This is a genomic window from Streptomyces resistomycificus, from assembly GCF_001514265.1.
Classification (GTDB): domain Bacteria; phylum Actinomycetota; class Actinomycetes; order Streptomycetales; family Streptomycetaceae; genus Streptomyces; species Streptomyces resistomycificus.
Map to the genome: position 1 here is coordinate 544,045 of NZ_KQ948992.1, position 56,862 is coordinate 600,906.

Below are 56,862 nucleotides of genomic sequence, written 5' to 3' on the forward strand. Positions count from 1 at the left end.
CATCACCAAGGTCGAGGCGTGCCACCAGATCGCGGTCGGCAACGACCGGCTCTACCTGGCGACCGAGGAGCACGACGGCGCCGGCGAGTTCGCGCAGACCAACGAGATCGTCGCGATCGACCTCGCCACCGGCAAGCAGACCGGCCAGCGCGCCGACGCCGGTGACGACTACACGATCATGCCGCTGCGGATGGACGGCACCAACGTCATCGCGTACAAGCGTCCGCCGTACGACAAGGGCGGTCAGATCGTCAGCATCGACGGCGGTTCCTTCAAGGAGACCAAGCTGCTGGAGAACCCTGCCACGGAGTCGGTGCGCGACGTGGAGACCAGCATGTCGCCGGACTACTCCGAGATCCTCTACTCGCAGGGGCACCTGTTCATGTCCGACGTCTTCGCCAGTTCCCTGGGCGGTTCGGACAAGGACTACCTGGTGATCGCGTTCGGCGCGAGCTGAGCCGATCGAGCGGCCTCCCGGAGCGGCCCCGCCCCTGTTCAGGGGCGGGGCCGTGCGCGTACCGCTCATCACCCTCGGAATGCGGGAAAACCCAGAAATTCCGTCGATCCGGGGCACTTCTCTCCCGTTAGGGGAAGCGCAACGTCGAACAAGCGTGTAGCTTCCGGGGGCATGAAGGGCGGGGGGAGCCGGGAGGGGGCTTCTGTCCGTGCGGACCAGTGGGCATCCATAGTGGGGCATCCATGGTGGGGCATCCACACACGGATCCATTGGGGGGACTGGGGGGTTGCTCGATGGGAGTTCGGCTCATGGTGGTCGACGACCACCGACTGCTCGCCGAGGCGTTGGCCTCGGCGCTGAAACTGAGGGGGCACCGGGTACTCGCCGCGGCGGCGCCCGCCGCGGGCGCGGCGGAACTGGTGATCAGCCGGTCACCGGAGGTGTGCCTGCTGGGGACGGCGACACCGGCGGAGCCGGGGATGTTCGACCCGGTGGTGCGGATCAAGCGCGAGCGTCCGCAGGTGGCGGTGCTGGTGCTGGGCCCGGTGCCCAGCCCGCGCGGGATCGCGGCGGCGTTCGCCGCGGGGGCCTCCGGCTACGTACGGCACGACGAGCGGATCGAGGGCGTCGAGCGGGCGATCATGAAGGCCCGGTCGGGAGAGGCGGCGGTGGCGCCGCAGCTGCTGCAGGGCGCGTTCAGTGAACTGCTCAACCCGGTGGCCCAGCCGGACGACGAGGGCCAGCGTCTGCTCCAGATGCTGACCCCCCGGGAGGTCGAGGTCCTGGTCCGGGTCGCCGACGGCGAGGACACCCGCCTGATCGCGGCCGGCATGGGCATCGCCCCGTCCACGGCCCGCACCCATGTCCAGCGGGTCCTGATGAAGCTCGGGGTGGGATCGAGGCTGGAGGCGGCGGCGCTGGCGGCCCGGACGGGACTGCTGGACCGCGCGGGCCCGGTACCGCACTCACCACCGGAGGCGGAGGCGGGGGCGGAGTTCTAGGAGCCGGGTGCGGTCCGGACGACGACGGACGGCAGGCGGGGCACGGCATCCGCCACGCCCCGCCTGCCGACTCACGTCCCGCTGGGCCGGACGGTGTCACGCCCCGCCGCTGTGGAAGAAGCCGTCAGTCCTTCGGCTCGTCCCCCGCCACCACGTCCGGCGGCGGCGGAGCCACCGGTCGCAGCTTCAGCCACGCCAGGAAGAACAGGCCCAGGGCCAGCATCCCCAGCCCGGTCCACAGGTTGATGTTGACGCCCTCGGCCTTGTCGATGTCGGCGTCGGAGGCGGTGATGCCGGCGATCGTGACGATGACGCCGTAGAGGACGAACAGGCCGCCGATGATGCGGCGGATGTCGAAGAGGCGGGCCGCGGTCGCGGACTTGGTCTGGAGTTCGGAGACCTGCCGCTGGACGTCCTTGTCGGAGTATCCGTGGTGTTCGGGGTGAGCGGGGCGCTCGGGGTGCTCGGGCATGGTGTTTCCAATCCTCCCGCGATCAGAACGAGAACGGGATGTAGCAGGCGGCCGCGAGGATCACCGCGCTCCAGCCCAGCAGGGCCGGCTTGCGGTACCAGGCGTCGTCGCCCGCGGCGGGCGGCTCGGACATGCCCGGGGAGCGGGTGCCGTAGACCAGGCCCTCGAGTTCCTCGGCGGGCTTGGGCGCGGTGAACAGCGACACGGCGATCATGACGACCGCGCCGGCCACGAACCCGGCGATCGCGGAGACGAAGTTGGCGCCCTGGTCCGAGGGGATGTCGATGATGCCCTGCTTGTAGATCCAGAAGTAGTTCACCATCGCCGCCGTGGTGCCGGCGAGCAGGCCCCAGAAGCCGGACTTCATGGAGGCGCGCTTCCAGAACATGCCGATGATGAAGACGACGAACATCGGGACGTTGAAGAAGGAGAACAGCGTCTGGAGGTAGCTCATGATGTTCGAGAAGGACGCGGCCAGGAAGGCGGTGCCCACCGACGCGGCCACGCCGATCGCCGTGATCAGGCGGCCGAAGCGGACGTAGTACCCGTCCTCGCGGTCCCTGACCACGTACTTCTGCCAGATGTCCGTGGTGAACACCGTGTTGAAGGACGACACGTTGGCCGCCATGCCCGCCATGAACGCGGCCAGGAGGCCGGTCACCGCGATGCCCAGGACGCCGTTCGGGAGCAGTGACTGCATGAGGTACGGGATCGCGTCGTTGTACTGGAGGTCCGAGCCGGACGTGCCGATCTTCGGGACCAGGACGGCGGCGACCAGGCCCGGGATCATCACCAGGAAGACGATGAAGATCTTCGGGAACGCGGCGATCAGGGGGGTGCGCTGGGCCGCCGAGAGGTTCTTCGCCGACAGGGCTCGCTGGACCTCGGCGAAGTTGGTGGTCCAGTAGCCGAAGGAGAGGACGAAGCCGAGGCCCAGGACGATGGTCAGCCAGTTGGCGCCCAGCGGGTTCTCACTGCCGATGCCGGTTCCGCCCCACGAGGTCATGAAGTCGGCGCCGTGGGTCGCGGTCAGGGAGTCGGACAGGCCGTCCCAGCCGCCGACCTTCTTCAGACCGAGGAAGGTGATCGGGATGAGGGCGGCCAGGATCACGAAGAACTGCAGGACCTCGTTGTAGATGGCCGAGGAGAGGCCGCCGAGGGTGATGTAGGCGAGGACGAAGAAGCCGGCTACGACGATGGCGACCCATTCCGGCCAGCCGAGCAGTGCCTCGACCACGATCGCGAGGGCGTAGAGGTTGACGCCGGCGATGAGGATGGCGGCGAAGGCGAACAGGATCGAACTGAGCAGGTGTGCCGCCTTGTCGAAGCGCAGCAGCAGGAACTCGGGGACCGAGCGGACCTTGCTGCCGTAGTAGAAGGGCATCATCACCAGGCCGAGGAAGACCATGGCCGGGATGGCGCCGATCCAGTACCAGTGGGTGGTGTAGACGCCGTACTGCGCGCTGTTGGCGGCCATGCCGAGGATCTCGGTGGCGCCCAGGTTCGCGGCGATGAAGGCGAGGCCGGTGACCCAGGCGGGCAGGGAGCGGCCGGAGAGGAAGAAGTCGAGGCTGGTCTTCACCGAGCGGCGGGCGGCGAAGCCGATGCCGAGGACGACCACGAAGTAGATGCCGAGGATCGTGTAGTCGAGCCAGTTCGTGGGGAGTCGTAGCTCGGCCGCCAGGTCGGCCGCCTGGTATGTGGGGGTTCGCATGCGTACTCGCTTCGTTGCGTGAACTGATCCAGCACGGAACCTATGCCTCCGTGTTCAGTTATTGAACACTTCTGGTGATGCTCTTTGTTTGATTGTGATATTGACGCTCCTGGTGAGTTGTGTTCCAATGTGTTTGGTTCTGTTTGATGATTGTGTGGCTCGAATGAGGAGTCCGGCGTGAAGAAGACCTCGACCCTGCTGGCCGACGGTCGCGAGCTCATCTACTACGACCTGCGTGACGACACGGTGCGGGACGCGGCCGACCGCCGCCCGCTGGACCGGACCGTCACCACGTCCGAGGTCCGCCGCGACCCCCTGCTCGGCGACCGGGTCGCCATCGCCTCGCACCGGCAGGGCCGCACCTACCACCCGCCGGCCGACGAGTGCCCGCTGTGCCCGTCCCAGGGCGACCGGCTGAGCGAGATCCCGGACTCGGCGTACGACGTCGCGGTCTTCGAGAACCGGTTCCCCTCGCTGGCGGGCGACTCCGGCCGCTGTGAGGTCGTCTGCTTCACCTCCGACCACAACGCGTCCTTCGCGGACCTGACCGAGGAGCAGGCGCGGCTGGTCCTGGAGGCGTGGACGGACCGGACGTCGGAGCTGTCGCATCTGCCCTCCGTGGAGCAGGTCTTCTGTTTCGAGAACCGGGGCGCCGAGATCGGTGTGACGCTGGGTCACCCGCACGGGCAGATCTACGCCTACCCCTTCACCACGCCCCGCACCTCGCTGATGCTGCGCTCGGTGGCGGCCCACAAGGAGGCGACCGGAGGCGAGAACCTCTTCGACGCGGTCGTGGAGCGTGAACTCGCCGGGGAACGGGTCGTTCTGGAGGGCGAGCACTGGGTCGCCTTCGTGCCGTACGCGGCGCACTGGCCGTACGAGGTGCACCTGTACCCGAAGCGCCGGGTGCCCGACCTGCTCGGGCTCGACGAGGAGGCGCGCACAGAGTTCCCCCAGGTGTATCTGGAACTCTTGAGGCGCTTCGACCGGATCTTCGGTGAGGGTGAGGCTCCGACGCCGTACATCGCCGCTTGGCACCAGGCGCCGTTCGGCGCGCTGGAGGAGTTCGAGGGCGTCAGTCGTGACGACTTCGCGCTGCATCTCGAGCTTTTCACCATCCGCCGCACTTCCGGCAAGCTGAAGTTCCTCGCGGGCTCCGAGTCCGGCATGAACGTGTTCATCAACGACATCCGGCCGGAGGCCGCGGCACAGCGACTGCGGGAGGTAGCGAGTTCATGAGCGGTAAGTACCTGGTCACGGGCGGTGCGGGGTACGTCGGGAGCGTGGTCGCCCAGCACCTGCTGGAGGCGGGCCACGAGGTCGTCGTCCTCGACAACCTCTCCACCGGCTTCCGCGAGGGCGTCCCGGCGGGCGCGGCCTTCGTCGAGGGCGACATCCGCGACGCCGCCAAGTGGCTCGACTCCTCCTTCGACGCCGTCCTGCACTTCGCCGCCTCCTCCCAGGTCGGCGAGTCGGTCGCGAAGCCCGAGAAGTACTGGGACAACAACGTCGGCGGCACCATGGCCCTGCTCGGCGCCATGCGCGAGGCCGGCGTGCGCAGGCTCGTCTTCTCCTCCACGGCGGCCACCTACGGCGAGCCGTCCGAGGTCCCGATCGTCGAGTCCGCGCCGACCCGGCCGACCAACCCCTACGGCGCCACCAAGCTCGCCGTCGACCACATGATCACCGGCGAGGCGGCCGCCCACGGCCTGGGCGCGGTCTCCCTGCGCTACTTCAACGTGGCGGGCGCCTACGGGGAGTACGGCGAGCGGCACGACCCCGAGTCGCACCTGATCCCGCTGGTGCTCCAGGTCGCGCAGGGCAGGCGCGAGGCGATCTCCGTCTACGGCGACGACTACCCGACGCCGGACGGCACCTGCGTCCGCGACTACATCCACGTCGCCGACCTGGCCGAGGCCCACCTGCTCGCGGTCGCGGCCGCCACCCCGGGCGAGCACCTCGTCTGCAACCTCGGCAACGGCAACGGGTTCTCCGTCCGCGAGGTCGTCGAGACCGTCCGGCAGGTCACCGGCCACCCGATCCCCGAGGTCGTGGCCCCCCGTCGCGGCGGCGACCCGGCGGTCCTGGTGGCGTCGGCCGCCACCGCCCGCGAGAGGCTGGGCTGGAACCCGTCCCGCGCGGACCTCGCGGGGATCGTCGCGGACGCGTGGGACTTCGCGCAGCGGCACGCACACTAGCGGCGACGCGGCAACCAGCCGCATCGGTACGTACGGAAAGGTCAAGGGTCAGGGCATGAGCGAGGTTGTCGCAGGGGCTGTCGCCGAGCGGTTCGAGGAGCTGTACGGGGGCCGGCCGGAAGGGGTGTGGGCGGCTCCGGGCCGGGTCAACCTCATCGGCGAGCACACCGACTACAACGACGGCTTCGTCATGCCGTTCGCCCTCCCGCACGTCACCGTCGCCGCGGTGTCCCGGCGCACGGACGGCGTGCTGCGCCTGCACTCCGCCGACATCGACGGGGGTGTCGTGGAACTGCGCGTCGACGAGCTGGCCCCCGAGTCCGACCGGAACTGGACGGCGTACCCGGCGGGCGTGCTCTGGGCGCTGCGCGAGGCCGGCCACCCGGTCACCGGCGCGGACGTCCACCTGACCTCGACGGTGCCGTCCGGCGCGGGCCTGTCCTCGTCGGCGGCCCTGGAGGTCGTGGTGGCGCTCGCCCTGAACGACCTGTACGAACTCGGCCTCAAGGGCTGGCAGCTGGCCCGCCTGTGCCAGCGCGCCGAGAACGTGTACGTGGGCGCCCCCACCGGGATCATGGACCAGACCGCGTCCGCGTGCTGCGAGGCCGGCCACGCCCTGTTCCTCGACACCCGCGACCTCTCCCAGAAGCAGATCCCCTTCGACCTGGCCGCCGAGGGCATGCGCCTGCTGGTCGTCGACACCCAGGTCAAGCACGCCCACAGCGACGGCGAGTACGGCAAGCGCCGCGCCGGCTGCGAGAAGGGCGCGGCCCTGCTGGGCGTCGACGCCCTGCGCGACGTCCCGTACGACGGGCTCGACGCGGCGCTCGACCGCCTCGGCGACGAGGAGGAGGTCCGCCGGCTGGTGCGTCACGTCGTCACCGAGGACGAGCGGGTCGAACGGGTCGTCTCCCTGCTGGAGTCGGGCGACACCCGGGCCATCGGCCCGGTCCTGATCGAGGGCCACGCCTCCCTGCGCGACGACTTCCGCATCTCCTGCCCCGAACTGGACCTGGTCGTCGACACCGCGCTGGCCGCGGGCGCGCTGGGCGCCCGCATGACCGGCGGCGGCTTCGGCGGCTCGGCGATCGTGCTGGCGGAGGCCGCCGACGTCGACACCGTCACCAAGGCCGTCCAGGAGGCCTTCGCCTCCGCCGACTTCACCGCCCCGCGGGTGTTCGAGGCGGTTCCCGCGGCGGGCGCGCGCCGGATCAGCTGAGGCGCTTGGTCAACGTGTACTCCGTGATCCCCGGCGGATAGTCGGGGATCACGCACACCACGTCGTACCCCCGCTTCTCGTAGAACCTCGGCGCCTGGAAGTCCCACGTCTCCACCCGGGCCTGACGGCAGTCGCGCACCTCGCGGGCCACGCGTTCCGCCTCGGCCAGCAGGTGGGTGCCCAGGCCCGCGCCGCGGTGGCGGTCGTCGACCCACAGGTACGTCACATGGAGCCAGGTCGCCCAGGTGTGCCCGACGAGACCGGCGGCCAGGCCGTCCGATTCGTCCAGGATCCAGACGTGCAGCGGGGATTCACGCTCGCCGGGGGTGCCACGCAGGGCACGCAGGACCGGCGAGGCCGCCGTGTTCGTCTCCCGCAGCCGGGTCCGGAGAAGATCGCGCCGTTCCTTGTCGACTTCTGTCTCCATGCGAAACATGCGGCTCACCATAAACGCGTCGGACAGCCAGTTCTGCAAATAACCTTCCGCTCCTGCCCCCCGGCCGTACCCTGATGAACAGTGCCGGTGGGGGCCGGTGCTGATCAGGGGGCGAGACAGTCGGGTACGACGCCCGAAGTGGGGGTAGCGGTTCTGCACGGCGGCGGCCGTGCGGTGACGGACGCCCCCGGGCGTCGTACCCGCACACGGGTCGTCGTTCTCCGGACCGTGGGGTATCCCCTGCTCTTCAGGAGCTTGGGGAAGGGGGTTTCGTGGTTCGCATCCGAGTCCTGGTCGTCGACGACCATCGCATCTTCGCCGAGTCACTCGCCGCCGCGCTGGCGGCCGAACCGGACGTGGACGTCTCCGCGGCCGGCAGCGGTCCCGCCGCGCTGCGCAGCCTGGAGCGCGCGGCCGCCGAGGGGCGCCGTTTCGACGTGCTCCTCGTCGACGCCGACCTGGGCGGCACCGTGCCGGGCGTGCGGCCGGCCGTGCCGGTGCAGGAGGTGGGGGAGGACGGCCTCGTCGACGGGATATCGCTGGTCGTCGGGGTGCGTTCGGCGCAGCCGGGCGTACGGATCGTCGTGCTCGCCGAGAAGGACGACCCGCGGCGGGCCGCGCTCGCCCTGCAGGCCGGGGCCTCCGGGTGGGTCGCCAAGGACTGCTCGCTGTCCCGGCTCCTGACGGTCATCAGAGGGGTCCTGCGCGAGGAGACGCATCTGCCGCCCGCGCTGCTCACCGGCGTGCTGCGGGAGTTGACCGCCGCGCGCAAGCACCGCACCGAGAGCGAACGGCTGGTGGAGTCGCTCACACCGAGGGAGCGGGAGGTGCTGCGCTGCATGGTCGCGGGCCTGGGCCGCAAGGCCGTCGCCGAGCGGCTGTTCCTGTCTCCGCACACCGTCCGCACCCATATGCAGAACGTGCTCGGCAAGCTCGGGGTGCACTCCACCCTGGCGGCCGTCGCCCTCGCGCGGCGGGCCGGGGTGGGGCCTGTCGACCTAGCCGGGGATGTTGTCGAACGGGGCGGTCAACTGGCGTAGCAGTCCCGCCAGTTCGCCTCGCTGGGCGCGGGAGAGTTCCGCGAGGATCGCGCGCTCCTGGTCCAGCAGTCCGGCCAGGGCCTGGTCCGCGCGGTCCTGGCCCTCGGTCGTGAGCCGCACCAGCACACCGCGCCGGTCGCTCGGGTCGGGCAGCCGCTCGACCAGGCCCTTCTTGGCCAGCCGGTCGATGCGGTTGGTCATCGTGCCCGAGGTGACCAGGGTCTGGGTCAGCAGCTGTCCGGGCGAGAGCTGGTACGGCGTTCCCGCGCGCCTCAGTGCCGTCAGCACGTCGAACTCCCAGGGCTCCAGGCTGTGCTCGGCGAAGGCCAGCCGGCGCGCCCGGTCCAGGTGCCGGGCCAGCCTGCTGACGCGGCTGAGCACCTCGAGCGGTTCCACGTCGAGGTCCGGGCGCTCCCGGCGCCATGCTGATACCAGCCGATCGACCTCGTCCTCCATGACGATCAGTGTAGTGGTTGTGTCGACGTGAAGTCTCTTGATGTCAAGTCTCTTGACGTCAAGAGATATCGTGGGCAGGCTGGGATCCGTTGAGTACGGTCACGACGAGGAGGCCCCCATGCCCGCCCCCACCTGGGACCCCGCCCAGTACCTGCGCCACGCCGGCCACCGCGCCCGCCCCTTCGCCGATCTCCTCGCCCGCGTCCCGGGCCTGCCCACCGACCCGCCCCGCATCGCCGACCTCGGCTGCGGACCCGGCAACGTCACCACCCTGCTCGCCGACCGCTGGCCCGCCGCCAACATCACCGGCTACGACAACTCGCCCGAGATGCTCGCCGACGCCGCGGCGCACGCGGGTCCCACCCCGGGCGGCGGCCGCCTCGACTTCGCCCCCGCGGACGCCACGACCTGGGCGCCGCCGGCTCGCACGTACGACCTGATCCTCTCCAACGCCACCCTGCAGTGGGTCGAGGGCCACCTGGACGCCTTCCCCGCCTGGCTGGACGCCCTCACCCCCGGCGGGACGTTCGCCTTCCAGGTGCCCCACAACATCCACGCGCCCCTGCACGCCCTGATGCGCGAACTCGGCACCGGCATCCGCTGGAAGGACCGGCTGGGGGACGTGCTGCGGCACGTGGACTCGGTGCACGCGCCCGAGGTGTACCTCGACCGCCTCGCCCGCCTCGGCTGCGACACCGACGTGTGGGAGACGACGTACCTGCACGTCCTGCACGGTGAGGATCCCGTGCTCGACTGGGTCAAGGGCACCGGCCTGCGCCCCGTCCTCACCGCCCTGGCCGACGACCCCGAGGCCCGTGACGCGTTTGTCGCCGAGTACCGCGACCTGCTCCGCCAGGCCTACCCCACCGCCGGGTACGGCACGGTCCTGCCGTTCCGCCGGCTGTTCGCCGTGGCCCGCAAGGAGGCGTGATGCTCACCGCCGTGGACCACGTGCAGCTCGCCGCACCCCCCGGCTGTGAGGAACTGCTGCGGGGGTACTACGTCCACGTCCTGGGCATGACGGAGGTCCCCAAGCCGCCGGCGCTCGCGGCACGCGGAGGCTGTTGGTTCCGGGCGGGCTCGGTGCGACTGCACCTCGGGATCGAGCCGGACTTCCGCCCCGCGAAGAAGGCCCACCCGGGGCTTCGGGTGACGGACATCGAGGCGTACGCGGCCCGGCTGGAACACCGGGGGACCCCGGTCACCTGGGACACCGGCCTGCCGGGCCACCGGCGCTTCTACTGTCAGGACCCGGTGGGCAACCGGCTGGAGTTCCTGGAGCCGGTCACAGCCCTCTGAGGAGACGCCGAGCCCGGGGCGAGCCGGGGAGGGCGCCGGTCAGCTCTTGCGGCGTCCTATCAGATGCGGCTTGGCCTCCAGCCCGTCCAGCCCGTGCCATGCCAGATTCACCAGGTGGGCGGCGACCTCGGCCTTCTTCGGCCGGCGGACGTCCAGCCACCATTGGCCGGTCAGGGCGACCATGCCGACCAGGGCCTGCGCGTACAGCGGGGCCAGCTTGGAGTCGAAGCCGCGGCTCTTGAACTCGCGGCCCAGGATGTCCTCCACCTGGGTGGCGATGTCCGAGATGAGCGAGGCGAAGGAGCCCGTCGACTGGGGGATGGGGGAGTCCCGGACCAGGATGCGGAAACCGTCCGTGTACTCCTCGATGTAGTCGAGGAGGGCGAAGGCCGCCTGCTCGCACAGCTCGCGCGGGTGGCCGGCGGTCAGGGAGCTGGTCACCATGTCCAGCAGGCGCCGCATCTCGCGGTCGACGACGACCGCGTACAGGCCCTCCTTGCCGCCGAAGTGCTCGTACACCACCGGCTTGGAGACCCCGGCCTTCGCCGCGATCTCCTCCACCGACGTGCCCTCGAAGCCCTTGGCGGCGAAGAGGGTGCGACCGATTTCCAGCAGTTGCTGGCGGCGCTCCGCACCGGTCATCCGGGTGCGACGCGCACGCCGCGGCTTGTCATTGCTCGGGGTGCTGCTGGAGTCGGTCGCCACGCCGTCAATCATGCCGCCTCGGCGGTCTCCCTCTCGTGCCGGGAACCGTCCTCACCGGTCTTACGGCGCGAATCGATACGCGAGCGTGACGGCCAGCGCACGTCGTAGGCCCAGCCGAGCATCTCGAACCAGCGGATGAACCGCGCCGAGGAGTCCAGCTGCCACCGCTCCACGCCGTGCCGCGCCGACGTCGGGTCGGCATGGTGCAGGTTGTGCCAGGACTCGCCGCACGACAGGACCGCCAGCCACCACACGTTGCCCGACCGGTCACGCGACTTGAACGGCCGCTTGCCGACCGCGTGGCAGATCGAGTTGATCGACCAGGTGACGTGGTGCAGCAGTGCCACCCGGACCAGCGAGCCCCAGAAGAAGCCGGTGAAGGCGCCCCACCAGGACATGGTCACCAGGCCGCCGATCACCGCCGGCAGCGACAGCGACAGGATGGTGAAGGAGACGAAGTGGCGGGAGATCGCCCGGATCGCGGGGTCCTTGATCAGGTCGGGCGCGTACTTCTCCTGCGAGGTCTGCTCCTCGTCGAACATCCATGCGATGTGGGCCCACCACAGGCCCTTCATCAGTGCGGGCAGCGTCTCGCCGAAGCGCCACGGGGAGTGCGGATCACCCTCCGCGTCGGAGAACTTGTGGTGCTTGCGATGGTCGGCCACCCACCGCACCAGCGGCCCCTCGACCGCCAGCGAACCCATGACCGCCAGCGCGATCCGCAGAGGTCGCTTCGCCTTGAAGGAGCCGTGGGTGAAGTAGCGGTGGAAGCCGATCGTGATGCCGTGGCAGCCCAGGTAGTAGAAGAAGACCAGAAGGCCCAGGTCCAGCCAGCTCACGCCCCAGCCCCACGCCAGCGGCACGGCCGCCAGCAGCGCGAGGAAGGGAACGGTGATGAAGAGCAGCAGCGAGATCTGCTCGATCGAACGCTTCTGCTCGCCGCCGAGGGTGGCGGGGGACGTGGGGGAGTCGGTACTCGCCTTCGAAGGGTCTTCGATCACGTCGGAGCTTGAGGTCATGCGTGTCCCCTGTGGGGTCTGGGATTGAGGCAGGTGCCGGGCAGCGGACGCCGCACCGTGTTTCCTACGGCTCCGTAACCTACGGCGTCGTAAGTATGGCAGCGCCTAGCCCGGCGGCAAGAGCCCGAGAGTCTGCGCGTCCGCATGGACACCTATCCTTGGATCGGTCGGACAGCGCGGTCCGTTCTGATTTCTTCCCGGATGTCCGGCCCCTAAGCGGCAGCAGCCGCCTGACCGCCATCCGGGTTCCCCTCTCGGATGAGCTTCAACACTGCAAGGAGCCGCACCTGTGAGCAGTGCCGACGACCTGACTACGAGCACCATGTCGACCAGCAGCGAGCTGCGCGCCGACATCAGGCGACTGGGTGACCTCCTCGGCGAGACCCTCGTGCGACAGGAGGGTCCTGAGCTGCTCGAACTGGTCGAGAAGGTCCGCCGCCTCACTCGCGAGGACGGTGAAGCCGCCGCCGAGCTCTTGCGCGGCATTGAACTGCAGACCGCCGCCAAGCTGGTCCGCGCCTTCTCCACCTACTTCCATTTGGCCAACGTCACCGAGCAGGTCCACCGAGGCCGCGAGCTGCGCGCCAAGCGCGCCGCCGAGGGCGGCCTCCTGGCCCGTACCGCCGACCGCCTCAAGGACGCCGACCCCGAGCACCTGCGTCAGACGGTCGCCAACCTCAACGTCCGCCCGGTGTTCACGGCCCACCCCACCGAGGCCGCCCGCCGCTCGGTCCTCAACAAGCTGCGCCGCATCGCCGCGCTCCTGGAGACCCCGGTCATCGAGGCCGACCGACGCCGCTACGACACCCGGCTGGCCGAGAACATCGACCTGGTGTGGCAGACCGACGAGCTGCGCGTCGTACGCCCCGAACCGGCCGACGAGGCCCGCAACGCCATCTACTACCTGGACGAGCTGCACGCGGGCGCCGTGGGCGACGTGCTCGAGGACCTCACCGCGGAACTGGCCCGCGTGGGCGTCAGGCTCCCCGACGAGACCCGCCCCCTCACCTTCGGCACCTGGATCGGCGGCGACCGCGACGGCAACCCGAACGTCACACCCCAGGTGACCTGGGACGTCCTGATCCTCCAGCACGAGCACGGCATCAACGACGCCCTGGAGATGATCGACGAGCTGCGCGGCTTCCTGTCGAACTCCATCCGCTACACCGGCGCCACCGACGAGCTCCTGGACTCCCTCGGCACCGACCTGGAGCGCCTCCCCGAGATCAGCCCCCGCTACAAGCGGCTGAACGCCGAGGAGCCCTACCGCCTCAAGGCCACCTGCATCCGGCAGAAGCTGGAGAACACCAAGACGCGGCTGGCCAAGGGCATCCCGCACGAGGCGGGCCGCGACTACCTCGGCACCGCCGAGCTCCTGCACGACCTCACGCTGATCCAGACGTCCCTGCGCGAGCACCGCGGCGGCCTGTTCGCCGACGGCCGCATGGACCGCACGATCCGCACGCTGGCCGCCTTCGGCCTCCAGCTCGCCACCATGGACGTGCGCGAACACGCCGACGCCCACCACCACGCCCTCGGCCAGCTCTTCGACCGGCTCGGCGAGGAGTCCTGGCGCTACGCCGACATGCCCCGCGATTACCGGTGCAAGCTGCTCGCCAAGGAGCTGCGCTCCCGCAGGCCGCTCGGCCCGACGCCCGCGCCCGTGGACGCGGCCGGCGAGAAGACCCTCGGCGTCTTCCAGACCGTCAAGCGGGCCCTGGAGGTCTTCGGACCCGAGGTCATCGAGTCGTACATCATCTCGATGTGCCAGGGCGCCGACGACGTGTTCGCCGCCGCCGTCCTCGCCCGCGAGGCCGGCCTGCTCGACCTGCACGCCGGCTGGGCGAAGATCGGCATCGTGCCCCTCCTGGAGACCACCGACGAGCTCAAGGCCGCCGACACCATCCTGGAGGACATGCTCTCCGACCCGTCCTACCGTCGTCTGGTGGCGCTGCGCGGGGACGTCCAGGAGGTCATGCTCGGCTACTCCGACTCCTCGAAGTTCGGCGGCATCACCACCAGCCAGTGGGAGATCCACCGCGCCCAGCGCCGGCTGCGCGACGTCGCCCACCGCTACGGCGTCCGTCTGCGCCTGTTCCACGGCCGCGGCGGCACCGTCGGCCGCGGCGGCGGTCCCTCGCACGACGCGATCCTCGCCCAGCCCTGGGGCACCCTGGAGGGCGAGATCAAGGTGACCGAGCAGGGCGAGGTCATCTCCGACAAGTACCTCGTGCCGTCCCTGGCCCGGGAGAACCTGGAGCTCACGGTCGCCGCCACACTCCAGGCATCCGCCCTGCACACCGCGCCCCGCCAGTCCGACGAGGCGCTGGCCCGCTGGGACGCGGCGATGGACGTCGTGTCGGACGCCGCGCACGCCGCGTACCGCAGGCTCGTCGAGGACCCGGACCTGCCGACGTACTTCCTCGCGTCGACGCCGGTGGACCAGCTCGCCGACCTGCACCTCGGCTCCCGGCCCTCCCGCCGCCCCGGCTCGGGCGTCTCCCTCGACGGACTGCGCGCCATCCCGTGGGTGTTCGGCTGGACCCAGTCCCGGCAGATCGTGCCCGGCTGGTTCGGCGTCGGCTCGGGCCTGAAGGCGCTGCGCGAGGCCGGCCTGGACACCGTGCTCGACGAGATGCACGAGCAGTGGCACTTCTTCCGCAACTTCGTCTCCAACGTCGAGATGACCCTCGCCAAGACGGACCTGCGGATCGCCTCCCACTACGTCGACACCCTCGTCCCGGACGACCTCAAGCACGTCTTCGAGACCATCAAGGCCGAGCACGAACTCACCGTCCGTGAGGTGCTGAAGGTGACCGGCGAGAGCGAACTCCTCGACGCCACCCCGGTGCTGAAGCAGACCTTCGGCATCCGCGACGCCTACCTCGACCCGATCTCCTACCTCCAGGTCACGCTCCTCAAGCGCCAGCGCGACGCGGCCGCCGCGGGCGAGGCCCCCGACCCGCTGCTGTCGAGGGCGCTGCTCCTGACGGTCAACGGCGTGGCGGCGGGACTGCGCAACACCGGCTGACCCTTTCCCCGCACCCGACACGACAGTGCCCCCGGCCTCGTCCTTGAGGCCGGGGGCACTGTCGTGTGTGTGATCAGGCCTTACGGCGACGCAGCATGAGGAATCCGCCTCCCGCGACCAGCGCGGCCGCGAGACCGGCCAGCAGGCCTACGGGAGCACCGTTGCCGGTCTCGGCGAGGTCGCCGCCCGGGCCCTGGGCGGACGGGGAGGAGGAGACCGACGGGTCCGCCGACTCGCCGGTCGACGAGCCCGGGCTGGGCGACGCGGACGGGCTCGCCGACTCGCTCGCGGAGGAGCTCGGCGACGAGCTCGGCGAAGAGCTCGGGGAGGCCGACCCGGACGGCGTCGAACCGCCGCCCTCTCCGTCGTCCTCACAGTCCGTCCAGAACACCTTGTGCTTGGCGGAACCCTTCTCGCCCTCGAAGTTCCAGAACAGCTTGTAGTGGCCGTCGGGCAGCGAGAGGTCCTCGGTACGGCCGTGGCCGTCGGCATCCAGGGTGATCTCGCCGGACTTGACGGTCTCGCCCTTGACGTCGGCCGTCGGGGCCCACGCCTCGATGTGCCAGTCGACCTCCTGGACGGCGTCGAAGCCGAAGGCGTCGAGGTAGAACGTGCAGACGTGCGGCTCGTTCTTGCGGAGCTCCTCGCCGGTGGTGGCGTCGTGGATCTTCACTGTGCCGTTGTCGCCGGGAGCGGTGGCGTGTGCCAGGGGGGCGGCCACGAAGGCTGCCGCTGCGACGGCGGACAGAACGCCGGCACGAGAGAGGTTGCGCATGCAGTAGTCCATCTTCGAGATGTTTGCGGAAGATGTGGAGGGGGCGGCTCAGCATCCAGCCCGGACTGACCGCAGGTCAATCACGAACAGGCAACACTAAGTCCCTCCACAGGACTTCAGAACGGCCAAACCCCTCAGATGGTCACGAACGCCGCGGTGAGCAGCGCGATCCCCGACCCCGCCAGCGCCCACGCGACCCGCGTCCGCCGCAGCCCGCCCGCCACCACGACCGACGCGAGCAGCAGCGCACCGCCCATCGGAACCCAGGAGTAGAGGATCCCGGCCGGCCCCGAGCGGACCACCTCGTCGCTGCCGGGCTTCACCACCACGGCGTACGTCTGTCCCCCGCGCACGGCGACCGTGTCCTCGATGACCACGCTCTTCCTGGCCGTCGAACCGGTCGACGCGGGCGTGTAGGGACCCGTACAGGTCCCGCCGTCGCACCGGTCCACCAGGACCGTGCCCCGCTCCCGCCCCTTGGTGAGCATCACGTGCTGAGCGGTGCCCCAGGACCCCCACACCCCCGCGATCAGGATCAGCGCCGCGACCGTACCCATCGCCGCGAGGCGACCGAACCGCAGCGCGACGAGCGAGGCCTGACGGGAGGAGGTGGCTGTGGCAGGCATGGCGGGGATCATTGGCCATGCCTGGACGGACCGTCAACTTCGCGGGTCCCGGCGACCCGACAAGTCAGGAGTTGTACGTGCTTTGCGCCCGCTCCAGCCCCTCGATCACCAGACACTCCACCGCGTCCGCCGCCCGGTCCACGAAGTAGCCCAGTTCCTTGCGCTCCGCCGACGAGAAGTCCTTCAGCACGAAGTCCGCGACCTGCATACGGCCCGGAGGCCGCCCGATCCCGAACCGCACCCGGTGGTAGTCGGCGCCCATCGCCTTCGTCATCGACTTCAGCCCGTTGTGCCCGTTGTCCCCGCCGCCGAGCTTCAGCCTGAGCACGCCGTAGTCGATGTCCAGCTCGTCGTGGATGGCCACGATGTTCGCGACGGGCACCTTGTAGAAGTCCTTGAGGGCGTTCACCGGACCACCCGACAGGTTCATGTACGACATCGGCTTCGCCAGCACCACCCGCCGGTTCGCCGGCCCGGGCGGCCCGATCCGCCCCTCCACGACCTGCGCCTGCGCCTTCCCGGCCCGCTTGAACCTGCCCCCCATCCGCTCCGCGAGCAGATCGGCGACCATGAAGCCGACGTTGTGCCGGTTGGCGGCGTAGTCCGGCCCCGGATTGCCGAGGCCGACGATCAGCCAGGGGGCGCCTGCATCGGTCGTCACCTACGTGTCTCCTTGATACGCGCCAGCCGCCGCTCCCGACGGGAACAGCGGCTGACGAAACGACGAAGCCGAGGATCAGGCCTCGGCGGACTCGGCGCCCTCGGCGTCCTCGCCCTCCGCGGACTCCTCGGCCTGCGCGGCCAGGACCTGCAGGACGACCGTGTCACCCTCGACGGCCAGCGTGGTGCCCTTCGGCAGGGTGATGTCCTTGGCGAGGATGGAGTCGCCGGCCGTCAGGCCCTCGACGGACACGGTGACCGACTCGGGGATGTGAGTGGCCTCGGCCTCGACCGGAAGCGCGTTCAGGACGTGCTCCAGCAGGTTGCCGCCCGGGGCCAGCTCGCCCTCGGTGTGCACGTAGATCTCGACGTTGACCTGCTCGCCGCGCTTCACCAGCTGGAGGTCGACGTGCTCCAGGAAGCCCTTGATCGGGTCACGCTGCACGGACTTCGGGATCGCCAGCTCGTTGCTCTTGCCGTCGATGTCCAGGGCGATCAGGACGTTCGGCGTGCGCAGCGCGAGCAGCAGCTCGTGGCCCGGAAGGGTCAGGTGGATCGGGTCGGAACCGTGACCGTACAGAACGCCGGGAACCTTGTTGTCACGGCGGATGCGGCGGGCGGCACCCTTGCCGAACTCGCTACGGGTCGACGCGGTCAGCTTGACCTCGGACATGGGGATCACTCCTCGTAGAACTCGGAACGGACGTGGTCACCCGGCCACGAACGGCCTGCTACGAAGAGCGCGTCGATAACGGACAGCCGGCCCACCGTCGTACAGGTACGGACGGAGAACGGCCTCCCTCGCCGAGCAACTGCAGCAGTCTACTCGGAGTGGGAGGCCGCACCCAAAAGGATCTTCCGGCGAACCCTTACTGCTCGTCGAAGAGGCTCGTCACCGAACCGTCCTCGAACACCTCACGCACCGCGCTCGCGATCGTCGGTGCGATCGACAGCACCGTGATCTTGTCGAGCTCCAGCTCGTTCGGGGTGGGCAGGGTGTTGGTGAAGACGAACTCGCTCACCTTGGAGTTCTTCAGGCGGTCGGCCGCCGGACCCGACAGCACACCGTGCGTCGCCGTCACGATGACGTCCTCGGCGCCGTGCGCGAACAGCGCGTCCGCGGCGGCGCAGATCGTGCCACCCGTGTCGATCATGTCGTCGACGAGGATGCACACGCGGCCCTTGACCTCACCCACGACCTCGTGGACGGTCACCTGGTTCGCCACGTCCTTGTCGCGGCGCTTGTGCACGATCGCCAGCGGCGCACCGAGCCGGTCGCACCAGCGGTCCGCGACCCGCACCCGGCCGGCGTCCGGGGACACCACCGTGAGCTTGTTCCGGTCCACCTTCGCGCCCACGTAGTCCGCGAGCAGCGGCAGCGCGAACAGGTGGTCGACGGGGCCGTCGAAGAAGCCCTGGATCTGGTCCGTGTGCAGGTCCACGGTCAGGATGCGATCGGCGCCGGCCGTCTTCATCATGTCCGCGATCAGACGCGCCGAGATGGGTTCACGCCCACGGTGCTTCTTGTCCTGCCGCGCGTAACCGTAGAACGGCACGATCACGGTGATGGAGCGGGCCGACGCGCGCTTCAGCGCGTCGATCATGATCAACTGCTCCATGATCCACTTGTTGATCGGAGCCGTGTGGCTCTGGATCAGAAAGCAGTCCGCACCACGAGCCGACTCCTGGTAACGCACATAGATCTCGCCGTTAGCGAAGTCGAAGGCCTTCGTCGGGACAACCCCGACACCCAGCTGCTGGGCGACCTCCTCGGCAAGCTCGGGGTGGGCGCGGCCGGAGAAGAACATCATCTTCTTCTCGCCGGTCGTCTTGATCCCGGTCACAGCACTGTCTCCTCAGAGGTGTCTCAACTGGGTACCGATCGACCGTCTCAGCTGGCTGCGAGAGGCCGTCTCGGCTGGTGGGGTGCGGGTGTGCACTTATCACGGTACGCCGAGTTCGAGGCGCCCGTTTCCGGTCAGCCTTCGCTCTCGCCCTGCCGGGACGCCGCCTCGGCCGCCTTCGCGGCCGCGCTCCCCGGACGCTTGCGAGCCACCCAACCCTCGATATTCCGCTGCTGGCCACGGGCCACGGCCAGCGAACCGGGCGGCACGTCCTTCGTGATCACGGACCCCGCGGCCGTGTACGCGCCGTCCCCGACCGTGACAGGCGCCACAAACATGTTGTCCGAACCGGTGCGGCAGTGCGAGCCGACCGTCGTGTGGTACTTGTCCTGCCCGTCGTAGTTCACGAACACGCTCGCGGCACCGATGTTGGTGTGGTCACCGATTGTCGCGTCACCGACGTACGAGAGATGCGGGACCTTCGTCCCCTCCCCGATCGACGCGTTCTTCGTCTCCACGTACGTACCCACCTTGGACCGTAGCCCCAGACGCGTACCGGGCCGGAGATAGGCGAACGGACCCACGGTCGCCTGCGGGCCGACCTCCGCGCCGTCCGCCACCGTGTTGTCGACACGGGCTCCCGCCCCGACCCGGGTGTCGGTGAGCCGCGAGTTGGGGCCGACCTCGGCGCCCTCACCGAGATGCGTGGAGCCGTGCAACTGCGTGCCCGGGTGCACGATCGCGTCCTGCTCGAAGGTGACGGTCACGTCGACCCACGTGGTGGCCGGGTCGACGACCGTCACGCCGGCGAGCATCGCACCGTGCAGCAGACGCTCGTTGAGGATCCGACGGGCCTCGGAGAGCTGCACCCGGTTGTTGATCCCCGCGATCTCACGATGGTCGCCGGCCACCGAAGCGCCCACCCGGTGCCCGGCCTCACGCAGAATCCCCAGGACGTCCGTCAGGTACTCCTCGCCCTGCGAGTTGTCCGTACGGACCTTCTTCAGGGCGTCGGCGAGGAGCTGCCCGTCGAAGGCGAACACCCCCGAGTTGATCTCCCGGATCGCCCGCTGCGCCACGTCGGCGTCCTTGTGCTCCACGATCGCCGTCACCGCCCCGGAGGCGGCGTCGCGCACGATACGGCCGTATCCGGTGGCGTCCGGCACCTCGGCCGTCAGCACGGTGACCGCGTTGCCGTCGGCGGCGTGCGTCTCGGCGAGCTGCCGCAGGGTCTCACCCGACAGGAGCGGGGTGTCCCCGCACACCACGACGACGGTCCCGTCCACGGAACCGCCCAGCTCCTCCAGGCCCATCCGTACGGCATGCCCCGTACCGTTCTGCTGCGCCTGCACGGCCGTGCGGACCTCGGCGTCGGTCTCCGCCAGGTGCGCGGTGACCTTCTCGCGGGCGTGGCCCACGACCACGACGAGGTTCTCGGGCCGCAACTCACGCGCGGCGGCCAGCACATGCCCCACGAGGGACCGGCCGCAGATCTCGTGCAGAACCTTGGGTGTGGCCGACTTCATACGGGTGCCCTCACCCGCTGCGAGAACGACGACGGCGGCCGGGCGAATGGCGCTCACGGGATGCCCTTCGGCTGTGGAGGGGGAGGGGTGACATCCGCAGGATACCGGGGCGTTTCGTGGGGGACATGAGAGTGGGTCCTGACAGTGCTGTCACTGGTCAGGACCCGAACTGAGCGAATGCTCCCCCGCCAGGACTCGAACCCGGACAGATGGCACCAAAAGCCACAGTGCTGCCAATTACACCACGGGGGAATAACTCGACTGAACCGGACATTCGGTTGGAGCGCCGAGGTGGCACCCAACACTATGCCGTACCAAGCGCCTTCCATGCGACGGTACAACTCGGCGCTCTTGCCGACGTGGATGACCAGGCAACCTCGACAGGTCTCCGACGTGTTCTTCCGGTTCGTCCTGGGGGGTGCTGTTTGAGGGCGGAGTGCTGGAACGTGGAGACGTCCGCGCCCACGCCCGCTCCCGCAGCGCCTCGAAGTTCGCGTACGTGCCGTTTGGATGTGCCACGGGCATACCGTCCGGGCGGAATCCGGTCCTCCGGTGTCGAACGGTGAGCGATTCAGCAGTTCGAGGGATATCGGGCGATTTCGTCGTCGTTCGATCACGGGGTGTGGTGTAGGCCAGTCACGGAAACTCACCGGAAAAGGGGCACCCGCCGCCCGTAGGCTGGAGACATGACCACGACGGGGGAAGACCGCGCGACGGCCTTGGGAGGGCCGTGGTGGTGGGCGAGGTGGCGCAGTGCGGTGCTGGACGTGAGTCTGGCCGTGGCGTCCGCGGTGGAGTGCGCGGTGGAGGGGGTCCCCTTCGCGCGCGACGCGGGGATCCCGGTCGCCGCGGGAGTGGTGTTCGGGCTGGCGGCCGGCTCGGTGCTGGTGCTGCGCCGCCGGTGGCCGATCGCCGTCGTGCTGGTGTCGATCGCCATCACGCCCGCCCAGATGGGTTTCCTGATGGGCATCGTCGGCCTGTACACGCTGGCCGCGTCGGAGCTGCCGCGCCGGATCATCGGCTCGCTGGCGGGGATGTCGCTGGTGGGCACGTTGATCGTGACGTTCGTGCGGGTGCGGCAGGACATGGCGCGCGGTGATCTGACGCTGGGGGACTGGTTCGTCCCGTTCGCGGCGATCACCACGTCCCTGGGGCTGACCGCGCCGCCGTTGCTGCTCGGGCTGTACGTGGGGGCCCGGCGCCGGTTGATGGAGAGTCTGCGGGAGCGGGCGGACAGTCTGGAGCGGGAGCTTCAGCTGCTGGCCGAGCGGGCCGAGGAGCGGGCGGAGTGGGCACGGAACGAGGAACGGACCCGGATCGCGCGTGAGATGCACGACGTGGTGGCGCACCGGGTGAGTCTGATGGTGGTGCACGCGGCCGCGTTGCAGGCGGTCGCGCGCAAGGATCCGGAGAAGGCCGTGAGGAACGCCGCGCTGGTGGGTGACATGGGGCGGCAGGCGTTGACCGAGCTGCGGGAGATGCTCGGGGTGTTGCGTTCGGGGGACGGCCGGGCTGCCCCGCGGCGGGACGGTGTGCCGTTGGCGGCGGTGGGGGTGGCCGCGGCGGTGGCGGCTTCGCGGGTGGTGGACGAGGAGGGTGTGGCGGACGGGCCGTGTCTGTCGGATCTGGACGTGCTGGTGGGGCAGTCCGCGGCCGCGGGGATGGTGGTGGACCTGTCGGTGGAGGGGGACACGCGGTCGTATGCCGCGGACATCGAGCAGACGGCGTTCCGGGTGGTGCAGGAGGCGTTGACGAACGTCCACAAGCACGCGGCGGGGGCGAAGACGTACGTACGGCTCGCGCACCGGGTGTCGGAGATCGCGATGCAGGTGGAGAACGAGCCGCCGCCGGAGGCGTCGTCGGCGTCGTCGGCGCGGTTGCCGTCGGGGGGCAACGGGCTGGTGGGGATGCGGGAGCGGGTCGTGGCGCTGGGCGGGGTGTTCGTGTCGGGGCCGACGGACGCGGGCGGTTTCCGGGTGTCGGCGGTGATTCCGGCTTCGTAGGCGGTGATTCGGGCTGAGGCGGGGGTGAGTCCGGCTTTGGCGGGGGTGGGTCCGGCTTCGGAGGCGGTGAGTCCGGCTTCGTAGGGGGCGCCGGGCGGGGCGGCGTAGCGGATCTGTGGGGCGGATCGTCGTGGTGGCGATGCGCCCCGTGTCGTGTGTGCGGGGTGTGCCGGGTGTCAGCCCGCGGTCAGGCGGGTCGGTTCGACGCCGGAGACGAGGACGGCCAGGGCCTGGTCGACGTCGGGGCCCAGGTACCAGTCGCCGGTGTGGTCGAGGGCGTAGACGCGGCCTTCGGCGTCGATGGCGAGGATGGCCTGGGTGTCGGTCTCGGCGCCGAGGGGGCAGACCTCGGTGTCGAGGGCGCGGCCGAGGTCGCCGAGAGTGCGGGCCAGGTGGAGGCCGTACAGCGGGTCGAAGTGCAGGGCGGCGGGGGCGATCTGGCGGCCGGGGCCGGTGGGTTCGAGGTGGAGGCCGCCGAACTCGGCCCAGGCCTCGACGGCGGCGGGGAAGACGGCGTGCCGGTGTCCGGCGGGTGAGGTGTGTTCGCGCAGGGCGTCGGCCCAGATCTCGGCCTGCTTTATGTCCCAGCGCCCCGGCTGCCAGCCGGCGGCGCGCAGGGCCGCGTCGACGGGGACGGGGAAGCGGGTGGTGGAGGTGCGGTCGGGGTGCATCTGCCCTTGGTTCGTCGGGAGCGTCGGATCCGTCGGGAGCGCCGAGGCCGCGGCGGTCGCGGTTCGGTCCCGTGTGGGTGTACGTGCGGGGCGTGGGAAGGATTCAGTCGTCCGTGGTCGTGGGGTCGACGACGCGGACGCCGAAGTGGGCGCTGAGGGCCGTGCAGGCGCGGCAGGGCGGGGCGAAGCTGCCGTGGAGGGGGTCGCCGTCCTCGCGGATGCGGCGGGCGGTGAGCTTGGCCTGCTTGAGGGCCTTGCGGGCCTCGCCGTTGGTCATCGGTCTGCGGGCGGCGCGTTTGCTGCGGGCGGCGTCGAGGGTGGCGATGTGCCGGGAGATCAGCATGGTCTCGGCGCAGCGGCCGGTGAAGCGGTCGCGTCTGTCGCTGGGGAGGGTGTCGAGGAAGTCCTGGACCAGGGGGTGCAGGGCGGGGGGCTGGTCGCCGCGGGCGGCGGTGCCGGTGAGGGTGGCGCCGCGTACGGAGAGGGCGGCGGCGACGGTGGGGAGTATGCCGTCGCGGCGGTGGCGCAGGGTCGGGGCGTGCGGGGCTTCGGTGCTGCTCCAGCCGATGCGGGGATCGCCGGAGGGGCCGGTGCGCGGACCCGCGTGGTGAGGGCCGGTGTGCGGGCCCGTGTGGGTGTGCGGAGCGGTCCGTTGGCCGCCGGGCGGGACCGGTCGCGGTCCCGGATGTGGTCCCGTCTGCGTCGCGTTCATGATCGTCATCCCCTCCCGAGCATCCCCCGGATCACACAGAGTGCCAAACCGCGTGGCTGGTGCGGAAGCTGGGGCGGTGCGACACGCCCGGGTTTGGGCTGGCTGTCACGGCGGGGTGACGGCTGGTCACGGAAGCGGAGGGGGGCTGACCGGTGCCCGGTGACCGGTCTCGTCGTACCGCATAGGCTGTCGGCACCGCGATCCACGCGGGCTACGCGTGGGTACGGACGAGACAGTCGATACGGGGCGTAGTGACCGAATGGGGGTCGCTGCGGGTCGTACCAGAGTGCCGCAGGGGGCAACCGCCATGACGACAGGTCGGCTCGGGCAGCAAGCCGCGCCGCCGAACGCGGCCTACGCCGGGCAGGTCGTGCATTTCCCGGATCCGGTCCGGGCGGCCCGTCACCCGAGAGGGGTGCGGGTGGACGAGCACGGCTACCCCGACTTCTCGCCCTACGCGCGTGCGGCCGCGGAGATCGCCGATCCGCCGGAGGGTTTCGGAGTCGACGAGCTGCGGCTGACGGACTACGTGTCGGCGAACGCCGCGTTGGCGGCCACCGGCCACGAGTTGTGGGACACGGTGCCCGCGGTGGCGACGCCGCACGGCTGGACGTGGCATCACGCGGCGGGTTCGCGGCGGCTGGAACTGGTGCCGGTGGACGTGAAGGCGTTGCTGCGGCACCACGGTGGCGTCGCGACGGCGGTGGTGGACCAGAACAAGAGGGGGACGCGGCCGCTTCAGGAGACGCGTCCCGTGCACTTCGGGCTGCCGAAGTCGGGTGTGGCGGTGACCGAGTCGCAGGTGTTGGGCGTCGAGGAGGACCTCGGGTACCGGCTGCCGGGCGCCTACCGGTCGTTCCTGAAGGCGGCGGGCGGGTGTGCGCCGGTGGGCGCGGCCCTGGACGCCGAGTTGGGGCTGCTGATCGACCAGCCGTTCTTCACGGTGCGGGACGAGGCGGCGGTCAACGACCTCGTGTACGTCAACAAGTGTCTGCGTGACCATCTGACCAAGGACTACCTGAGCGTGGGTTTCGTGCAGGGCGGTCTGCTGGCGTTGAAGGTGAAGGGCGAGCGGATCGGGTCGGTGTGGTTCTGCGCGTACGACGACGCGCGGGACGTCGATCCGGCGTGGCCGCCGGCCGAGCGGGTGGAGCGCTTGCTGCTGCCGTGCGGTGACGACTTCGACGCGTTCCTGGCGCGGCTGGCGGGCAATCCGCCGGAGCTGGAGACGGTGGCGAATCTGATGGTGGACGGCGGTTTCGCGCGTCCGGTGCCCGTCTCTGCCCTGGGGGAGTGAGTTCGGCGATGGTGACGTTTGCGCAGGCGCAGGAGCGCGCCGAGGAGTGGATCAACGGGGACGTGCCGTCGTACCAGCACCGTGAGGTGCGGGTGCGGGAGTTCGACCTCGGGTTCGTGGTGTGGGCGGAGGACCGTGCGGACGGTCCGCGTTCGGACGGCGGCGGTCAGCGGCTGGTCATCGCCCGGGACAGCGGGGAGGCCTCGTTGTGGCCCTCGCTGCCGGTGGGTGAGGTGATCCGCCGGTACGAGGAGGAGTACGGCCGCGTGGACGCGGTCGCCGACGCGGTACCGGCGCCGGCCGCCCGGGTCGACCTGAACCAGACGTCCTTCCTGTTGAGTCCGCCGGAGTGGTTGCAGGAGGCGGCGGACAAGCTGGGGATTCCGGACCGGCGGGGAGCCGCCGGTTCCGGCGGTGCGGCGGCCGGCACCGGTGGTGGTGCGGCTGCCGGGTCCGGGGGCGGGCAGTCGCTTCCCGAGACGCAGGCCGGGATGCCCGGAGGGTACGGCGGGGCGGGTGCGCCTGTGCCGGGTGCGCCTGTGCCGGATGCGTCTGTGCCGGGTGTGCCGGTCGCGGCGGGGGTGCCCGAGGGGGCGACGCCCTGGGCCGGGACCGATACCAACGCGGACGCCGGTGAGGACCGTTCCGTGCCGTTGCCCGCGACCGTGTTCGCGCCGCCGCTGAGCGGTGCCGACGACGAGGACGCACCGCCCGCGGGGCCGCCGGACGCCAAGACCGCGCTGATCGCGGGCGGCAGCCAGCTGCCGCCGACGGCGGTCGCTCTGGCGCTCGACGACCCGAACAGGCCGGGGGCGGCCGCGCCGGGTGGTCCGGCCGGTGCCACTCCGCCGCCTGGTGCTCCGCCGGCCGGTGCGATGCCTCCGCCGCCGCACGCGCCTTCGTCGTACGGCTATCCGCAGGTCGGGGGTGCGGGTGCGCCCGGTATGCCGGGGGCGGGTGCCACGCCTCCGCCGGGGGCTCCCGCCGTGGGTGCCACGCCTCCGCCGCACGCGCCTTCGTCGTACGGCTATCCGCAGGTCGGGGGTGCGGGTGCGCCCGGTATGCCGGGGGCGGGTGCCACGCCTCCGCCTGGTGCCGTGCCTCCGGGGGCTCCCCCGGTGGGTGCCACATCTCCGCCGCCGTCGGCTCCTTCGTCGTACGGCTCGGCGTCGCAGCCTCCCGCTGCCGGGGCCGGTGCGCCGGGCGGGCCGTCGCTCGCGCCGAACGCCGGGGACATCGCCGACGCCGCGACGAGCAAGGCGGCGCCGCCGCCGCGCCGGGCCGGGGCGAATCCGCCTCCTCCGCCGGGTGCCCCCGGGGTGCCGGGTGCGCGTCCGGGCGGTGCGCCCGTGCCGGGTGCGCCCGCGGGTGGGTACGTGCCGACGCAGATGGTGTCGGCACTCGGCCCCAACGGCCCTGAAGGGCCCGGCGGACCCGGGGGACCCGAGGGACCCGTCGGCGGTCCGGGTGCTCCGCAGCAGCCCGGTCAGCCGAACCCGCCGGGTCAGCCGAACCCGCCCGGTCAGCCGAACCCGCCGGGTGTGCCCGGTGGTACGCCTCCGGGTGGGGTGCACCATGCGGCGACGATGCTCGCCGATCCGGGGCGGATGGGTGGCGGGCCGGTTCCGCCGCCTCCGCCCGGCGCTCCGGGGACGCCCGGCGCCCCCGGAGCGCCCAAGCCGCCCGGTGCTCCGGGATCCCCGGGCGCACCGCAGCCTCCGGGCCCGCCGGGCATGCCGGGTGCGCCCGGCGCGCCGCAGCCGCCTGGTGCCCCTGGCGCGCCCGGCGTTCCGAACGCTTCCGGCGGTGGGCGGGGTGCGGTGCACCACGCGGAGACCGTGCTGGCCGCGCCTCCGGTGGGCGGGCCCGGCGGGTTTCCGCCGCCCCAGGCTCCCGGGGCGCCCGGTGCCCCGGGCGCCCCGGGCATGCCTCCTGGCGCGATGCCGCCGCCCGGTGCCGTGCCTCCTGGCGCGATGCCGCCCGGTGCCATGCCGCCCCCCGGGCAGCCCGGTCCGGGGCAGCCGCCGGCGTACGGCTATCCGCAGCAGCAGGGGCAGCCGACGGTCGGACCCGGCTATCAGGCCGTCCTGCGCTACCGCGCGCAGGACGGTTCCGAGCAGCAGCTGATCCGGCGTTCGGCGCCGGGGACGCCGCATCCGGAGTGGCAGATCTTCCACGAGCTGCGTGGCATGAACGTGCCGCCGGACCAGGTGCTGGAGCTGCACACGGAGCTGGAGTCGTGCGAGCTGCCGGGCGCCTACTGTGCGCGGATGATCCGGGAGCAGTGGCCCCAGGCACGGATCACGAGCATCGCGCCGTACGGCACGGACCACGCGAGCCGGCAGCAAGGCATGCAGCAACTGATCGAGCACCAGGGTGAGTTGCACCAGGTCGCCGACGGTCCTGCCCGCCCGGCGCCCGTCCGGGCGCCGTTGCCGCAGGTGCCGCCCGCGCCGCCGATTCCGCCGGAGGGCGTGGCGCAGGAGCTGGCGGGGGCGTTCGGACCGGGGCTCTTCCGGTTCGAGCAGGCCGCCGTGTCCCGGCAGGGCGTGCCGCCGGTCGTGGCGCACTCGCTGGTGGTGGCGGGGCTGCCGATGGACATGGGGCCGTTCTTCTGGGCGCAGGCCCAGCCGGGGCGGCCGGTGCCGACGCTGGCTGAGCTGGCGGCCGAGCGCGGGGTGCAGCCGGCCTCGGACGCGGGCTCGTACCTCGTGATGGGCAGCGACTTCGGCCGGGCGATCTGCGTGCAGTACGGCACGGCGAACATCGTGGCGGTGCCGGTGGAGGCGGGGCCCGGCGGGGCGCCCGTACCGCCACAGTTCGTGAACACGGGGCTGCCCGAGTTCCAGCGGTGCCTCGCGCTGCTGGGGCGGATGTGGCGGCTCAGGTTCGGGCTGAACCAGGAGCAGGCGGGACGGTGGACCGTCGACTTCCAGGCCCAGTTGGCCGCGCTCGATCCGGCGGCGCTCGGTTCGCCGGAGAGCTGGTGGTCGGTGCTCCTCGAGCAGATGTGGGACGGGCTGCTGTGAGGCGCTCCGGCTGACGAATCCCGCGGGGAGAAGGGCCGGGCCCGGTCGTGTGACCGGGCCCGGCCCTTTCGTGTGGGCCGCGTGACCGTAACCGGTGTGCGGAGTGTCGCGTTATGAACACTTCCGTCCGATACACCAAGATGTGCGCGAAATCATCATTTCGCATCCATACATATGGATCGCACAGGTAAACATCGGTTCATGACGGTTGGGCGGAGAGGGGTTCCAGGATGAGCGGCGTATCGGTCCCGGCACATGGATTCGTGGCCGTACGGGGGCGCGGCTACCGCCCCGACCAGGTCGACGCGTACGCCGGTGCCCTCTCCCGGGACCGTGACGCGGCCTGGGAGCGTGCCGCCCGGCTCACCGTGCTCGCCAGGGACATGGAGGCGGAGGCCGTCCGGCTGCGGGAGGCCGTGACGTCGCTCGCCCCGCAGACGTACGAGACGCTCGGCGAGCGGGCTCGGCGGCTCTTCGAGCTCGGGCAGGAGGAGGCCGACGCCGTGCGGGAGGGGGCGCGGCAGGAGGCGCAGCTCCTGGTGGAGGAGGCACGGGTGCGCGCGGACGGCGTGCGCGAGGCCGCGCAGGCGCACGCTGACGCCGTACGCGCCGAAGCCGAGGAGCAGGCCCGGCAGCGACTGCTCGCGGCGGGCGCCGAGGCCGACGAGATCCGCATCGACGCCCGGCGTGAGGTGAAGGAGGCGCGCGGTGAGGCCCTCGGGGTGTTGCGCGAGTTGCGGCAGCGCTCCACCGGGATGCTCCAGGATCAGGCCGATGGGCACGCCGAGCGGTTGGCCGAGGTCGAGCGGGCGGCGGAGGAACGCGCGGCCGCGCTGGACGCGCACCACGCCGAGCGGGTCGCGCGGGCCGAGGCCGTGCTGTCGGAGGCGGAGCAGGCGTTCGCCGAGGCTGAGGTGTCGGCGCGGCAGCGGGAGGAGGAGGCGGCGGCACGTGCGGCGGAGGTGCTCGCGCAGGCGCGCGCCCGGGAGGAGCAGATCGTTCGGGACACGGAGCGGGTGCTGCGGGAGCACGAGGAGACGTGGGACGACGTGCAGGCGCAGATGGACCACGTGCGGAACAGTCTGACGGCGCTCACGGGGAAGGCGGCGACGGAGTGACCGCCGCCCGTGTTGCCGAGTGAGCCGGGTGAGCCGGGAGAGCGGGGTGAGCCTGGTGAGCCAGGAGGGCCGGGTGAGCCGGGAGCGCCGGTCGTGTTCGGGAGGCGTGGGTAGGGGCGCCCGGCGCCGCGCGGGCGCCCCTCGGCGGTGTCAGTTCTTCCGCACCGCCCCCGCCAGGATCCAGGCCTCCACGGCCTCGTACTGCTTGCGCTGTTCCTCCGACTTCTGTCGCCCCGAGGCAACCGTCCCCAGCCACCCGAAGAGGAAGCCGGCCGGGATCGACACCAGGCCCGTCGTGGTGAACGGGAACCAGTTGAAGTCGGCGTCGGGGAAGGCCGAGACGGGCGAACCCGAGACCAGGTTCGTGCCCGGCATCAGCAGCAGCACGGTCACCGAGCCGCCGATGAGGGTGCTGAGCAGGCCCGTGCGGGTGTAGCGGCGCCAGAAGAGGCTGTAGACCAGGGCGGGCGCGATGGCGGAGGCGCCCAGGCAGAAGGACAGGGTCACCAGCGGTTGCAGGCTGCGGTGCTGGACGAGGGTGGCCAGCACGATCGCGACGACGCCGACCGCCAGGGCCGACAGCCGCGCCAGCATCATCTCGCGGCGCTCGGACATCTCCTGCACCCGGGCCGCGAACACGTCGTGGGCGAGCGAGTTGGCGCAGGCGAGGATCATGCCGGCGACCGAGGCGAGCAGGGTGAGGAAGATCGCCGTGGTGACGGTCGTGAAGAGCAGGGTCTCCGCCGTGGAGACCTCCGCGCCGAAGGCGGCCCTCGACCCCAGCAGATACGCCGTGTTGCCCTGCGGGTCGTCCCGCGCGATCAAGGCCCGGCCGATCAACGCCGTGGCACCGAACCCGACGATCGTGACGACCAGTACGAACAGCACCACCGACGACACCGCCCACGACATCGAGCGGCGCACCTGACGCGCGCTGGAGGCGGTGTACATGCGCATGGTGACGTGCGGCAGACAGGCACCGCCGACGACCACCGTCAGCTGCGCGGTGATCATGTCCAGCCGGGGGTTGGGCCCGCCCGCGAACTGCAGTCCCGACTCCAGGAAGGCGGAGCCCACGCCGCTCTGCTCGGCGGCCGTGTCGAACAGCGCGCCCGGATCCCAGTCGAACCTGTGCATCACCAGCACGGCGACCACGGCACCCGAGCCGAGCAGCATCACGATCTTCAGGATCTGGATGAGGGCGGTGCCCTTCATGCCGCCGATCGCCGCGTAGCTGATCATCAGCGCGCCCAGTCCGACGATGCAGCCGGTCTTCAGCGAGTCGCCGGAGAAGCCGAGGACGAACGCCACCAACTGCCCGGTGCCGGCCAACTGCACCAGCATCAGCGGCAGCAGTGCGGCGATGGTCACCGCGCACGCGGCGATCCGCACGCCCCGCCCGGGCATCCGCCGCGCCAGCGCGTCGCCCATCGTGAACCGGCCCGCGTTGCGCAGGGGTTCGGCCAGCAGGAACATCAGCAGCATCAGCGAGAGCGCCGTACTGAGGGCGAGGACGACCCCGTCGTAGCCGCACAGGGCGATGACCCCGCCGGTGCCGAGGACGGACGCGGCGGAGATGTAGTCCCCCGCGATGGCGAGGCCGTTGCGCATGGGGGACAGGGAGCTGTAGCCGGTGTAGAACTCGTCGAGGTCGTCCCGGTCCGGGCCGGTCATCACGCACAGCAGGAGCGTGATGGTGGCGACCGCCGAGAACGCCACCAGGGACATCGCCTGCGCGGAGTCACTGAAGCCTGTCATCGCCGCGCCGCCTCCTCCCGCTTGGCGTTCAGCGCGGACTCCCGTCGGATGCGGTCCGCGATCGGATCGACGTGACGGCGGGCCGTGTGCTCGTACAGGCCGATCGCCAGCCAGGTGACGGGAAGCTGGATCAGCGCCAGCAGCAGGCCGGTGGGAAGCCCGTCGGAGACCTCGCTCGTCATGAGGCCCGGCGCGAACGCGGACAGGATCAGGAAGAGCGTGAAGTATCCCAGTGCGGTGAGCGTGGCCGTACGGCGCTGCCACCGGTAGGCGCTGCGCAGGATCCGCAGATCACTGTGATGCCCGAGCGCGGGCCGGTGCGCGGTCCGCCGTCCGGGCGCCGGTTCGGGCGGGGCGACGGGTTGCCACGGGTAGGTGGCGTAGGGCGGGGAGGCGTCGTAGAGGGGTGGGGAGCCGTGGCGCCGTGGCACATCATGCGGTTCGTACGGTTCGTGCTGGTATGGCGGGGACGGATCGTAGGACATCCCGGAGCTCCTTGCGTGGCTCGAGCAGTGCGGTGCGGACCGCAGGGAGTTGGGGGGTGGGACGAGCGGAGCCACGCACGCTACTCGCTGGTAGTCGAACACGCGAGGGTTTCGGCAAACTGGCTGGTCGGTATGCGCTTACTTCGCTGACCTCGGGTGTTACCCGCGTTAACTCAGATTTTTGGGGCCCGATCGAGGAGCGGGAGGAGCGGGAGCCGGTAGGCGATGCCGGGGCGGCCGGTAAGGGTGATCTCGCCTTCGGTGATGAAGCCGCTGCGTTCGAGGACCGTGCGGGAGGCCGCGTTGTCGAGTGTCGTGACCGCTGTGAGCGAGGTCAGGGCGTACTCCGTCGCCGCCAGCCGGCACACCACCGCCACCGCCGCCGTGGCGACGCCCCGGCCCGAGGCGGACTCGCCCACCCGGTAGCCGAGTTCGGCCGAGCCGTCCTCCGTCACGTCCACGAGGTTGATCCGTCCGATCACTTCGCCCCGTTCGTCCAGTATCACGTGGAAATGGCAGATGCCTTCCTTCTGTTCGGTCAGCAACGCCTGGAGGCGGGCGGCGAATTCGGTGAAGTACGCGTCGCCGCGATCCGGTATGGAGCGTGCGAAAAATGCGCGGTTCGCTCGCTCGAAGGACAGCAGCGCGTCCGCGTGGCCGGCGTTCAGACGTTCCAACTTCAGCATGCGGGCGAGGATATGGGCGGCCGTGTTCTCGGGCACCTCCATAAAATGCGCGGCATGGGGATGGAGCAGGTTCTCAGCGGAGTCGCCGGTCTCGTGATGGGGGTTCTCTGCCTGGTGCAGGCCGTCACGGCGTGGCGTACGTTCCGGCTTCTCTCGCGGGGGCGGTGGGCCGAGGCGGACGTGGTCGACGTGCGGGTGGAAAGGGACGACAACGGGGCGCGCGTCTATCCCGTGGTGGCCTTCACCACGTCCCACGGCGACCGCGTCACGGCCGAGTCCCCCGTTCCGAAGTCCGGCCCGCCCGGGCCCGGTTCCCTTCCCGACGGCAGGGTCCGCGTTCTCTACGACCCGGTCAGGCCCCGGCGGATCGTGCTTTCCGGATATCGCGGGGACAGGCTCGCCAGGTCGGCGGTGAACGCGCTCGCGCTGGCCGCGGCCAGCGCGTACGTGTTCGTCGAGTTCGTCTTCTGACCGGTAGATTCACCCGCCATGCGATCACGTGAGTACGACCTCGACTTCCGCGACCGTGCCGGCCGGACGCGTAGCTGGGGCATCGGATTGCTGGCGGTGGCGGGGTTGTTGTGGACGTGGTGCGCCGTGCTGGTGCTCACTCCGTACTCGGTGGACGAGGAGCCGGGTGACAAATACCCGGCGGAGTGCGAGTCGCGGCTGTTCACGGAGCGAGGCACGGCCAACGAGGGCCTGCAGCGTGGTGACTGGTGTCAGGACGAGCGCGACTGGCCCGAGGCCCTCGCCGTGCTGGGGCTGTCCGTCCCGGTGTCGGTCGTCGGCGTCGCGCTCTTCACCACGGGTACGCTGAGCCGCCGGATGAGCGCCCACGCCGAGGCGATGCGTGAACTGGACCGGATCGCCGACGCGCGGAAGGCCTAGGAGCACCGGGCCGGTTCACCGGTCCGGTATATCGGCCCGGTCCACCGGTCAGGCCCAGCGGTCCACCGGTCAGGCCCAGCGGGGCCCGGCCCGGTCAGGCTAAGCGCGGTCAGGCCTAGCCCGGCCCGGCAGAGAGCCGGTCAGGCCTAGCCCGGCAGAGGCTCGGCCAGGCCAGCCCAGCCAGCTCAGCCCAGTCCGGCCAGCCCAGCCCCGCCAGCCCCGCCTGCCGGACCCGCCGTGACCCGGCGCGTCCGCTCACGATTCCTCGAGGACCGGGAACCGTCGCGGCGCCAGCACCAGCAGCACCAGGAAGGCCACCGCCGCCGCGACCGCCGCCCCCAGGTACACCGCGTGCACCGCGTCCGCGATCGCGTGCCGGGTCGCCTCCGGCGCGGGGCCCGCGTCCAGGGCCCTCGTCACCGAGTCCAGGTCCTGCGCCCCGCCGAGCCGTGCGGCCAGCACACCGTTGGCGATCGCGCCGAAGACGGCCGCGCCGACGGTCTGCCCGGTCTGGCGGCAGAAGAGGACGGACGCCGTGGCGGTGCCGCGTTCCGCCCAGCCGACCGTGGACTGCACGCCCACGATCAGCGGGAGTTGGAACAGGCCGAGTGCGGCGCCCAGCAGGAGCATCAGCAGCGTCGGCTGCCAGGCCTGCCCGGGGTAGGGCAGGAAGGGGAACGCGAACAGGATGAGCGCGGCCGTGCCGATGCCGAGCATCGCGGTGTCGCGGAAGCCGATGCGCCGGTAGACGTGCTGGCTCAGCGCCGCCGACACCGGCCAGCTCAACGTCCATACGGAGAGCACGAACCCGGCCGCCACCGGGGCGAGGCCGAGCACCGACTGGGCGTACGTCGGCAGGAAGACGGTCGGGGCCACCATCAGCAGCCCCAGCGCGCCCAGGGCCAGGTTCACCGCGGCGATCGTGGGCCGCCGCCACACCCACCCGGGGATGATCGGCTCGGCCGCCCGGCGCTCCACCAGCACCACGACCCCGACCAGCGCCAGTCCGGTACCGAACAGGGCCGCCGAGGGGGCCGACAACCAGGGCCAGGCCACCCCGCCCTGCACCAGAGCGGTCAGCAGGACGCCGCCGCACGCGAACACCGCGAGCGCGCCCGCCCAGTCGACACGCGTGCGCGTGGCGGCCTTCGGCTCCTCCTCAGGTCGTACCCGCCGCTGCGGCTCGTGCAGATGGCGGACGATCAGCCACAGCGCGAGGGCGCCGATCGGCAGGTTGACCAGGAAGATCCAGCGCCAGTCCGCGTACGCCGCCAGGACGCCGCCGACACCGGGTCCCGCGACCGCCGACACCGCCCACACCGTGGACAGCCTCGCCTGGATCTTCGGGCGCTCCTCCAGGGGGTAGAGGTCGGCGGCGAGCGTCTGCACCGTGCCCTGCAACGCCCCGCCGCCCAGGCCCTGCACGACGCGGAAGGCGATCAGCGCGCCCATGTTCCAGGCCACGGCACACAGCAGGGAGCCGAGCAGGAAGAGGGCCGCGCCCGCGACCAGCACCGGCTTGCGGCCGAAGGTGTCGGAGAGCTTGCCGTAGACGGGCAGGGTGACGGTGACCGCGAGCAGATAGCCGGAGAACAGCCAGGAGAAGACCGAGAAGCCGCCCAGGTCACCGACGATCTGCGGTACGGCCGTGGAGACAATGGTGGAGTCCAGTGCCGCCAGCGCCATCGCGAGCATCAGGGCGGCGACGACGGCACCCCGCCGGCCGGGTCGGGTGCCCCGCGCCGCCTGCCGGATCGCGGGTTGCGTGTCGCCCACGCGGATTCCTTTCCCCCTGCATCCATCTGCCGTCGGACAGCTTCCCATCCGCGCGCTGATCGCGGGAGGACTTGACCCTGACGCCGCGTGAGGGTGGAGCCTGAGTGGGCCTGAGGGTGGAGCGGACCCCGAGAACGACTCCCCCCGGCGGTGGAGTGCCCCTAGGGGTACCTCCGTACTACGGCTCGGGGAGGGTTGGTACCGCCGGAGGACGAGACGGGCGGGGCACGGTCCTTAACCTGGCTTTACGCCGCTGGGGAGCGGTGGGGGGAGGTTCTCCGAACCTCCGGGGGTGGGGTTTTCCCCAGCAGAAGACGGGGTCCGGCACCAGCGCGCCGCACCCCCGCCGGACGCCAGACTCATCGACGTACCGCTTCGAACGGCTCACCCGCTGAGCAACAGACTCACTTGTTGACCGACATAGGAGACATACCGTGACATCGGCTGTGACCATCACCAGGCACGGGGGCACTGGAGGGCGTACGGCCGTTGCCGCGCGGGCGCGGCAGGTCGTGAAGGCGTACGGGTCCGGAGAGACCCGCGTCGTCGCCCTCGACCACGTCGACGTGGACATCGCACGCGGCCAGTTCACCGCGATCATGGGCCCCTCGGGGTCCGGCAAGTCCACCTTGATGCACTGCCTCGCCGGGCTCGACACCGTGACAAGCGGGCAGATCCACCTCGACGAGACCGAGATCACCGGGCTCAAGGACAAGAAGCTCACACAACTGCGCCGGGACCGGATCGGGTTCATCTTCCAGGCCTTCAACCTGCTGCCCACGCTGAACGCCCTGGAGAACATCACGCTTCCCATGGACATCGCGGGCCGCAAGCCCGACAAGGCGTGGCTGGGGCGGGTCGTCGACACCGTCGGGCTCTCCGAGCGGCTCAAGCACCGCCCCACCCAGCTCTCCGGCGGACAGCAGCAGCGCGTCGCCGTGGCCCGCGCGCTGGCCGCCCGGCCCGAGATCATCTTCGGTGACGAGCCGACCGGAAACCTCGACTCCCGCGCCGGGGCGGAGGTGTTGAGCTTCCTCCGCCGGTCCGTGGACGAGCTGGGCCAGACCATCGTGATGGTCACCCACGACCCGGTCGCGGCCTCCTACGCGGACCGGGTGCTGTACCTCGCCGACGGCCGGATCGTCGACGAGATGTACAAGCCCACCGCGGAAGCCGTCCTGGACCGCATGAAGGACTTCGACGCCCGGGGGCGTACGTCATGACCGTCCTGAAGACCTCGATGCGCAACTTCTTCGCGCACAAGGGACGCATGGCCCTCTCGGCCGTCGCGGTGCTGCTGTCGGTCGCCTTCGTGTGCGGGACGCTCGTCTTCACCGACACGATGAACACGACGTTCGACAAGCTGTTCGCGACCACCGCGTCCGACGTCACGGTCGCCCCCAGGACGGCCAAGAGCGACGACACCCCGCAGAACGGCAAGCCCGAGTCGCTGCCGGCCTCCACCGTCCAGCAGGTGACCAAGGCGGACGGGGTCAAGTCCGCCGAGGGAGCGGTCAGTTCGATGAACGTGACCGTCGTCGACCGCGACAACAAGAACATGGGCGCCAGTGGCGGCGCGCCGACGATCGCCGGCAACTGGACCAGGAACGACCTGCGGTCCATGGAGATCACCTCCGGGCACGCGCCGCGCGGTCCGACCGAGCTGATGGTCGACGCCGACACCGCCGAAAAGCACCACCTCGAACTGGGTGACGAACTGCGCACGATCTCCGTCACCGGTGACTTCACGGCGAAGATCGTCGGCATCGCCACCTTCAAGGTGACCAACCCCGGTGCCGCCGTCGTCTACTTCGACACGCCCACCGCCCAGCGCGAACTCCTCGGCGCCACCGACCGGTTCACCCAGGTCTACGTCAACGCCGCGACCGGTGTCAGCGACACGCAGCTCAAGCGGAACGTCGCGCAGACCCTGGACGGCACCTACAAGATCCAGACGGCCAAGGAGAACGCCGACGAGAACCGCGAGGGCGTCGACTCGTTCATGGGCGTGATCAAGTACGCCATGCTCGGCTTCGCCGGGATCGCCTTCCTGGTCGGCATCTTCCTGATCATCAACACGTTCTCGATGCTGGTCGCCCAGCGCACCCGCGAGATCGGCCTGATGCGGGCGGTCGGCTCGTCCCGCGGGCAGGTCAACCGGTCCGTGCTGGTCGAGGCGACACTCCTCGGCGTGGTGGGATCCATCCTGGGCGTCGGGGCCGGCGTCGGCATCGCCATCGGCCTGATGAAGCTCATGTCGGCGGCCGGCATGAACCTCTCCACCGACGACCTGACCATCAAGGCGACCACCCCGATCGCGGGCGTCCTGCTGGGTGTCGTGGTCACCGTCCTCGCCGCCTACCTGCCGGCCCGCCGCGCCGGGAAGGTCTCCCCGATGGCCGCACTGCGCGACGCCGGCACGCCGGCCGACGGCAAGGCGGGCCTGGTGCGCGGCCTGATCGGGCTCGTGCTGACGGGCGCGGGCGGGTTCGCCCTCTACACGGCCGGCACCGCCGACAAGGCGAGCGAGGGCTCGCTGATGCTGGCCGCGGGCGTGGTGCTCACCCTCATAGGCTTCGTCGTCATCGGCCCGCTGCTGGCCGGCGGGGTCGTCCGGGTGCTCAGCGCGGTGCTGCTGAGGGGCTTCGGCCCGGTGGGACGCATGGCCGAACGCAACGCCCTGCGCAACCCGCGCCGCACCGGTGCAACCGGCGCCGCCCTCATGATCGGCCTGGCCCTGGTGGCCTGCCTGTCGGTGGTCGGCTCCTCGATGGTCGCCTCGGCCACCAGCGAGCTCGACAAGTCGGTCGGCGCGGACTTCATCGTCCAGGGCAACCAGCGCATCGTCCCGCAGGCGGAGAAGGCCATGCAGGACAGCCCGGGCCTCGCCCACGTCACCCGCTACAAGGAACTCCTGGCCACGCTGACCTCGCCCGACGGCAAGAAGGACGACTCCGGCGTCACCGCCGCGGACCCGACGTACGCCCAGGACCTGCGCCGTGTGACCACGGCGGGCACCCTGACGGCCGCCTACGGCAAGGACGCCATGTCGGTCGGCTCCGACTACGCCAAGGCGCACGGCGTGCACGTCGGCGACACCATCGACGTCGCCTTCAAGGGCGGCGAGACCGCGAAGCTGAAGGTCGCGGCCATCACGGACGACGACAGCGCCCTCGACCAGGGTGCGCGCTACATCAGCATCGAGACGATGCGGAAGTACGTCCCGGCCGACCAGATCCCGCCGAACACGATCATGTTCGCGAAGGCCGAGGCCGGTCAGTCGGAGCAGGCGTACGCGGCGTTGAAGAAGTCGCTGCACGACTACCCGCAGTACCAGGTCCGGGACCAGACCGACTACAAGCAGGAGCTCAAGGACCAGATCGGCCAGCTCCTGAACATGGTCTACGGCCTGCTCGCCCTGGCGATCATCGTGGCGGTCCTCGGTGTGGTGAACACCCTGGCCCTGTCCGTGGTCGAGCGGACCCGGGAGATCGGCCTCATGCGGGCCATCGGCCTTTCCCGCCGCCAGCTGCGCCGCATGATCCGCATGGAGTCGGTGGTCATCGCCCTGTTCGGCGCGCTGCTGGGCCTGGGCCTGGGGATGGGCTGGGGCGCCACCGCCCAGAAGCTCCTCGCCCTGGAGGGCCTCAAGGTGCTCGAGATCCCCTGGCCGACGATCATCGCGGTCTTCGTCGGATCCGCCTTCGTGGGCCTGCTGGCCGCACTGATCCCGGCGTTCCGGGCGGGCCGCATGAACGTCCTGAACGCCATCGCGACCGACTGACCACCACGGACGGGGGGACCGACCCCGGCACCGAGAAGCCACGGGGGGCCTCTCGGCGCCGGGGTCGCTCCCGTCCGCACCAGACGTTATCCACAGCCCCCGGCGCCCGCCCGCGCAGCGACGTACGCTGGAGACCCCCCGGCCGGTCACCGCGTCGGGCCCTTCGTGTTGCCCACCCCGGACGAAAGCCGCCCCCCAATGAGCCTGCACGGTCTGCTCGACGCCGTCGTCAAGGACCCCGCCCTCGCGGAAGCGATCACCGCGGCCGCAGACGGCAACCGCATGCACGTCGACCTGGTCGGCCCGCCCGCCGCCCGCCCCCTGGCGGTGGCCGCGCTCGCCCGCGAGGCAGGCCGCCCGGTGCTGGCGGTGACGGCGACCGGACGCGAGGCGGAGGACCTGGCCGCGGCCCTGCGCTCCCTGCTTCCGCCCGAGGGCGTCGTGGAGTACCCGTCGTGGGAGACCCTCCCGCACGAGCGGCTGAGCCCCCGCAGCGACACCGTCGGCCGCCGCCTCGCCGTCCTGCGCCGCCTCGCCCACCCGCGTCCCGACGACCCCGAGACCGGCCCGGTCTCCGTCGTCGTGGCGCCCGTACGATCCGTGCTCCAGCCGCAGGTCAAGGGCCTCGGCGACCTGGAACCGGTGGCGCTGCGGACCGGGCAGACCGCCGACCTGAACGAGATCGTGGAGTCCCTCGCGGCCGCCGCGTACGCGCGCGTGGAGCTCGTCGAGAAGCGCGGCGAGTTCGCCGTACGAGGCGGCATCCTCGACGTGTTCCCTCCCACCGAGGAACACCCCCTGCGCATCGAGTTCTGGGGCGACGACGTCGAGGAGATCCGCTACTTCAAGGTCGCCGACCAGCGCTCCCTCGAAGTCGCCGACCACGGCCTGTGGGCGCCGCCCTGCCGTGAACTCCTGCTGACGGAAGACGTCCGCACGCGTGCGCGTGCCCTCGCCGAGCGGCACCCCGAACTGGGCGAGCTGCTCGGGAAGATCGCCGAGGGGATCGCCGTGGAGGGCATGGAGTCCCTCGCGCCGGTCCTCGTCGACGACATGGAACTGCTCATCGACGTACTGCCGAAGGGCGCCATGGCCGTCGTGTGCGACCCGGAGCGGGTCCGCACGCGTGCGTCCGACCTCGTCGCCACCAGCCAGGAGTTCCTGCAGGCCTCCTGGGCGGCCACGGCCGGCGGCGGCGAGGCCCCGATCGACGTCGGCGCGGCCTCCCTGTGGGCCATCGCGGACGTCCGGGACCGGGCGCGCGAGCTGGACATGATGTGGTGGTCGGTGTCGCCCTTCGCGGCGGACGAGGAACTTGACGCTGACACGCTCAAGCTCGGAATGCGCGCGCCCGAGACCTACCGTGGCGACACGGCGAAGGCCCTCGCCGACACCAAGGGCTGGCTGGCCGACGGCTGGCGCGCGGTGTTCGTGACCGAGGCCCACGGCCCGGCGGCCCGCACGGTCGAGGTGCTCGGCGGCGAGGGTATCGCGGCCCGCCTCGACGCGGAGCTCGCGGACATCACCCCCTCCGTCGTGCACGTGGCGTGCGGCTCGATCGACTACGGCTTCGTGGACCCGGCGCTGAAGCTCGCCGTCCTGACGGAGACCGACCTCACCGGCCAGAAGGCGGCCGGCAAGGACGGCGCCCGGATGCCCGCCCGGCGCCGCAAGACCATCGACCCGCTCACCCTGGAGACGGGCGACTACATCGTCCACGAGCAGCACGGCGTGGGCCGCTACATCGAGATGGTCCAGCGGACCGTGCAGGGCGCCACGCGCGAGTACCTGGTCGTGGAGTACGCCCCCGCCAAGCGCGGCCAGCCCGGCGACCGCCTCTACATCCCCACCGACCAGCTGGAGCAGATCACCAAGTACGTCGGCGGCGAGGCACCCACCCTGCACCGTCTGGGCGGCGCCGACTGGACGAAGACCAAGGCGCGCGCCAAGAAGGCCGTCAAGGAGATCGCCGCCGACCTCATCAAGCTGTACAGCGCGCGGATGGCCGCCCCCGGGCACGCCTTCGCGCCGGACACCCCCTGGCAGCGCGAACTGGAGGACGCCTTCCCGTACGCGGAGACGCCCGACCAGCTGACGACGATCTCCGAGGTCAAGGAGGACATGGAGAAGACGGTCCCGATGGACCGCCTGATCTGCGGCGACGTCGGCTACGGCAAGACGGAGATCGCGGTCCGCGCCGCCTTCAAGGCGGTCCAGGACGGCAAGCAGGTCGCCGTGCTCGTGCCCACCACCCTGCTGGTGCAGCAGCACTTCGGGACGTTCAGCGAGCGCTACTCCCAGTTCCCGGTGAACGTACGCGCCCTGTCCCGCTTCCAGAGCGACAGCGAGGCGAAGGCGGTCCTGGAGGGTCTGCGCGACGCGTCGGTGGACGTCGTCATCGGCACCCACCGCCTGTTCTCCTCCGAGACCAAGTTCAAGGACCTCGGCCTGGTCATCGTCGACGAGGAGCAGCGCTTCGGTGTCGAGCACAAGGAGCAGCTGAAGAAGCTGCGCGCCAACGTCGACGTCCTGACGATGTCCGCCACGCCCATCCCGCGCACCCTGGAGATGGCGGTCACCGGCATCCGCGAGATGTCGACGATCACCACGCCCCCCGAGGAGCGCCACCCGGTGCTCACCTTCGTCGGCCCGTACGAGGAGAGGCAGATCGGTGCCGCGGTGCGCCGCGAACTGCTGCGCGAGGGCCAGGTCTTCTACATCCACAACCGGGTGGAGTCGATCGACAGGGCCGCGGCCCGGCTTCGGGAGATCGTCCCCGAGGCCCGGATCGCGACGGCCCACGGCCAGATGTCGGAATCGGCCCTCGAACAGGTGGTGGTCGACTTCTGGGAGAAGAAGTTCGACGTGCTCGTCTCCACCACGATCGTCGAGTCGGGCATCGACATCTCCAACGCCAACACGCTGATCGTGGAGCGCGGCGACAACTTCGGCCTCTCCCAGCTGCACCAGCTGCGCGGTCGCGTGGGCCGGGGCCGGGAGCGCGGTTACGCGTACTTCCTCTACCCCCCGGAGAAGCCCCTCACGGAGACCGCCCACGAACGTCTGGCCACCATCGCCCAGCACACCGAGATGGGCGCGGGCATGTACGTGGCGATGAAGGACCTGGAGATCCGCGGCGCGGGCAACCTGCTGGGCGGCGAACAGTCCGGCCACATCGCCGGTGTCGGCTTCGACCTGTACGTCCGCATGGTCGGCGAGGCCGTCGCCGACTACCGCGCCTCCCTGGAGGGCGGCGTGGAGGAGGAGCCCCCGCTCGAGGTCAAGATCGAGCTCCCGGTGGACGCGCACGTCCCGCACGACTACGCCCCCGGCGAGCGCCTCCGCCTCCAGGCCTACCGGGCGATCGCCTCGGTCAACACCGAGGACGACGTGAAGGCCGTGCGCGAGGAACTCGTCGACCGCTACGGCAAGCTGCCGGAGCCGGTGGAGAACCTGCTGCTGGTCGCCGGCCTGCGCATGCTCGCCCGCGCGTGCGGCGTCGGCGAGATCGTCCTGCAGGGCAACAACATCCGCTTCGCGCCGGTGGAGTTGCGTGAGTCCCAGGAGCTGCGGCTCAAGCGGCTGTACCCGGGGACCGTCATCAAGCCGGCGGTCCACCAGATCCTGGTACCGCGCCCGAAGACGGCGAAGGTGGGCGGCAAGCCGCTCGTCGGGCGGGAACTGCTGGGGTGGGTCGGTGAGTTCCTGGCGTCGATTCTGGGGTCGTAGCTGCCTCTGGGTATGAGGCAGGTGTGAATCGGGTGAGAGACCGGGATCCCGCGGCGGCAGCGGGAAAGCCGTCCGCGGAGGTCTCTCCGCGGACGGCCTGTGTGCCTGGTGGGTGCGACTGGTGCTTCGGCGGAAGCCGGGTCGGGTCGCTGCGCCCGGCGGGTCTCAGGACCTCCGCCGGCGGCCGGCGGGCCTTATGGCTGCTCGGGCCTGTCGCGATCCACGCCGAGTTGGCCTTCGATGCGCTGCTGCGCGTCGTCGACCTGCCTCTCGTGCTTGTCGCCCGTCCTCTCGTTGGCCTTCCGTTCCGCGGCGTCGGACATGTCCTTGCCCCTGTTGCCCTTCGCCTGGTGCTTGAACCTGTCGAGGATGCCCATCCAGAGCTCCTTCCGGAGGTGACTCGGAATCGACGATACGCCCGACTTGCAACCAATGCCCATTTAGGCCCCATATGGTCTGGACCTCTCGGCCGCTACCGTGTGACCGGCACAACCGCCCATGCGGGGGCGGGGACCGGGGAGCAAGGGGAGGGGCGCACCATGACGCGTCTGAAGCGCGGGCCGAGGGGCGCCGTCAGGACCGGACTCGCGGTGTTCGCCGCTCTGGCGCTCGTCACCGGCTGCGAGAGCCTCGAAGAGGGCGGTCTGTCGACGGGCAGCGGCGCTCCGGCACCGGTGCCGGACGGTCGCGCCGTCAGCCCGCTGAAGAACCCGGACGGAACCAAGCCGGGCCTCGGCCCGGTGACGAGCGGGACCGACGAGAGCGCGGCCCGCAAACTCATCGAGTCCCTGCGGACCAAGGGACGCGGGCCCAAGACGGGTTATGACAGGGACGAGTTCGGCTACGCCTGGATGGACACCGCCGACGGAGTTCCCCTGGCCCGCAACGGCTGCGACACCCGTAACGACCTGTTGCAGCGCGACGGCCAGGGCCTGCGCTTCCGCTCCGGTTCCGACTGCGTCGTCGTCGCCATGACGCTGCACGACCCCTATACCGGTACGACCATCGAGTGGCGCAAGCAGAAGGCCACCGAGGTCCAGATCGACCACGTCGTCCCGCTGTCCTACAGCTGGCAGATGGGCTCCTCACGCTGGTCGGAGGGCAAGCGGGAGCAACTGGCCAACGACCCCCTCAACCTCATTCCGGCCGAGGGCCGCGCCAACTCCTCCAAGGGTGACTCCGGACCCGCGTCCTGGCTGCCCCCCAACAAGCGGATCCGCTGCGCCTACGCCGTCCGCTTCACCCAGGTCGCCCTCAAGTACGACCTGGCGGTGACCGCGCCCGACCGGCAGATGATGCTGGAGCAGTGCGGCGACTGAGGCCACGGCGGTCGCCTTCCCCGGCGAAACGGAGACGAGACCACTAGTCCGCTTGGCTGCTGGGCCACGAGATCACGAGATCACGAGATCACGAGATCGCGAGATCACGAGAACCGTCGTGGCCCTCGTCCGCGGCACGGGAAAAACGACTGTCCCGCCGTACGGAACCGCACCTACCGTGACCGCATGGAACTGAAGGTGTCGAGTCTCGCCGAGCGCCCTGACAAGCACGGCCAGGTCGTCGGAATGACCAGCAGCTGGCCGGAGTTCGTCACCCAGGACCTGGTGGGCGACTCCCACTACGGCCGGATAGCGACCGAACTTCCGCAGTACGTGCTGTTCGCCGAGGACGAGCGGGGCGAAGTCGTCGCGCACGCCTACAGCGTGCCGTTCGCCCTCGCCGCCGAAGGCCGTGGCCAACTGCCTGCCCGGGGCTGGGACGCGGTACTCCTGTGGGCCTTCGCCGACCTGCGCCGGGGCGTCCGCCCGGACACCGTCAGCGCGATCGCCATCACCGTGGCCCCGCACGTCCAGGGCCGCGGACTGTCCACCCGCATGCTGTCGGCGATGCGTGACAGCGCACGCGCCCAGGGCTTCAGCGAGGTCGTCGCCCCCGTCCGCCCCAGCGCCAAGCACCTCGAACCGCGCACCCCGATGGCGGAGTACGCCCACCGCACCCGCCCCGACGGACTGCCCCAGGACCCGTGGCTACGCGTCCACGCCCGGGCCGGTGCCACCGTCGACTCCGTGGCACCGGCCTCCATGACGGTGTCCGGCTCGCTGGACCAGTGGCGACGCTGGACGGAACTGCCCTTCGACACCGAGGGCGACGTCGAGGTGCCGGGAGCGCTCGTGCCGGTGCACTGCGAACCGGACCGCGGATACGCGGTGTACGTCGAGCCCAACGTGTGGATGCGGCATCCCCTGTAAGCCGGTCAGGCCTCGGGGATGCCGCGGTTCACCCGGTGGCTCAGCCGAGTTCGTCGAGGTCCAGGACCTCACCGGCGGGCATGCGCACCGGGACCGGCTTGCCGTAGTCGCCGAAGGTGACGGTGCCCGGGTCCTCGGCGGAGGAGCTGTCGATCCGCAGCACGTACGGCTCGCCCTCCGTGGCCACGTACAGCGTGTAGCGGTCCTTGCCGTCCTTCTCGTGCAGGACGATCGCGGGGGTGCCGTCGACGGTGGTGGTCTTGCCCCGGGTCGCGTTCGAGTGGCCGTCCTCCGCGTCGCCGAGGACGGTGTCCAGGTCGCAGAAGCTCGCGATGTCCTTCGCGTCCGAGCCCTTCGCGGACATCTTGGTCCACTTGCCGGCCAGCAGCTCCACCGCCGCGTCGGTGTCCGCCTTGGGCTCGCCCTCGCTCTGGGCGCGCAGGAAGGCCTCGTCGTACTTCATGTAGAGGGTGTCGCCGGTGTGGACCAGCCGGGCCTCGCCCTGGCCGCCGACGCTCATCGTGCCGGCGCACTCGCCCTGCTTGTTCAGGGCCATGTCGATCCCGAGCGTGCCGCCGCTCTCGGCGTCGGGTATGTCGCCCGCCATCCGCAGCGACGAGGCGCTGGCGGTCGCGTCGATCGCCCGCACGGCGATCTCTCCGCCGGTCAGTCCCGGGAACGGGCCCTTCGGTGAGTTCGGCGTGCTCGGCTTGCTCGACCGAGCCGATGTGTCCTGCTTGCTGTCCGCCTTGTTGTCGCCGGGCAGACAGCCGGTGAGCGCGGTGGTGGCCGCGGCGGCGAGACAGAGGGCGGCAAGTGCGGTGCGACGCATGGGGATTCCTTGGTGAGTACGCGGTTGGATGTGGTGCGGTGCAGTGCGATGTGGTGCTGCGTGGTGCGGTGCGGCGGCGCGATGTGGTGCGGCGGCGCGGCGTGGTGCGAGGTGGCGCGGCGTGGCGCGCGTGACGGGCTGTGGCCGCGCGCCGGGCAGCGGTGGTGTCAGCCGGTCTTCTTCCAGTCCTTACAGCCCGACGTCTTGAAGAAGGCGTCGGAGGAGCTGATGGTCACGACGGCCGTGCCGGTGACGTTGTCGTTCGCGATGATGGAGTCCAACGACTGTTCGGCGTCCTTGCCGCGCTCCCAGTAGCAGGAGTCGTCGGCGTTGCCGGTGGACTTGTACGTGCCGGGCGCGACGTCGGCGCCGACTCTGAACATGCCGCCGTCGCCGTCCATCCTGGCGGCGGGGGAGCCCTTCGCCTTCAGGTCGACGGCCTCCCAGTCGTTGCAGTCGCTCGACTTGAAGAGCTTGTCGGTGGCCTCGATGGTGACGTAACTGGTGCCCATGACGTTGTCGTTGGCCAGCAGCGAGTCCATCTCGCCCGAGGCGTCCTTGGCCCGCTCCCAGTAGCACAGGCCGTCGCTGTTGCCGGTGGTGCGGTAGGTGCCGGGCTTGACGTCCGTGCCGACCTCGAAGTCGCCGCTCCCCGAGAACGCGACCTTCTTCTCCGCGCCCTTGGCCGTCCCAGACTCCTTGCCCTTCTTGGCACCGGGCTTGCCCTGCGCGGACGTCGAAGAGCCCTTGCCGCTCTTGACGGAACCGCTGTCCCCGCTGTCTCCGGCGTTCGCCGAGACCACACCGATCACAACGACTCCGACAACGGCGCCCAGCGCGACCTTGCCCTTCATGCCCATGGCTGTGTCCCCTCCCCACGTGGCGACCACCGCTGCTCGGCTGCCGCTCGTTCGCTGGGTCAATAAGAGCAGAGCCTGTGAACCGAGTCAACACGGTTCACATCGTGCTGTGTGTACACGGCCGTGAAGGGGTAGATCTTGAGTACGTCGGTATGCTCGACGCCACACAGGGACGCGCAGGACGACGCGGTACGACGAGGGGAGCCGGCGGTGCAGGACAACGCAACAGAGGTGACCGCCGCCGGGATCGCACGGCTGGCCGGCGTCGGCCGTGCCGCCGTCAGCAACTGGCGCCGTCGGCACGCCGACTTCCCCAAGCCGGTCGGCGGCACCGAGACCAGCCCCTCCTTCGCACTCGCCGAGGTCGAGGCATGGCTGCGCCACCAGGGCAAACTCGCCGAAGTCCCGCTGCGCGAGCGCGTCTGGCAGCAACTCGCCGGCCACCCCCAGGGGCCCGTCACGGCCCTCACCCACGCCGGCTGTGGCCTGCTCCTGATCCACGACCGCCCCACGGTCTGGCTGGAGGTGAGCGCCGGCTCCGACGAACGGCTGGCCGCGATGCTGCCGGGGGCACTGGAGCAGGTGCTCGTGCCGCGCTTCGGCGCGCTGCGGAGTGGCCGGGGCGGAGGCGTCAGGGGTGTTCACACGCCGTCGGGTGTGAACTCGCCGGATTCCATGAACGGATCGGGAGTCGTGAACACCGGCGAAACCGCTCACGCCTCCGCGGGCTCAGCCCGCCGCCACTCCGCGAAACCTGTTCACGGCCCGACGCCGGTTCACGGCCCGGCCCCAGTTCACAGCCCGACCCCGGTTCACAGCCCGCCCGCTGTGAACACCTCGCCCGTCGCAAACAGCGGCGCAGACGTCAACACCCCCGGCCACCCGGCCGGCGAGCTCGACACAGGTACCGCCGCCCCCGCCCCCCACACCACCCCCGCAGTCGTCGCACCCACCGGCCCCGAGCTCCTCCCCTCCGCCCCCCTCCTGCGCGGCGCCGCCGAACTCGCCGCCGAGCTGGGCGCCCGCCAGGCGTTCGAGTTCCTGCTGGGGCGGCACCTCGACGCCAACCCGCGCCAGTACACGCTCACCCCCGCCGACCTCGCCGGACTCATGGCCGACCTCGTCGGCCCCGCGGGCACCGTCCTCGACCCGGCCTGCGGTACCGGCGCCCTGCTGCGTGCCGTCACCCCCCGGCCCGACCAGGAGCTGTACGCCCAGGACAGCGCCCCGGACCTGGCCGCGCTGACCGCGCTCCGGCTCGCGCTGCACGCCCGGGGGACCGTGCGTGCGGCCGCCGGCGACACCCTGCGCGCGGACGCCCATCCGGGGCTGCACGCCGACGCGGTCCTGTGCCACCCGCCCTTCAACGAGCGCAACTGGGGGCACGACGAACTCGCCTACGACCCCCGGTGGGAGTACGGCTTCCCGGCCCGCAACGAGTCCGAACTGGCCTGGGTGCAGCACGCGCTCGCCCGTCTCAAGGACGGCGGCACCGCCGTGCTGCTCATGCCGCCCGCCACCGCCTCCCGCCGCTCCGGCCGCCGTATCCGCGCCGACCTGCTGCGGCGCGGCGCGCTGCGTGCGGTGGTCGCGCTGCCGGTCGGTGCGGCACCGCCGTACAACATCCCGCTGCACCTGTGGGTGCTGCGGCGGCCCGAGCGGGCGCCCGCGCAGCCCGAGGTGCTGCTCGCCGACGTGGGGCAGTTCGCGACCGAGGGGCGCGGCGGGCCGGACTGGCGGACGGTGCGGGAGACCGTGCTCGACTCCTGGCGTGCCTTCGACCGGGCCGGAAGTCTCGACGAACGGCCCGGCCTGGCGCGCTCCGTGCCCGTCATCGAGCTCCTCGACGACGACGTGGACTTCGCGCCGGCCCGCCACCTCCCGCCCCCGACGGCGGCGGACGGCGCCGAGGCGCTGAGCGCGGTGCGCGAGCGCCTCGGTGAGACCCTGCGGCTGACCACCGACCTCACCCCGCCCCCGGCGGCCACCGCGCCGCCCGCCCGCTGGCCGCTCACCACGGTCGGTGAACTCGCGCGTGGGGGCGCCCTGGTGATGCGTACGGGCGGAAACGGCGGCCACGCGCGCGTGCCCGCCCTCACCGACCACGACGTCCTCGCCGGAACGGCCCCCTCGGGGACGCTGGCCGAGAGCGACGAGGAAGCCGTGCTCACGCAGGCCGGCGACGTCGTCGTGCCGGTGCTGGGCGGCGGCTCGGTCACGCGCGTGATCGACGACGCCACCGCCGGAGCAGCCCTGGGCCGCAACCTCGTGCTGCTGCGCCCCGATCCGTCGGCGCTCGACCCCTGGTTCCTCGCCGGCTTCCTGCGCGGCACCGCCAACAACCGCCAGGCCAGCAGCTATGCGTCCACCGCCACCCGGCTCGACGTGCGCCGGCTCCAGCTGCCGCGGCTCCCGCTCGACGAACAACGGCGCTACGGGGCGCGCTTCCGCGCCCTCGACGACTTCGAACAGGCGCTCCGGCACGCGGGCCGACTGGGCGAGCAGCTGGTGCGCGGGATGTACGACGGGCTGACGGACGGCACGGTAGCGCCCGGCCGGTGACCGGCCAGTGATCAGTACGACAACGGTTCGGCACAACCCGGGACCGCTTGTCCGTGTCGGCCTATACGCTCGGACTCCCACACCGCACCACCCCCGTCCGTCCGCTTGCCACGTCGGCAACACCGGTCCAGGAGCAGTCATGTACGGCAACAGCGCGGTGCCGCCGCCGTCCCGCAGCGCGGCCACCGTCATCACTCTGCGCGTGCTGTTCGCCGCCGCCGCTCTCCTTTCCTGCGGCATGTTCTCCTGCGTTCCGTTGTTCCGGGTCGCCGTCCTGCGCGGTCGCTGGTTCGACTGGGTGGTGGCCTGGGTGAGCCTGCCGGCGTCCATCGCCTGCCTCGCCGTGGTCGGGTCGCTGCCGGAGGCCGACCGCCGTACGGACGTCGCCCTGGCCCTCGTCCTGTTGATCGGCGCGGGGGCCACCGCGTACTACCTGGTGACGGACATTCGCGTGCACGCCCGGACCCGGTGGCCCGCCGGCTACGCACCGCTCCACGCGCCGACCGTCGGCGGGGGCTACGGGCAGACCAACCCGGCGGGACCGTACGGCCCTCTGCCGGTCCCGCCCGCCCAGTCCCAGCAGTCCCTGCCGCAACAGCCCTCGCTCCAGCACCCCATGCACCAGCCGCCCCCGGGAGCCGGGATGCCGGGCTCCCAGACCCCGTCGCCTGCCGGCCCCGCGGTCCCCGCCCCGCCGCCGCAGCGCCCCGCGCCCGCCCGCATCGACCAGGTGCGCGCCGAGCTCGACGAGCTCAGTGACTACCTGCGCCGCCAGGACGGTCACCACGACGGCGACCACGAGGGCGGAAGGTGACCGTGGCAGGGCGTGTCGTCGCCGGCCGGTACGAACTGTCCACGCTCATCGGGCAGGGCGGCATGGGCCAGGTCTGGACGGCCTACGACAAGCGACTCGACCGGCGGGTGGCGGTGAAGCTGCTGCGCCCCGACAAGGTGGCCGGCCAGGAGGCCGACGAGCTGCGGCGACGCTTCGTGCGCGAGTGCCGGGTGACCGCACAGGTCGACCACCCCGGCCTCGTCACGGTGCACGACGCAGGCAGTGAGGGCGAGGAGCTGTTCCTCGTCATGCAGTACGTCGACGGCGCCGACCTCTCCGACCACCTCGCCGAGCACGACCCCTACCCCTGGCAGTGGGCGGTGGCGGTCGCCGCGCAGCTGTGCGCCGTGCTGAGCGCCGTGCACGCCGTGCCGATCGTGCACCGCGACCTGAAGCCGCGCAACGTGATGGTGAAGCAGGACGGCACGATGACCGTGCTCGACCTGGGCGTGGCGTCCGTCATGGACACCGACACCACCCGCCTCACGCACACCGGCTCGCCCATCGGCTCGCCCGCCTACATGGCCCCCGAGCAGGCGATGGGCGGCGCGGTCGGCCCGTACACCGACCTCTACGCACTCGGCGTACTGCTGCACGAACTCCTCAGCGGAGACGTGCCGTTCGCGGGCTCGACGGCACTCGGTGTGCTGCACCGGCACCTGTACGAACCCCCGCTGCCCGTGCGCCGTATCCGCCCCGAGGTCCCGGAGCCCCTCGAAGCGCTCGTGCTGCGCCTGCTGGCCAAGGACCCGCAGCACCGCCCGGCCTCCGCGCAGGACGTGTACGAGGAGCTGGCGCTGCTGCTGCCCGCGCGCGGGATGCCGACCGGGGCGCCCCTCGACCCCACGCGCCCCTTCCTTCGCCCGCACGCCCCCTGGCCGGACCGCGCGCGCACGCCCGCGCCCCAGCCCGCCCCGGTCGCGCCCGTGCCGACGGTGGCCGAGAAGCCCGATGTCGTCGGTGCCGTCGACGAGGTCAAGCGGCTGCTCGGCGAGGGGCGTATCACCCAGGCCGTGGACATCCTCGGCGCGATCCTGCCCGCCGCGGCCGAGCAGCACGGCGAGCACTCCCCGGTCGTCCGCACCCTGCGCAAGCAGTACGCGGCCACCCTCATGGACGACGGCCAGTACCGGCGCGCGCTGCCCGAACTGCGCCGCCTCGCCGACGAACGCGCCGCCGAGGCCGGTCAGGCCGACACCCAGTCGCTCCGCTACCGCTACGAGGCGGCCCAGTGCCTGGAGCAGCTCGGCGAACCGGCGGCGGCGCTCGCCGAGTACCGCGCGCTGCTGCCGTACTACGAGAACCAGTACGTGGCCGGCGATCCGGAGCTCGCCCACGACGTCCGCCGCCGCATCGGCCATCTCCTCCTCGCCCTCGGCGACCGGGCGGCCGCCCACGACACGCTGGTGCGGCTGCTGCACGACGCCGAGCGCCTGCACGGCCCCGGGCACCCCCTGGCGGCCGAGGTCCGCCGGACGCTGGAGTGGCTGGGACAGGTGCGCGGCTAGTTTCCGACCGCGGACCGGCACCTCGGCGCGGCCCGGTGGCGAGCACCGGCTGACGGCCCGTGTGCCGGGAGAGCGCGGCGGTGCCGGAAGTCCTGGTGAATCGTTGGTCGAATGGGTTGGCCAGAGCTTGCCCACTGCCTACCATCGATCACCGCAAGACCTTGTGCACCGCCGCACAAACTCCTCGGGAGGCTTCCTTGCACCGCCGTCGTCGCACCGCGCTCCTCCTCTCCGCCGCGATCGCCGCGGCCCCCCTCCTCACCGCGTGCGGAAACGACGCGCATCCCGGTGCGGCGGCCGTCGTCGGCGGCCAGCGGATCACCGTCGCCCAGCTGGAGACCAGGGTGGACGAGGTGCGCGCGGCGCAGCGGGCGGCGGTGCCGAACGAGGCACAGTACGCGCAGGCCATCGCCAAGACCGGCACGCTCACCCGCGACACCCTGCACAACATGATCCTGGACCGGGTGCTGCAGCACGCCGCCAAGGAAGCCGGCGTGACCGTCAGCCGCAAGGAGATCCAGCAGATGCGCAGCGGCCTGGAGCAGCAGACCGGCGGCCCGGAGGCGCTGGAGGCGACCTGGTTGCAGCAGTACGGCATCGCCCCCGAGCGCCTCGACGAGAACCTCCGCCTCCAGCTGGAGGCCCAGAAGCTCGCCACCCGCCTCGGCACCGACACCGGCGACCGCGTTTTCTGGAGCACGCTGTCCGAGGCCTCCAAGGAACTGAACGTCGACCTCAACCCGCGCTACGGCACCTGGGACGTGCAGAAGAGCAGCCGCGTCGACGCGAAGACACCGTGGGTGCGGGAGGTCACGGCGACGGGGGCCCAGGAGCCCGCGTAGACGGTGCCGGAGCAGGACGGGTGCCCGCGGAAGAGGCGGAACGGTACGGCGCGGTTGTTCATACGATCACACCGTCATCCCCAGCCTGTGGACAACCGATCGGCTCGGATCGCGGCGTGCGTTAGCTTCGAATCGTGAACGCAACCAGCCCCGAAACCGCCACCGGCCGCATCGTCCTCCTCACCACCAGCCACCGCGTGGCACCCGGCCTGCTCTCCTGGCCCGCCTGGCAGGCACTGCACGCCGCCGACCGGGTGCTGTGCGCGGACGGCGCGCACCCGCAGCTGCCGTATCTGCGGGAGGCCGGGATAGCGGTGGACGAGGCGTCCCCGACCGCCGAGGATCTGGTCGACGCGTGCGCCGGAGGGCACACGGTCGTCGTGGTCGCCGCGGGCGAGGGCGAGCCCACCCTCACGGACGGCCTCGCCCGCCTCGCCGGCTCCGGTCGCTTCTCCATGCCCGAGCTGGAGCTCCTCCCCGCCTCCTACGACCTGCCGGGCGCCCGCCTCCTCGACCTCGTCCAGGTCATGGACCGCATCCGCGCCGAATGCCCGTGGTCCTCGCAGCAGACCCACAAGGGCCTCGCGAAGTACGGCATCGAGGAGGCGTACGAACTCGTCGAGGCCATCGAGGAGGGTGACCGCGACGAGCTCAGGGAGGAACTCGGCGACGTCCTCCTCCAGGTCGTCTTCCACGCCCGCATCGCCCAGGAGGACCCCGACACCCCCTTCTCCATCGACGACGTGGCCGGCGGCATCGTCACCAAGCTCATCCACCGCCACCCCCACGTCTTCGGCGACGAGACGGCCACCACCCCCGAGGAGGTCAAGGAGCACTGGATGCGCACGAAGGCGATAGAGAAGCGCCGCGCGTCGGTGACGGACGGCGTCCCCCTCGGCCAGCCGGGCCTCGCGCTGACAGCCAAGCTGGCCTCCCGCGTACGCACCGCGGCGCTCGACGTCCCCCTCCCCGCGGGCGAGGGCATCGGATACGAACTGCTGGCCCTGGCCGTCCGGGCAGAGGCGTCCGGGGTGGATCCGGAGGCGGCACTGCGGGTCGCCGCCCGGGCCTACCGGGACGCGGTACGGGCTGCCGAGGGGCTCGGAGCTTAGGGGGTGTCCGCACCCCGCGCCGCCGAACCCGCTCTCCCCGGCCGAAACCCCTTCCGCGACCCCGTCGCGCACCGCCCCCTCCGCCCTCCGGATACCGTCAGGGAGTGACCGACCAGCCCACCCCCACCAGCCCGGCCCCGGAACTCTTCACCTGGGAGTTCGCCACCGACCCCTACCCGGCGTACGCCTGGCTCCGCGAGCACGCCCCCGTGCACAGGACCCGGCTTCCCAGCGGTGTGGAGGCCTGGCTGGTCACCCGGTACGCGGACGCCAAGCAGGCCCTCGCCGACCCGCGGCTGTCCAAGAACCCGGCGCACCACGACGAGCCCGCGCACGCGAAGGGGAAGACCGGCATCCCCGGTGAGCGCAAGGCCGAGCTGATGACGCATCTGCTCAACATCGACCCGCCCGACCACACCCGGCTGCGGAGGCTCGTCAGCAAGGCGTTCACGCCCAGGCGGGTCGCCGAGTTCGCCCCGCGGGTGCAGGAGCTCACCGACCACCTCATCGACCAGTTCGTGGAGAGGGGGAGCGCCGACCTCATCCACGACTTCGCCTTCCCGCTCCCCATCTACGCGATCTGTGACCTGCTCGGCGTCCCCCGCGAGGACCAGGACGACTTCCGGGACTGGGCGGGGATGATGATCCGTCACGGGGGCGGCCCGCGTGGCGGTGTCGCGCGGTCGGTGAAGAAGATGCGCGGCTATCTCGCCGACCTCATCCACCGCAAGCGCGAGGCCCTGCCGGCCGAGAGCACCCCCGGCGAGGACCTCATCTCCGGTCTCATCCGCGCCTCCGACCACGGCGAGCACCTCACGGAGAACGAGGCCGCGGCGATGGCCTTCATCCTTCTGTTCGCAGGGTTCGAAACCACGGTCAACCTGATCGGAAACGGCACGTACGCGCTCCTGACCCACCCCGAGCAGCGAGACCGGCTGCAGAAGTCACTGGCAGCCCAGGAGACGGCTCTGTTGGAGACCGGGGTGGAGGAACTCCTGCGCTACGACGGCCCCGTCGAACTCGCCACCTGGCGCTTCGCCACTCAGCCGCTCGGCATCGGCGGACAGGACATCGCCGCCGGCGACCCCGTCCTGGTCGTGCTGGCCGCCGCCGACCGGGATCCGGAGCGCTTCGCGCACCCCGACACCCTCGACCTCGGACGCCGTGACAATCAGCACCTCGGTTACGGCCACGGCATCCACTACTGCCTCGGCGCCCCCCTCGCCCGGCTGGAGGGCCAGACCGCGCTCGCCACACTTCTCACCCGGCTGCCCGACCTGGAACTCGCGGTGGATCCAGCCGATTTGCGGTGGCGAGGCGGTCTCATCATGCGGGGGCTGAGGACGTTGCCCGTGGAGTTCACGCCGCGTGGTCGACTCCTCTCACCTGCGTAAAGGTGACGCGCCCTCAAGTCTGTGACTTTCACGTGATCTACGCGGCATTAACTTGTGACAAGTGATCGTGTGCCTATACGTTCACGGATCAACACGGCGCCGAGCCTTGTCGCGGCGCCGGTCACTGTTGTCTCGCGAAAGGTTTCCGCATGCTCTCCGGGAACGGCCGTCATCGTCGCCCCCGCCAGGCTCCGGCCCTCCTCGTCGCGGCGGGCGTGACCGGATCCGCCATCGCCATCCCGCTCCTGGCGGCGACGGGCGCGAGCGCGGCGACCGGCACCACGTGGGACGCGGTGGCGAAGTGCGAAACGGGCGGCTCCTGGAGCGAGAGCGACGGTGACGGGCACTACGGCGGACTCCAGATCGCCCTGGAGGACTGGGAGAAGTACGGCGGCCTCGACTTCGCCTCGACTCCGGACCAGGCCAGTCGCAACCAGCAGATAGCCGTGGCCGAGGAGATCCTCGCGGACAAGGGTGTCGGCTACTGGTCGACCTGCGGCCTGCTCCACGGCCTCAGCAAGGACTCCGCGGCGGCCGACGTCGACACGGGCGTGGCTGGTGACACGGACTCGGACGCGGCTGACTCATCCGACGAGTCCGGCTCGTCCGGGTCATCCGACTCGTCCGGCTTGTCCGACTCATCCGATTCGAGGGGCGGCTCGTCCGGGAGCGCCTCCACGGGCGCGTCGTCGGCGTCACCCAGCCCGTCCGGCTCCGGCGCCTCGTCTGACGCCCAGTCGGACTCGTCCGATAAGGGTGACAACTCGTCCAAGTCGGGCACATCGCCCGAACCCGAGCCGACTTTCGACGCCTCACAGGATGCCGACAGCTCCTCCATGGACTCGACAAAGCAGGACGACTCGGACAACTCATGGCGGGAAGGCGGCTCTTCGGCCCTCGTCGACACCGGCGCCCTCGGCGCGGGCAAGCACCGCGGTGACAGTGCCGACGAGAGTGCCGGTGAGCGCACCGCGAGCAGTGACACCTCCACCGGCTCCTCCAGTGGCCGGCACGCCGCCCGCGGCGACTCCTACACCGTCCGTGCCGGCGACACACTCGCGTCCATCGCCGACTCCCTTGACCTCCAGGGCGGGTGGCGAGAGCTCTACGCGGAGAACAGGGAGGCGATCGGCGCCGACCCGAGCGTCATCGCTCCCGGTCAGACCCTCTCTCTCGGTGCCGAATCGGGCGAAAACTAGCGGGAGTTCGCGTCACACTTCGCCATCTAATGTCCGGTTTGGCGAAAGTGTGGGATGAGTCTCAGAAGCCCTGATCGTCTTTGAAATTCGGCCGATCGCCTGTCTACGGTCGGGACCGCTCGCCAACACGAGCCCCGGCCGCCGCAACGCCGAATCCTGCCAGTGGCGGCCCGGGAACAGTCGTCGCGTCATGCGCCGTAGGCAGGAGCGGGGGACCCAAGGTAGGCGCCGGGCCCAGCAGTTGCGCTGGATCCGGCTTGGGGTGAAGCCGCGTCCCGGAAGGGATGCGGCCGGGCAACTCAACCGGCCCGAACCCGACAGCTCACCTCGCAGGCGTCGGTGAGGGGATCCATCCATGCTGTTTTCCAGCAAGGGCAAGCACCGTCGTCCGTCCAAGGCCACTCGTGCCATCGCCATCGCCGGTGTCACCGGTGCCGCTGTCGCCGCCCCGCTGATGGCGGCCGGCAACGCCTCCGCCGCCACCGCCTCCGAGTGGGACGCCGTCGCCCAGTGCGAGTCGGGCGGCAACTGGTCCATCAACACCGGCAACGGTTACTACGGCGGTCTGCAGTTCTCCGCCTCCACCTGGGCCGCGTACGGCGGCACGCAGTACGCCGCGCAGGCCAACCAGGCCTCCAAGGCGCAGCAGATCGCCGTCGCCGAGAAGGTCCTCGCCTCCCAGGGCAAGGGCGCCTGGCCGTCCTGCGGTGTGAACCTGTCGAGCTCCGCCTACAACGGCAGCACCGACACCTCGTCGGACAGCGGCTCCGGCAGCTCCGGCAACGGCTCCTCGGAGACCAGCACCCGTTCGTCCGAGCAGCCGGCCTCCCGCTCCTCGGAGCGTCCGGAAGCGAAGAAGACCGTCACCACCCCGACCGGCAAGAAGGTCAAGAAGGGCGACGGCGAGTACAAGGTCGTCACCGGCGACACCCTCAGCTCGATCGCCGAGGAGCGCGACGTCAAGGGCGGCTGGGCGAAGCTGTTCGAGCTGAACAAGGACATCGTCGAGGACGCCAACCTGATCTACCCCGGTCAGCAGCTCCACCTGAAGT

49 protein-coding genes, 1 tRNA gene and 1 riboswitch (2 of these 51 cut by a window edge) are annotated in these 56,862 nt (G+C 71.1%); of the genes, 28 read left to right on the plus strand and 22 right to left on the minus strand.

What is annotated here, in order from left to right; translation table 11 throughout:
* Together AQJ84_RS20645 and AQJ84_RS20650 are read left to right on the plus strand one after the other, a co-directional pair.
* A protein-coding gene (locus AQJ84_RS20645; protein WP_053193653.1) for an outer membrane protein assembly factor BamB family protein crosses the window boundary here: on the plus strand, positions 1 to 457 show its end. The gene continues 1,517 nt to the left of window position 1, outside the view; 457 of the gene's 1,974 nt are visible here — the last part of the coding sequence; its start codon lies off the left edge, out of view; it ends in the stop codon at positions 455 to 457.
* 293 nt (positions 458 to 750) lie between these two features.
* The gene (locus AQJ84_RS20650; RefSeq protein WP_079022780.1) at positions 751 to 1,458 is read left to right on the plus strand and encodes a helix-turn-helix transcriptional regulator; all 708 of its coding nucleotides are present in this window, start codon (positions 751 to 753) and stop codon (positions 1,456 to 1,458) included.
* A gap of 124 nt (positions 1,459 to 1,582) precedes the next feature.
* Here the strand turns inward: AQJ84_RS20650 and AQJ84_RS20655 are convergent, their stop codons facing one another.
* The gene (locus AQJ84_RS20655) at positions 1,583 to 1,930 is read right to left on the minus strand and encodes a hypothetical protein (protein ID WP_053193648.1); all 348 of its coding nucleotides are present in this window, start codon (positions 1,928 to 1,930) and stop codon (positions 1,583 to 1,585) included.
* A 22-nt stretch (positions 1,931 to 1,952) separates the two neighbouring features.
* Positions 1,953 to 3,644 (minus strand): sodium:solute symporter family protein, encoded by a 1,692-nt coding sequence (locus tag AQJ84_RS20660; protein WP_053193644.1) that lies wholly within the window; start codon positions 3,642 to 3,644, stop codon positions 1,953 to 1,955.
* A 177-nt stretch (positions 3,645 to 3,821) separates the two neighbouring features.
* Here AQJ84_RS20660 and galT point away from each other — a divergent pair, with 177 nt between their 5' ends.
* From galT to galK, 3 genes are read left to right on the plus strand one after another with little or no spacing between them, the layout of a single operon-like run.
* On the plus strand, positions 3,822 to 4,883 hold the full coding sequence (galT, locus tag AQJ84_RS20665) for a galactose-1-phosphate uridylyltransferase (RefSeq protein WP_030043456.1): 1,062 nt from the start codon (positions 3,822 to 3,824) through the stop codon (positions 4,881 to 4,883).
* A complete protein-coding gene (gene galE / locus AQJ84_RS20670; protein ID WP_053193641.1) occupies positions 4,880 to 5,842 on the plus strand; it encodes a UDP-glucose 4-epimerase GalE in 963 nt (320 codons plus the stop codon). The genes galT and galE overlap by 4 nt, the downstream gene beginning before the upstream one ends.
* A 55-nt stretch (positions 5,843 to 5,897) precedes the next feature.
* Positions 5,898 to 7,061: a galactokinase gene (gene galK, locus AQJ84_RS20675; RefSeq protein ID WP_030043455.1), complete on the plus strand. Its 1,164-nt coding sequence runs from the start codon at positions 5,898 to 5,900 to the stop codon at positions 7,059 to 7,061.
* Here galK and AQJ84_RS20680 read toward each other — a convergent pair.
* Positions 7,054 to 7,509: a GNAT family N-acetyltransferase gene (locus tag AQJ84_RS20680; RefSeq protein ID WP_030043454.1), complete on the minus strand. Its 456-nt coding sequence runs from the start codon at positions 7,507 to 7,509 to the stop codon at positions 7,054 to 7,056. The genes galK and AQJ84_RS20680 overlap by 8 nt on opposite strands.
* A gap of 260 nt (positions 7,510 to 7,769) precedes the next feature.
* On the opposite strand from AQJ84_RS20680, the gene AQJ84_RS20685 reads away from it, so the two are divergent.
* Positions 7,770 to 8,537, plus strand: a complete 768-nt coding sequence (locus AQJ84_RS20685) for a LuxR C-terminal-related transcriptional regulator (protein ID WP_030043453.1) — start codon at positions 7,770 to 7,772, stop codon at positions 8,535 to 8,537.
* Here the strand turns inward: AQJ84_RS20685 and AQJ84_RS20690 are convergent.
* Positions 8,496 to 8,993 (minus strand): MarR family winged helix-turn-helix transcriptional regulator, encoded by a 498-nt coding sequence (locus AQJ84_RS20690; RefSeq protein ID WP_030043452.1) that lies wholly within the window; start codon positions 8,991 to 8,993, stop codon positions 8,496 to 8,498. The two genes, AQJ84_RS20685 and AQJ84_RS20690, sit on opposite strands and share 42 nt — an antisense overlap.
* Positions 8,994 to 9,111: 118 nt before the next feature.
* On the opposite strand from AQJ84_RS20690, the gene AQJ84_RS20695 reads away from it, so the two are divergent.
* Both AQJ84_RS20695 and AQJ84_RS20700 read left to right on the plus strand, forming a co-directional pair.
* Positions 9,112 to 9,924, plus strand: coding sequence for a trans-aconitate 2-methyltransferase (locus tag AQJ84_RS20695; RefSeq protein ID WP_030043451.1), 813 nt, complete (start codon positions 9,112 to 9,114; stop codon positions 9,922 to 9,924).
* Positions 9,924 to 10,292, plus strand: a complete 369-nt coding sequence (locus AQJ84_RS20700) for a VOC family protein (RefSeq protein ID WP_030043450.1) — start codon at positions 9,924 to 9,926, stop codon at positions 10,290 to 10,292. The genes AQJ84_RS20695 and AQJ84_RS20700 overlap by 1 nt, the downstream gene beginning before the upstream one ends.
* Before the next feature lie 39 nt (positions 10,293 to 10,331).
* Here the strand turns inward: AQJ84_RS20700 and AQJ84_RS20705 are convergent, their stop codons facing one another.
* Both AQJ84_RS20705 and AQJ84_RS20710 read right to left on the minus strand, forming a co-directional pair.
* Complete coding sequence (locus tag AQJ84_RS20705; RefSeq protein ID WP_030043449.1) at positions 10,332 to 11,009, minus strand: TetR/AcrR family transcriptional regulator; 678 nt, start codon at positions 11,007 to 11,009, stop codon at positions 10,332 to 10,334.
* Positions 11,006 to 12,016 (minus strand): acyl-CoA desaturase, encoded by a 1,011-nt coding sequence (locus AQJ84_RS20710; protein WP_030043448.1) that lies wholly within the window; start codon positions 12,014 to 12,016, stop codon positions 11,006 to 11,008. Before AQJ84_RS20710 ends, AQJ84_RS20705 begins: the two co-directional genes overlap by 4 nt.
* Before the next feature lie 289 nt (positions 12,017 to 12,305).
* Between AQJ84_RS20710 and ppc the strand changes: the two genes are divergently transcribed.
* Complete coding sequence (gene ppc / locus AQJ84_RS20715) at positions 12,306 to 15,047, plus strand: phosphoenolpyruvate carboxylase (RefSeq protein WP_053193638.1); 2,742 nt, start codon at positions 12,306 to 12,308, stop codon at positions 15,045 to 15,047.
* A gap of 73 nt (positions 15,048 to 15,120) precedes the next feature.
* Here the strand turns inward: ppc and AQJ84_RS20720 are convergent, their stop codons facing one another.
* From AQJ84_RS20720 to AQJ84_RS20750, 7 genes are all read right to left on the minus strand, one after another.
* Positions 15,121 to 15,822, minus strand: a complete 702-nt coding sequence (locus AQJ84_RS20720) for an LPXTG cell wall anchor domain-containing protein (protein ID WP_030043446.1) — start codon at positions 15,820 to 15,822, stop codon at positions 15,121 to 15,123.
* 134 nt (positions 15,823 to 15,956) lie between these two features.
* Positions 15,957 to 16,448, minus strand: a complete 492-nt coding sequence (locus AQJ84_RS20725) for a hypothetical protein (protein ID WP_030043445.1) — start codon at positions 16,446 to 16,448, stop codon at positions 15,957 to 15,959.
* 64 nt (positions 16,449 to 16,512) lie between these two features.
* The gene (pth, locus tag AQJ84_RS20730) at positions 16,513 to 17,109 is read right to left on the minus strand and encodes an aminoacyl-tRNA hydrolase (protein WP_030043444.1); all 597 of its coding nucleotides are present in this window, start codon (positions 17,107 to 17,109) and stop codon (positions 16,513 to 16,515) included.
* Positions 17,110 to 17,184: 75 nt separating this feature from the next.
* Positions 17,185 to 17,781: a 50S ribosomal protein L25/general stress protein Ctc gene (locus AQJ84_RS20735; RefSeq protein ID WP_053193635.1), complete on the minus strand. Its 597-nt coding sequence runs from the start codon at positions 17,779 to 17,781 to the stop codon at positions 17,185 to 17,187.
* Between the two features lie 196 nt (positions 17,782 to 17,977).
* Entirely contained in the window at positions 17,978 to 18,952 is a 975-nt protein-coding gene (locus tag AQJ84_RS20740; protein ID WP_030043442.1) for a ribose-phosphate diphosphokinase, read from the minus strand.
* Positions 18,953 to 19,086: 134 nt separating this feature from the next.
* Entirely contained in the window at positions 19,087 to 20,535 is a 1,449-nt protein-coding gene (gene glmU, locus AQJ84_RS20745; protein WP_079022779.1) for a bifunctional UDP-N-acetylglucosamine diphosphorylase/glucosamine-1-phosphate N-acetyltransferase GlmU, read from the minus strand.
* 123 nt (positions 20,536 to 20,658) lie between these two features.
* A tRNA-Gln gene (locus tag AQJ84_RS20750) sits at positions 20,659 to 20,730 on the minus strand.
* A 434-nt stretch (positions 20,731 to 21,164) separates the two neighbouring features.
* On the opposite strand from AQJ84_RS20750, the gene AQJ84_RS20755 reads away from it, so the two are divergent.
* On the plus strand, positions 21,165 to 22,481 hold the full coding sequence (locus AQJ84_RS20755) for a sensor histidine kinase (protein WP_030043441.1): 1,317 nt from the start codon (positions 21,165 to 21,167) through the stop codon (positions 22,479 to 22,481).
* Between the two features lie 176 nt (positions 22,482 to 22,657).
* Here the strand turns inward: AQJ84_RS20755 and AQJ84_RS20760 are convergent, their stop codons facing one another.
* Both AQJ84_RS20760 and AQJ84_RS20765 read right to left on the minus strand, forming a co-directional pair.
* On the minus strand, positions 22,658 to 23,152 hold the full coding sequence (locus AQJ84_RS20760) for an SUKH-3 domain-containing protein (protein ID WP_030043440.1): 495 nt from the start codon (positions 23,150 to 23,152) through the stop codon (positions 22,658 to 22,660).
* A gap of 103 nt (positions 23,153 to 23,255) precedes the next feature.
* The gene (locus tag AQJ84_RS20765) at positions 23,256 to 23,873 is read right to left on the minus strand and encodes a YwqJ-related putative deaminase (RefSeq protein ID WP_030043439.1); all 618 of its coding nucleotides are present in this window, start codon (positions 23,871 to 23,873) and stop codon (positions 23,256 to 23,258) included.
* 298 nt (positions 23,874 to 24,171) lie between these two features.
* On the opposite strand from AQJ84_RS20765, the gene AQJ84_RS20770 reads away from it, so the two are divergent.
* From AQJ84_RS20770 to AQJ84_RS20785, 3 genes are all read left to right on the plus strand, one after another.
* A complete protein-coding gene (locus AQJ84_RS20770) occupies positions 24,172 to 25,161 on the plus strand; it encodes an SMI1/KNR4 family protein (protein ID WP_030043438.1) in 990 nt (329 codons plus the stop codon).
* Positions 25,162 to 25,169: 8 nt separating this feature from the next.
* Complete coding sequence (locus AQJ84_RS41095; RefSeq protein ID WP_079076139.1) at positions 25,170 to 28,190, plus strand: SUKH-4 family immunity protein; 3,021 nt, start codon at positions 25,170 to 25,172, stop codon at positions 28,188 to 28,190.
* A gap of 230 nt (positions 28,191 to 28,420) precedes the next feature.
* Complete coding sequence (locus AQJ84_RS20785) at positions 28,421 to 29,308, plus strand: DivIVA domain-containing protein (RefSeq protein ID WP_030040973.1); 888 nt, start codon at positions 28,421 to 28,423, stop codon at positions 29,306 to 29,308.
* Positions 29,309 to 29,458: 150 nt separating this feature from the next.
* Here AQJ84_RS20785 and AQJ84_RS20790 read toward each other — a convergent pair whose 3' ends face one another.
* From AQJ84_RS20790 to AQJ84_RS20800, 3 genes are all read right to left on the minus strand, one after another.
* A complete protein-coding gene (locus AQJ84_RS20790) occupies positions 29,459 to 31,066 on the minus strand; it encodes a sodium/solute symporter (protein ID WP_030040972.1) in 1,608 nt (535 codons plus the stop codon).
* The gene (locus AQJ84_RS20795; protein ID WP_030040971.1) at positions 31,063 to 31,551 is read right to left on the minus strand and encodes a DUF485 domain-containing protein; all 489 of its coding nucleotides are present in this window, start codon (positions 31,549 to 31,551) and stop codon (positions 31,063 to 31,065) included. Before AQJ84_RS20795 ends, AQJ84_RS20790 begins: the two co-directional genes overlap by 4 nt.
* Before the next feature lie 173 nt (positions 31,552 to 31,724).
* Entirely contained in the window at positions 31,725 to 32,237 is a 513-nt protein-coding gene (locus AQJ84_RS20800) for a GNAT family N-acetyltransferase (RefSeq protein ID WP_037803034.1), read from the minus strand.
* A 54-nt stretch (positions 32,238 to 32,291) separates the two neighbouring features.
* Here AQJ84_RS20800 and AQJ84_RS20805 point away from each other — a divergent pair, with 54 nt between their 5' ends.
* Both AQJ84_RS20805 and AQJ84_RS20810 read left to right on the plus strand, forming a co-directional pair.
* Entirely contained in the window at positions 32,292 to 32,708 is a 417-nt protein-coding gene (locus tag AQJ84_RS20805; RefSeq protein WP_128092282.1) for a DUF3592 domain-containing protein, read from the plus strand.
* A gap of 18 nt (positions 32,709 to 32,726) precedes the next feature.
* Complete coding sequence (locus AQJ84_RS20810; protein ID WP_030040968.1) at positions 32,727 to 33,128, plus strand: hypothetical protein; 402 nt, start codon at positions 32,727 to 32,729, stop codon at positions 33,126 to 33,128.
* 255 nt (positions 33,129 to 33,383) lie between these two features.
* On the opposite strand, the gene AQJ84_RS20815 is transcribed toward AQJ84_RS20810, so the two are convergent.
* On the minus strand, positions 33,384 to 34,904 hold the full coding sequence (locus tag AQJ84_RS20815; RefSeq protein ID WP_053193626.1) for an MFS transporter: 1,521 nt from the start codon (positions 34,902 to 34,904) through the stop codon (positions 33,384 to 33,386).
* A gap of 434 nt (positions 34,905 to 35,338) precedes the next feature.
* On the opposite strand from AQJ84_RS20815, the gene AQJ84_RS20820 reads away from it, so the two are divergent.
* The 3 genes from AQJ84_RS20820 to mfd all read left to right on the plus strand — a co-directional run bounded on the left by AQJ84_RS20820 (position 35,339) and on the right by mfd (position 42,417).
* Complete coding sequence (locus AQJ84_RS20820) at positions 35,339 to 36,127, plus strand: ABC transporter ATP-binding protein (RefSeq protein ID WP_030040966.1); 789 nt, start codon at positions 35,339 to 35,341, stop codon at positions 36,125 to 36,127.
* Positions 36,124 to 38,688 carry an ABC transporter permease gene (locus tag AQJ84_RS20825; protein WP_030040965.1) on the plus strand — a complete coding sequence of 855 codons (2,565 nt, stop codon included), beginning with the start codon at positions 36,124 to 36,126 and terminating at the stop codon, positions 38,686 to 38,688. The genes AQJ84_RS20820 and AQJ84_RS20825 overlap by 4 nt, the downstream gene beginning before the upstream one ends.
* Positions 38,689 to 38,886: 198 nt before the next feature.
* Positions 38,887 to 42,417 (plus strand): transcription-repair coupling factor, encoded by a 3,531-nt coding sequence (gene mfd / locus AQJ84_RS20830; protein WP_030040964.1) that lies wholly within the window; start codon positions 38,887 to 38,889, stop codon positions 42,415 to 42,417.
* Positions 42,418 to 42,611: 194 nt separating this feature from the next.
* Here mfd and AQJ84_RS20835 read toward each other — a convergent pair whose 3' ends face one another.
* Positions 42,612 to 42,794 (minus strand): Rv0909 family putative TA system antitoxin, encoded by a 183-nt coding sequence (locus tag AQJ84_RS20835; protein WP_030040963.1) that lies wholly within the window; start codon positions 42,792 to 42,794, stop codon positions 42,612 to 42,614.
* Positions 42,795 to 42,956: 162 nt separating this feature from the next.
* Here AQJ84_RS20835 and AQJ84_RS20840 point away from each other — a divergent pair, with 162 nt between their 5' ends.
* Positions 42,957 to 43,736: an HNH endonuclease family protein gene (locus AQJ84_RS20840; protein ID WP_030040962.1), complete on the plus strand. Its 780-nt coding sequence runs from the start codon at positions 42,957 to 42,959 to the stop codon at positions 43,734 to 43,736.
* Positions 43,737 to 43,922: 186 nt separating this feature from the next.
* A complete protein-coding gene (locus AQJ84_RS20845) occupies positions 43,923 to 44,666 on the plus strand; it encodes a GNAT family N-acetyltransferase (protein WP_030040961.1) in 744 nt (247 codons plus the stop codon).
* Positions 44,667 to 44,706: 40 nt separating this feature from the next.
* On the opposite strand, the gene AQJ84_RS20850 is transcribed toward AQJ84_RS20845, so the two are convergent.
* Together AQJ84_RS20850 and AQJ84_RS20855 are read right to left on the minus strand one after the other, a co-directional pair.
* A complete protein-coding gene (locus tag AQJ84_RS20850; RefSeq protein ID WP_030040960.1) occupies positions 44,707 to 45,498 on the minus strand; it encodes a hypothetical protein in 792 nt (263 codons plus the stop codon).
* Positions 45,499 to 45,665: 167 nt separating this feature from the next.
* The gene (locus AQJ84_RS20855) at positions 45,666 to 46,358 is read right to left on the minus strand and encodes a hypothetical protein (protein ID WP_030040959.1); all 693 of its coding nucleotides are present in this window, start codon (positions 46,356 to 46,358) and stop codon (positions 45,666 to 45,668) included.
* Between the two features lie 210 nt (positions 46,359 to 46,568).
* Between AQJ84_RS20855 and AQJ84_RS20860 the strand changes: the two genes are divergently transcribed.
* From AQJ84_RS20860 to AQJ84_RS20895, 8 genes are all read left to right on the plus strand, one after another.
* Positions 46,569 to 48,920, plus strand: coding sequence for an N-6 DNA methylase (locus tag AQJ84_RS20860; RefSeq protein WP_059198849.1), 2,352 nt, complete (start codon positions 46,569 to 46,571; stop codon positions 48,918 to 48,920).
* 139 nt (positions 48,921 to 49,059) lie between these two features.
* The gene (locus AQJ84_RS20865) at positions 49,060 to 49,734 is read left to right on the plus strand and encodes a hypothetical protein (RefSeq protein WP_030040957.1); all 675 of its coding nucleotides are present in this window, start codon (positions 49,060 to 49,062) and stop codon (positions 49,732 to 49,734) included.
* Between the two features lie 35 nt (positions 49,735 to 49,769).
* Entirely contained in the window at positions 49,770 to 51,263 is a 1,494-nt protein-coding gene (locus AQJ84_RS20870) for a serine/threonine-protein kinase (RefSeq protein WP_263972655.1), read from the plus strand.
* A gap of 197 nt (positions 51,264 to 51,460) precedes the next feature.
* The gene (locus AQJ84_RS20875; RefSeq protein WP_030040954.1) at positions 51,461 to 52,105 is read left to right on the plus strand and encodes a SurA N-terminal domain-containing protein; all 645 of its coding nucleotides are present in this window, start codon (positions 51,461 to 51,463) and stop codon (positions 52,103 to 52,105) included.
* A 134-nt stretch (positions 52,106 to 52,239) separates the two neighbouring features.
* A complete protein-coding gene (locus tag AQJ84_RS20880; RefSeq protein WP_030040953.1) occupies positions 52,240 to 53,217 on the plus strand; it encodes a nucleoside triphosphate pyrophosphohydrolase in 978 nt (325 codons plus the stop codon).
* Positions 53,218 to 53,321: 104 nt separating this feature from the next.
* Complete coding sequence (locus AQJ84_RS20885; protein WP_030040952.1) at positions 53,322 to 54,611, plus strand: cytochrome P450 family protein; 1,290 nt, start codon at positions 53,322 to 53,324, stop codon at positions 54,609 to 54,611.
* 149 nt (positions 54,612 to 54,760) lie between these two features.
* Positions 54,761 to 55,810 (plus strand): LysM peptidoglycan-binding domain-containing protein, encoded by a 1,050-nt coding sequence (locus tag AQJ84_RS20890; RefSeq protein ID WP_053191344.1) that lies wholly within the window; start codon positions 54,761 to 54,763, stop codon positions 55,808 to 55,810.
* 183 nt (positions 55,811 to 55,993) lie between these two features.
* A riboswitch (cyclic di-AMP (ydaO/yuaA leader) is annotated at positions 55,994 to 56,161 on the plus strand.
* Positions 56,162 to 56,165: 4 nt separating this feature from the next.
* On the plus strand, positions 56,166 to 56,862 hold the 5' portion of the coding sequence (locus AQJ84_RS20895) for a LysM peptidoglycan-binding domain-containing protein (RefSeq protein ID WP_030040948.1). Its footprint extends 2 nt past the window's final position; only the first 697 of its 699 coding nucleotides appear in the window; it begins with the start codon at positions 56,166 to 56,168; the stop codon is cut by the window's right edge — 1 of its three bases falls inside, at position 56,862.

Coding starts and splice junctions, on each gene's coding strand:
- AQJ84_RS20755 (WP_030043441.1), top strand. CDS start 21,165: ATGACCACGACGGGGGAAGACCGCGCGACGGCCTTGGGAGGGCCGTGG.
- AQJ84_RS20825 (WP_030040965.1), top strand. CDS start 36,124: ATGACCGTCCTGAAGACCTCGATGCGCAACTTCTTCGCGCACAAGGGA.
- AQJ84_RS20725 (WP_030043445.1), bottom strand. CDS start 16,448: ATGCCTGCCACAGCCACCTCCTCCCGTCAGGCCTCGCTCGTCGCGCTG.
- AQJ84_RS20655 (WP_053193648.1), bottom strand. CDS start 1,930: ATGCCCGAGCACCCCGAGCGCCCCGCTCACCCCGAACACCACGGATAC.
- AQJ84_RS20770 (WP_030043438.1), top strand. CDS start 24,172: ATGACGACAGGTCGGCTCGGGCAGCAAGCCGCGCCGCCGAACGCGGCC.
- galE (WP_053193641.1), top strand. CDS start 4,880: ATGAGCGGTAAGTACCTGGTCACGGGCGGTGCGGGGTACGTCGGGAGC.
- AQJ84_RS20855 (WP_030040959.1), bottom strand. CDS start 46,358: ATGGGCATGAAGGGCAAGGTCGCGCTGGGCGCCGTTGTCGGAGTCGTT.
- AQJ84_RS20680 (WP_030043454.1), bottom strand. CDS start 7,509: ATGGTGAGCCGCATGTTTCGCATGGAGACAGAAGTCGACAAGGAACGG.
- AQJ84_RS20700 (WP_030043450.1), top strand. CDS start 9,924: ATGCTCACCGCCGTGGACCACGTGCAGCTCGCCGCACCCCCCGGCTGT.
- AQJ84_RS20695 (WP_030043451.1), top strand. CDS start 9,112: ATGCCCGCCCCCACCTGGGACCCCGCCCAGTACCTGCGCCACGCCGGC.
- AQJ84_RS20760 (WP_030043440.1), bottom strand. CDS start 23,152: ATGCACCCCGACCGCACCTCCACCACCCGCTTCCCCGTCCCCGTCGAC.
- AQJ84_RS20845 (WP_030040961.1), top strand. CDS start 43,923: ATGGAACTGAAGGTGTCGAGTCTCGCCGAGCGCCCTGACAAGCACGGC.
- AQJ84_RS20710 (WP_030043448.1), bottom strand. CDS start 12,016: ATGACCTCAAGCTCCGACGTGATCGAAGACCCTTCGAAGGCGAGTACC.
- AQJ84_RS20890 (WP_053191344.1), top strand. CDS start 54,761: ATGCTCTCCGGGAACGGCCGTCATCGTCGCCCCCGCCAGGCTCCGGCC.
- AQJ84_RS20735 (WP_053193635.1), bottom strand. CDS start 17,781: ATGTCCGAGGTCAAGCTGACCGCGTCGACCCGTAGCGAGTTCGGCAAG.
- AQJ84_RS20785 (WP_030040973.1), top strand. CDS start 28,421: ATGAGCGGCGTATCGGTCCCGGCACATGGATTCGTGGCCGTACGGGGG.
- AQJ84_RS20805 (WP_128092282.1), top strand. CDS start 32,292: ATGGGGATGGAGCAGGTTCTCAGCGGAGTCGCCGGTCTCGTGATGGGG.
- AQJ84_RS20840 (WP_030040962.1), top strand. CDS start 42,957: ATGACGCGTCTGAAGCGCGGGCCGAGGGGCGCCGTCAGGACCGGACTC.
- AQJ84_RS20720 (WP_030043446.1), bottom strand. CDS start 15,822: ATGCGCAACCTCTCTCGTGCCGGCGTTCTGTCCGCCGTCGCAGCGGCA.
- mfd (WP_030040964.1), top strand. CDS start 38,887: ATGAGCCTGCACGGTCTGCTCGACGCCGTCGTCAAGGACCCCGCCCTC.
- AQJ84_RS20810 (WP_030040968.1), top strand. CDS start 32,727: ATGCGATCACGTGAGTACGACCTCGACTTCCGCGACCGTGCCGGCCGG.
- AQJ84_RS20705 (WP_030043449.1), bottom strand. CDS start 11,009: ATGATTGACGGCGTGGCGACCGACTCCAGCAGCACCCCGAGCAATGAC.
- AQJ84_RS20690 (WP_030043452.1), bottom strand. CDS start 8,993: ATGGAGGACGAGGTCGATCGGCTGGTATCAGCATGGCGCCGGGAGCGC.
- AQJ84_RS41095 (WP_079076139.1), top strand. CDS start 25,170: ATGGTGACGTTTGCGCAGGCGCAGGAGCGCGCCGAGGAGTGGATCAAC.
- AQJ84_RS20865 (WP_030040957.1), top strand. CDS start 49,060: ATGTACGGCAACAGCGCGGTGCCGCCGCCGTCCCGCAGCGCGGCCACC.
- AQJ84_RS20765 (WP_030043439.1), bottom strand. CDS start 23,873: ATGACGATCATGAACGCGACGCAGACGGGACCACATCCGGGACCGCGA.
- AQJ84_RS20795 (WP_030040971.1), bottom strand. CDS start 31,551: ATGTCCTACGATCCGTCCCCGCCATACCAGCACGAACCGTACGAACCG.
- AQJ84_RS20790 (WP_030040972.1), bottom strand. CDS start 31,066: ATGACAGGCTTCAGTGACTCCGCGCAGGCGATGTCCCTGGTGGCGTTC.
- galK (WP_030043455.1), top strand. CDS start 5,898: ATGAGCGAGGTTGTCGCAGGGGCTGTCGCCGAGCGGTTCGAGGAGCTG.
- AQJ84_RS20835 (WP_030040963.1), bottom strand. CDS start 42,794: ATGGGCATCCTCGACAGGTTCAAGCACCAGGCGAAGGGCAACAGGGGC.
- AQJ84_RS20650 (WP_079022780.1), top strand. CDS start 751: ATGGGAGTTCGGCTCATGGTGGTCGACGACCACCGACTGCTCGCCGAG.
- AQJ84_RS20800 (WP_037803034.1), bottom strand. CDS start 32,237: ATGCTGAAGTTGGAACGTCTGAACGCCGGCCACGCGGACGCGCTGCTG.
- AQJ84_RS20660 (WP_053193644.1), bottom strand. CDS start 3,644: ATGCGAACCCCCACATACCAGGCGGCCGACCTGGCGGCCGAGCTACGA.
- AQJ84_RS20850 (WP_030040960.1), bottom strand. CDS start 45,498: ATGCGTCGCACCGCACTTGCCGCCCTCTGTCTCGCCGCCGCGGCCACC.